Below are 42,849 nucleotides of genomic sequence, written 5' to 3'. Positions count from 1 at the left end.
CGTACGCCTTGAACTCGCCGAAGTACTTCGTGATCGCCGCCGTCAGCGACGTCTTGCCATGGTCAACGTGGCCGATCGTGCCAATGTTTACGTGAGGCTTGTTGCGCTCAAACTTACCTTTTGCCATGTTTATTCTTCCTGTGAACGAACTTTGGGCTTAACCGGCCCTTCCCGGTTTGGCTGCCGTTTAAGGCTTTCGCAAGGAATGCGCAAGCTCTAAATGCATGGGTGACTGGCAGGCCGACCACGGTCGCGCAACCGCTTCGACACCGCGCCGGATGAGCGCGACGGGAAAAATACGCGAATTCGATTCATGTTTTTATAATAAAGCATTAAGCTCGTTACTTAAATAAACTAATTAACTTGGAGTTCAAAAGTCCGGCGAATGCAGGCTTCTGCAGGTAATCGCGTCGGATTAGCCCAGGCAAAAAACCGGATTGCGCAGCCTGCCACTGCATGAAACAGTTGAGTTCCGTCAGGTCAGATCAAGCGTGAGACGAGATGATTCCGTCCGGGCAGGCCATATCCGACCGAACCGAACGCCCTTCCGGCAATTCGAGCCGAGGCGGCGGCCTGAGGTTGGACGTCAACGTCCCTCGTCGCTTGCGCCCCGGGCCGCTCTCCCACGCCGCCGGCTACCTTTCTCTCCATTCAATCGCGGCCTGGTTCGTCTTCCCGCAGAGGTTCGACCGCGCGACCGCGATCCTGGCGAAGGAAAGAAACGGTGGCGCCGTATCTCCGGGGCAGGCGAAGTCGCACTTCGGCCATCGGCTGTTCGTCGAGATCGACCCTGCGACGCTTACCCACCGGCTGGATGAAAAGCATGTCGACGAGGACGGTCACTGGCACTGGATCGGAGACCACTTTCTTGATGCGGACGACTGGAGCGGACGGCTTTCACCCCTTACCCGCTCGCCGGCTCACCGCGAGATCGTCGAGATCTGCCGCACGCGGCACGGTTTCCGGGAAGGGCGACACTACCGGGCCTATGTGCGCTCCCTGGAGCAGCGCCGTCCCGTCCGCCGCAACGGAAAACACCTCGACTCGATAGAAAAGATTGACGCATATTTCCGCTACTACGTGGACCTGATCGAGAACATCGAGCGCGCCGGAGTCGTGCCCCGCAACCGGTTCCAGCATTCGGCCGACACAGGCCGGCGACACCGCGGCATCCGTTCCCTCTGGCACGACCTTGTCGAACGAGACATCGGGATCGCCATCGGCGCGGATGGACGCCTCGTTCGTCATACCTCCGGCAAGCATCGCCTGGCAGCCGCAATCGGCCTCGGCCTGAAACGGATTCCCGTCGAGATCCGTCTCGTGCATCTCAACTGGCTGGAACAACAGATGGCAGTTTTCGAGCTTCCCCCGGCAAGTGCCCTGCAGAAAGCGCTCGAGGAGCACTGCTTCGGATAAGCGCGCTGGAGCCGCACGTATAGCAAGCGACACGAGTAAAAAGCGATAATGTCAAGCGATTGGAAAAGCTGGAGCGGGTAGCGGGAATCGAACCCGCGTATTCAGCTTGGAAGGCTGCTGCTCTACCATTGAGCTATACCCGCGGCGTGGTCCGATCCTCGTGACAGAATGGTGGAGGGAGTTGGATTTGAACCAACGTAGGCTGAGCCAACGGATTTACAGTCCGTCCCCTTTAACCACTCGGGCATCCCTCCATTATTCCGTCGGGATCAAGCGACCAAGTATGTTCAGATCGAAGTCTTGTTTCTGCCGGAGCAGTGCGCCCCCTCGATCTGCGCCGGGTATATGACCGCCCCGTTTCTTCCTGTCAACACAGTGCCTTGGAAAAAGTTGGGAAAAATGCATCGCCTTCCCCACCCCCGGCGCGATCAATGGATTTGCGCAATCCGCACCGGCGGCTATAAGGCGCTATGAGCAAAGATGACGCCGGCGGCAAGAGCGCCAAAGACACCCATTACGCAAAGCTTCGGCGCGCACACCGCGACCAGAAGCGCGAACGCGGCGAAATACCGACGCCGAAGAGCGACCGCCGCCACAAGCAGGCGGAAGGCTGGAAGGCGCCCGCGCTCGCGCCGGACCAAGTGTTTCTCTACGGCCTTCATACCGTGCGGGCCGCGCTCGACAATCCCGAACGGCAGATCATCCGGCTGTCGGTCACGCAGAATGCCGCCCAGCGCCTAGACCTGCCTGACCCTGCAACGCTCCCCTACCCTGTGGAAAACGTCCTGCCGTCCGATATCGACAAGATCCTCGGGCCGGAGGCGATCCATCAAGGCGTGATGCTCGAGACCCGGCCATTGCCGGTTCGCAGACTTGGCGCGCTCAAGGAGAGCCCGCTGATCCTCGTGCTCGACCAGGTGACAGATCCCCACAATGTCGGTGCGATCCTGCGCACCGCGGTCGCCTTCGGCGCCGGCGCCGTCATCACCACCATGCGCCACTCCCCCACCGAATCGGGCGTGCTCGCAAAATCGGCCTCCGGCGCGCTCGAACTGATCCCTTACATCCAGATCACCAACCTTGCGGACGCTCTGGAGGAGCTGCACGCTCTCGGCTTCACCTCGATCGGTCTCGATTCGGAAGGACCGGCGCCGCTCGAGACCACCCTTTCCGGCGACAAGATCGCGCTGGTGCTTGGATCGGAGGGCAAAGGGCTGCGACAGAAGACGAGAGCGACCTGCAAGGCGCTGGCCCGCCTCGACATGCCGGGCGCAATCAAGTCGCTGAACGTTTCGAACGCCGCGGCCATCGCGCTCTATGCGGCGCGACAGTATCTGACAAAATAGTTCTCTGCCCCCGGCCCCGTTCGCGTGGCCGGCCGGCGTCAGGCAATCGCGCTTACAAGGCAGCGGGCGTTGCTGGAGACTGCCCCGTCGCGGCAGCCGCAGGACATTCGTCTTGCACCTTCTTCCAGTTGGGGACATTCAGCGCCATCTCGCAACGGGCGAGATAGCGCCGGCCATCGACATTGAGGCACGCTACAGCCCCCAACTGATGGCGGCTGCCATCGCGGTTGCGGCAGGTGCAGCCGGTGTGCTGCGTCCTATCCGCCGCCCACGCGGCAGCGTCCACCAGAACAAACAGAAATACCACCAGGCAAAGCAAGAGCCGCATCGATCGCCTCCGCGCACCCTCTCCGCCCAGCAGTGTAGTCCCTTTCCAGCCGCTGTCGAGACAACGAGACGCAGCACGGCGCCGAACACGGCAACAGGCCCGCCGGACGAACTGTCCGACGGGCCTAAAAATTCCGCTCCAGGCGTTCAGCCCGCCTGTTCTCAGCCTGCCAGCTTCAGAGAGCCGAGGCCGGAGATCGTCGCCTCGGCCTCGGAAATGGCCGTCGCCTTCTGGTCGGCGCCGAGGTTCAGGCCCTCCGCACGAACGAACTCGACGTCGGTGATGCCGATAAAGCCGAAGACTGCCGTCAGGTAGCTTTCCTGATGGTCCATGACCGCAGCCGGGCCACTGCTGTAGTGGCCGCCGCGGGTGGACACGACGATCACCTTCTTGCCGGTGGCAAGTCCTTCCGGACCGTTCTCGGTGTAGCGGAACGTCTTGCCCGCCACGGCGATGCGATCGATCCATGCCTTCAACTGGCTCGGCAGCGAGAAATTATACATCGGCGCGCCGACGACGACGGTGTCGGCGGCGAGGAACTCGTCGAGGACGACGGCGCTGTTCTTGACGTCGGCTGCAACCTGCGCATCCAGTTCGCCGGGCTTGGCGTTGGCGGCCATCAGGTGGGCACCGGTCAGGTGCGGCAGCGCCTCGGCAACGAGGTCGCGATAGGTGACGGTTGCGGACGGATCATCAGCCTTGATCTGCGCCACTATGGCTGCCGTCAGGCGACGGGAAACGGAGTGGTCTCCGAGAATGCCGGAGTCGATGTGGAGGACGTTCATGATGTGGTGCCTCTGTTTTGAATCGGGTTGACACCTATATGCGGCGAAAACAATCAGCCGATTAGCCGGCCGAAATCCAATTGACTGTTTCTCTCGGGAAACAATAATGAGGCTCGCCCGAAAGGAATACGGATGCAGGACCTGAACGACCTCGCCCTTTTCGCCGCCGTCGTGAAGCACAAGGGTTTCACTGCCGCCGCCAATGCGCTCGACGTGCCGAAATCCAAGATCTCCAAGCGCGTTGCGCAACTGGAGGAGCGCCTCGGCGTGCGTCTGCTGGAGCGCTCGACCCGCAAGCTGCGCGTCACCGACATCGGCCAGACGTTCTACGAGCGCTGCGAGACGATACTTGCCGGAGTGGACGAGGCGGAAGCCGTGATCGCCGCAGCCAAGTCTGAGCCTGCCGGTCCGGTACGGCTGGCGATGCCACCCGGCTTTGCACCTATCCTTGCAAACATCCTGCCGACGTTTCTGAAGCGCTATCCCGATATTCGCCTGGCGATCCTGATGACCAATCGCCCCGTCGATCTGATCGAGGAGCGCGTCGACGTCGCGCTGCGGGTGCGGGCCAGCTATGATGGCGACCAGTCGATCGTGGTTCGCAAATTCGGCGACACGCGCCAGCTATTGGCGGCAAGCCCGGCATTCATCGCCCGCCATGGCCCGATCACCTTCGAAAACCTGGCGCAGATGCCGACGATCGCGATGCAGGAGAATCCGGGTCGCGCCGTCTGGACGCTGGTCGACGACGCCGGCGCCTTTCGCGACGTCGCCCACAATCCGGTTCTCTCCTGCATCGATTTCGGTATCCTCGAGCGCGCCGCGATCGAAGGGATCGGCGTCGGTCTGCTGCCAGACACGATCGCCGAAAGAGGGTTCCGCACCGGTGTACTGGCTCCCGTCCTTGCCGGCTGGGGCTCGCCGCAATCGAGCATGCATGCGGCCTTCACCTCCCGCCACGGAATGCTCCCGGCGGTCCGCGCCCTGATCGATTTCCTCGCGGAAACGCTGCCCCACACCGTCCAGCTCTGCAAGGAAGCCGTATCCCCGACGCCGGCAAGTCTCGACTGGACTATCTGAGGGGCATTTTTCGCTTTACAGCCGGAAGGAATATGCTACTCCCTCCCCGAGTGCCCTTATAGCTCAGTTGGTAGAGCACCTGATTTGTAATCAGGGGGTCCCGGGTTCGAGTCCTGGTGGGGGCACCAACATTTTCTTAACAATTTCATTATGTTAGAATTCGGAACGGGCAGAGCCGGCCTACATTTCACGTCGCGTCCTGTTGTGCGCTACTCGCCTTGCTTCACCGCGGCGCTCTGACGATTCGACCGATTGCGCGAAAGTCTGGCCAGTTGGTGCGTTCGGCCGCGGGCCGGTGATCAGCCGGCTGCATTTACGCCGGTCTCGTTGGGGACGCCTCCTGCGTGGCCGATCTCGTCCAGCGCAAGTTGCCTGCGCGAGCGTTCTGGGAAATAAACTTCGCCACAAAACCAAGATCTTACGAGCCTTTCGCGGCGAAGGTTCCCAATAAAACGCGATGGCGCCATTGTAATATTCCAAATTGAGTTTATATATTGGCCATCGACCATTGCTTGTGACGCCGGTCCAGAGCTTCGCTCCCGTCGGATTTCCTCTCAAAACATCGATCTAATCCCGCAAGGCATGTCGGGAACAACAGCGATTGCTTCGAAAGGAAATCGTTATGAATACTGGTACAGTCAAGTGGTTCAACGCCACCAAGGGCTTCGGCTTCATTGAACCGGACAACGGCAGCACCGACGTCTTTGTCCACATTTCCGCTGTCGAGCGCGCCGGTCTTGGTTCGCTCGTCGACGGACAGAAGGTTCGCTTCGATATCGTTCAAGACCGCAAGTCCGGAAAAAATTCCGCTGACAACCTGCAGGCTGCTTGAACTGTCACTCGGTCGCGCTGACCACGGATGTACTGGCAGCGTAGATGAGTGAAACTGAGAGGTCGGGTTAACGCCCGGCCTTTTATTTTTCGGCAATGGGAGTTCTCATGCCAAGACACCAATATCGTCCGGGCGACACTGTTGTATTGAAAGCCAGGGTGCTCGGAAGCACTCAGCCTGAAGGATCGGGACGGATCGTATCCCAACTGCCGGAAGCGAACGGCCTGCTCCGATACCGGGTACGGTTTTCCAGCGAGAATTTTGAGCGTAGCATTGAACAGGACGAGATCGATACGGTCGTGTCGGCATCCCCGGCGGCCAGGTCCCACCGCGTAGCGGACAACGGCGGAAGTGGAAGCTGGGTCAAGTCCAACACGATCAGAACCAGAAAATAGCAGCCAGACTGCATCAGGAGATATCTTGCAAGTTATCGTCAGAGACAACAACATCGAACAGGCATTGCGCGTCTTGAAGAAGCGGATGCAGCGCGAGGGCATCTTCCGCGAGATGAAGGCGCGCAGTTCCTATGAGAAGCCGTCTGAGAAGCGGGTCCGCGAAAAGGCTGAGGCTGTGCGGCGTGCCCGCAAGCTCGCTCGCAAGAAGGCCCAGCGTGAAGGTTTGCTGCCAGCTCCCAAGAAGAAAGTGCGCGTCTCGAGCCGCTGACGACAAGGAGGATTGAATGGCTGCCACCAAAGAGGAATTCTTCAAGCGAACAAAAACGTCGGCGGAAGAGAAAGCTGCGCAGACCAATGCCGTTGCTCGGGACATAATCGCTGCCGAGGCGGTGAAACGCGCGCTGAAAACAGAACGCCTTCGCCAGCTTCGGGAATCGCAAGCCGGCGACGCACCAGATGCGTCGGCCGCCCAGAAGCCGAAACCCCGAACGTCCAAAAAGAAATAACGCCGAATATTTACGCGCCTCAGGCTGGCAGCTCGATGAAAAACGAAGGGCTCGGCCTTGATTCTGATGGAACATATGTGGGGGAGCGCATGCCGCAATTCTCGTTTGCCACCACCAACGGTGATGGCGCCTCCGGTTCAGACGCACTTTGCGATCTGCAAGATTATGGATCTGCCATAAAGCGGGCAAGAAAAGCACTTGCGACGATGGCGCTGGATGGCCTTCCTGATGAGGCGCGTCCATTTTCGGTGCGAGTTTATGATGGAAGCGGCGAAATTCTGGCGGAGTTGAGCCTGGAATTTCGTGCCGAGTTCTTTTCGAGCCGTTATCCAGATCCGTTGCAATAGCCGACCTCCGTCGACACCTTTCTCTTTGGCGCAATGCAGGCTCCAGATCGCCGCATCCAGCCCATTTTTAGGGCTCGGCTCCCTCGCGCACATACCTCGGACGTTGAGACTGTCAGGAAGGAATTTCCCTTACCAGGAGGCGCCATTGGCCCACATTTCCTCTCCACGCCAAGACTTCACGTCCGACCGCCATCTCGAATGCGAGGATGCGCTCGAAGGCCCGTTCCAGCAGATCGTGTGGCAAGCGATGCAAGCGGGCTGGGACGAGGTGGAGGTGTGTACGGCAGTTGCCATGCTGGCGGATCATCATATCCTCGCCTCCTACGAGAGCCAGACGGCGGTCGATGCTGGAAAAATCGGCCGGAAACGGCGGTAGAGCGCTGCCGCGGATGCCGGTGGGCCGGAAGCGAGAAACGCGGTCAAACGGAGCCCTCCTCACTGGTCGCTGCTGCAGGTCTCTTGGCCTGCCGGTCATCGCCACCGTTCGTCTTCCAACAGCGTCTTCCTCACTGACATGTTGGACCGTTGCGCCCCGCCTACAGTTGCGGGGGCAACTCCGGCATAGGCGCACATGACGCCCTAGTCGTATTCCCTCTTAGCTCCAGATTGCGAAATCCGCACAACCACGCTGGCAGCACCATGGCTCCATCAGGCCCGGTCGATGACCGTTGTGCCCGCATCACCAGAATCGGCTCATCGCGCACCCTGGCCACGGCCACCGCCCTGCTGTCCGCCAGCTTCGCCTGTGCATACCGACGAGAAGGAAAGCTGGAGGCTGCTCGTTGCCGACCATACGCTGCCCGTCGCCCGCGCCGTTGACGCGGAGGCAGGCAAGGAGATCGCACGTGGCAAGCTGACGCGGTGATTGCGCTTCACGAAGAAGAACGGCAGTACGTTCATCTATGCCGACGTCGACGGCGACGCTCCGCCATCCACGTCGACGAGCTCTACACCTTCGTGAAGGGTGACCTCCTGCTTTGGCGACTTCGGCCTCTCTTCACCGAGCTTGGGAGCGACCGCCTTGCCGCTGTCGAACTCGACTGGTTCGACCCTGCCGCCAACAGCACCCAAACCGCCGGCGTACCGGCGGACACCATGACAGTCGAAGCCGCAACCGGGACGTTCCTCCTCGATCGCCCCGGCTCCGTCCTCGGCTCGGCAATGCTTCGGCTGTCTATGGCTTCCTGCCATCGGCGCGGCCGCGGATGAGACTGTTCAAATGGCGCGGCCCGCCTCCGCTCATTCCGGTTCAGACCTGTGGGGTGGGAAAGACGTTGCCAAAGCCCAACTCGTATAGCAAAAGTCGTTTGTCACGCAGGTTTGCAATGGGGGGTTATTCCGCCACACACGTTTCGTGTCCATAAACAGGCATTTTTCAGTTCTTTAAATACGTTCGACATATGGGAGTAGTGTAATGCGCATGCCCCTGAACTATCTGGGCGACCGGCTCTCCACCCGCCGCCTGAAGAACCTGAAACCACGAGCGCTCGCCCTTGCGGGAACAGTCCTCGCTTCTGCGTACCTCGCTACGCCGGCCAGCACATCGGCGCAGGATGCGGCGAAGCCCAACATCCTCGTCATCTTCGGCGACGACATCGGCCAGACCAATATCAGCGCCTATTCCTTCGGCCTCATGGGCTACAAGACCCCGAACATCGACCGGATCGCCAAGGAAGGTATGATGTTCACCGACTATTATGCGGAAAATAGTTGCACGGCCGGGCGCTCCACCTTCATCACCGGACAGACCTGCCTCAGGACCGGGCTTTGCAAGGTCGGCATACCCGGCGCCGCGGTCGGCCTCCAGGATCGTGACATCACCATCGCGCAGGCGCTGAAGCCGCTCGGATACGCGACGGGGCAATTCGGCAAGAACCATCTCGGCGATCAGGATCGCTTCCTGCCGACCGCTCACGGCTTCGACGAATTCTTCGGCAACCTCTACCACCTGAACGCCGAGGAAGAGCCGGAACGGCCCTACTACCCCAAGGACGACACCGCCTTCGTCAAGAGCAACTCACCGCGCGGGGTGCTGCATAGCTTTGCCGACGGCAAGGTCGAAGACACGGGAGCGCTCAACCGCAAGCGCATGGAGACGATAGACGACGAGACGACGGAGGCCGCAATCGCCTTCATGCAGAAGCAGGCGCAGGCCGGAAAGCCGTTCTTCACCTGGATGAACACCACCCGCATGCACGCCTTCACGCATGTGCGTCCGAGCATGCAGGGACAGAGCGGCATGCCGGGCAACGAATATGCGGACGGCATGATCGAACACGACGGCGACGTCGGCAAACTGTTGAAGGCGCTGGACGACCTGGAGATCGCCGACAACACCATCGTCGTCTATACCACCGACAACGGACCCAACCAGTGGTCTTGGCCAGACGCCGCCACGACCGCGTTCCGCAGCGAGAAGGACACGAACTGGGAGGGCGCCTTCCGCGTCCCGGCCATGGTCCGCTGGCCCGGCAAGATCAAGCCAGGCGAGATCTCAAACGAGATGATTTCGGGCCTCGACTGGTTCCCGACGCTTCTCGCCGCCGCCGGCGACCAGGACATCAAGGACCGGCTATTGAAGGGAACGGATATCGACGGCAAGCCTTTCAAGGTCCATCTCGACGGCTACAACCAGTTGCCCTACCTAACAGGTGAACAGCCGAAGTCGGCGCGCAATGAATTCTTCTACTTCAACGACGACGGCTTGCTGGTCTCCTATCGATTCGACAACTGGAAGCTCGTGTTCTCCGAACAGCGCGAACCCGGCGGCTTCGTGGTCTGGGCCAATCCGTTCACGAACCTGCGCGTACCGAAGGTATTCAACCTCCGTATGGATCCATACGAACGCGCAGACGTCGTCTCGGACCAGTACTACGACTGGATGACGAAAAACGCCTATCTGGCACAATACGGTGTCTGGAAGGTTGCGCCGTTCCTGCAGACCTTCAAGGACTATCCGCCAAGCCAGCGTTCTGCGAGCTTCAGCATCGACCAGATGATCGAAGCGCTGATGCGATCCGTCGAACAGGGCCAGAAGGCGAACTGACGCAATTGTGGCCACGGATGCGCCGGAACGACCCGGCGCATCTTCGTTTTCAGCAAGGCATGGCGCACCCTACACCAGACCACCTTCCACGGTGAGGAAATCGACGATACGCTCTACGCCCTCGCCGCGCTTCATGTCGGTGAAGACGAACGGCTTTTGTTCCCGCATGCGGTTCGCGTCCCGGGTCATGACGTCGAGATCGGCGCCGACATAGGGCGCGAGATCCTTCTTGTTGATCACGAGCAGGTCGGAGCGGGTGATGCCCGGGCCGCCCTTGCGCGGGATCTCCTCGCCCTGGCAGGTAGAGATCACATAGATGGTGATGTCGGCGAGATCGGGCGAAAACGTTGCCGCCAGGTTGTCGCCCCCCGATTCGATGAAGACGACGTCCAGGTCCGGAAAGCGGCGGTTGAGGTCGGCGATCGCCTGCAGGTTGATCGTCGCGTCCTCGCGGATCGCCGTATGCGGGCAACCGCCGGTCTCGACACCGACGATCCGGTCGGACGACAGCGCCTGCATGCGCACCAGCGCCTCGGCATCCTCGCGCGTGTAGATGTCGTTGGTGACGACGGCGACCGAGAAGCGCTCGCGCATGGCTTTGCACAGCTTCTCCGTCAGCGCGGTCTTGCCCGAGCCCACCGGGCCGCCGATGCCGACGCGCAAGGGGCCGTTTGCCGATTTCATGGGATGTCCTTTCGATATGCCTTGGTTCGAGAATAACGTGGTGGGGTGCCGGCGCAATGGGGCAAGTGGCGCAGGAAACGCGTCGTAAGGCGTCTGCCCCTCACCCTGGCCCTCTCGCAGCAAGCGGAGAGAGGGAACGCTCCACAGGCATTGCGCGCCACCGCAATGATGCCCCGCGACAAGATCGACGCTGTCGCCGGATCCGCCTTCTCCCCTGCGGGGAGAAGGTGCCGGCAGGCGGATGCGGGGCTGATACCGTATTGCAAGCCATCAGGACCTGAACAGCCGCGAATGCTGCGTCTCGTGCCGCAGAGAGGCGATGTCGGCGTGGACCGCGGCGGCGCCAAGATCATCGAGCGTGCCGGCGGCGGCGCGGGCGGAGACGACGGCGATCTCCTCCTCCAGCCCTGCCAGGATCATCACGCCCGCGGCCTGCCCGCAGACGCCAAGCCGGATGCCGGCGGAGACGGACTGCGACAGGGCGGCGTGCAGGTAGGCGGCCAGCGCCTGGACGGGCGGCACCCCGTGGGCGGCGGCCAGGGCGCCGGCGGCGACCGGATAGGGCACGTCCTGCGGCAGGCGCGCCAGTACGGGATCCGGCCAGGCGGAAGCAGCGGAGACGAAAGCGCGGCCGAGCGACAGCGTCTCGGCATGGCGTTCGGCCGTACCGGCCAGCGCCAGTCCCAGTTCCGCAAGTTCGGCCAGATCCGAGCTATCCTCGGAGCCGCGTCCTGCCTCACGCTCGACGCAACGCCCCGCCCCGTCTTCGACCCGAGGCGCCCTGCCGTCGCTTAATCGGCACCCGCTCTCGTCGTCAACCCGGCTACGGGCCTCGCGATCGCACTGGCGCCAGGCTTCGGCAAACAGCACCGCATCGTTCCAAAGCGCGCCATGCGCCAGCACGGTCTCCAGCCAGGCCGATAGGCCGGCCGCATCCGCCACCAGTCGATCGGCCACCGCACGCTCCAGTCCGCCCGACCAGGCGAAACCGCCGACAGGAAAGGCCGGCGACAGCCATGCCATCAGCCGCAGCAGCGCGCGGGTATCGATGCCCTCGCCCATTGCCGCTCAGTCGTGATGATGGTGGTCGTGGCCGTGATGATGGCCGTGATCGTCATGGCCATGCCCATGGCCGCCATGACCGTGATAGGCGCCGCGCACCGGCTGGAAGGCCGCCTCGACGTCGGTGACCGTCGCACCCAACCCCTCCAGCATGGCGCGGATGACGTGGTCGCGCGGCACGAGTATGCGTCCCTCCTCGATCTGCGCCGTCAGGTGGCGGTTACCGAGATGCCAGGCGAGCTCGATCAGGTGCAGCGTATCGCGCCCCCTTACCTCAAAGAGTTTCTCCGGGGCCGCCTGGATCTCGACGGTATCACCATTGTCGAGCACCAGCCGGTCGCCATGGTGAAACAGAACGGCCTCCTTGAGGTCGAGCATGACCATCTCGCCGTTCGACAGATGCAGCACCTTGCGGCGCAGGTGGCGCAGATGGGACGGCAGCGTGACGGTGTCGACCGGCGGATCGGAAACCTCGCCGGCCGGGCGGTAGGAATGCACGTGCTGCATGGGATACTCCAGTCATAGAACGATAGGTATCAAGGATAGCGGCCTGCCGAGACGGTTTCCACCGGCAGAAGCGCTTACCCGTTGGCCGCGCCAGGCCGCCTGCCCCACGTCCGCCTCCGGCGCGCGGGAGCCGGGAGAGGCGGGAACGCGGAGTGAAAGCAAAAACAGGGCCTGCGCTTGCCTCAGAACAGGAAATAGCGTTGTGCCATCGGCAGCACCGTCGCCGGTTCGCAGGTCAGGAGCTCGCCGTCGGCGCGGACCTCGTAGGTCTCTGGGTCGACCTCGATATGCGGCGTCAGGCTGTTGTGGATCATCGAGGCCTTGGAGATGCCGCCGCGGACGTTCCTGACCGCCACCAGCTTCTTGTCGACGCCGAGACGCTGCGCCAGCCCGCCGTCGAGCGAGGCCTGGGAAACGAAGGTGACAGACGAATTGGTGCGCAGCTTGCCATAGGCGGCGAACATCGGCCGGTAGTGCATCGGCTGCGGCGTCGGGATCGAGGCGTTCGGGTCGCCCATCGGGGCGGCGGCAATCGAGCCGCCGAGCAACACCATCTCCGGCTTCACGCCGAAGAAGGCGGGGCTCCAGAGCACCAGGTCGGCGCGCTTGCCGACCTCGACCGAACCGATCTCGTGGGAGACGCCGTGGGCGATCGCCGGATTGATCGTGTACTTGGCGATGTAGCGGCGGACGCGGAAATTGTCGTTGTCGCCGGTCTCTTCCTTCAGCTTGCCGCGCTGGCGCTTCATCTTGTCGGCGGTCTGCCAGGTGCGGATCGCCACTTCGCCGACACGGCCCATCGCCTGGCTGTCCGACGAGATGATCGAAAACGCGCCGATATCGTGCAGGATGTCTTCGGCCGCGATCGTTTCCTTGCGGATACGGCTTTCGGCAAAGGCGATGTCCTCGGGGATCGACGGCGACAGGTGGTGGCAGACCATCAGCATGTCGAGGTGCTCGGCGAGCGTGTTGACCGTATAGGGCCGCGTCGGGTTGGTAGACGACGGGATGACGTTCGGATTGCCGCAGACCTTGATGATGTCGGGCGCATGGCCGCCGCCCGCCCCTTCGGTGTGGAAGGCATGGATGGTGCGCCCCTTGATGGCGGCGACGGTATCCTCCACGAAACCGCTCTCGTTCAGCGTGTCGGTATGGATCATCACCTGGACGTCGAACGCATCTGCCACCGTCAGGCAGTTGTCGATCGCCGCCGGCGTCGTGCCCCAGTCCTCGTGCAGCTTCAGCGAGGAGGCGCCGGCCAGAATCATCTCCTCCAGCGGCGCCGGCAGCGAGGCGTTGCCCTTCCCCGCGAGCGCGAGGTTCATCGGGAAGGCGTCAAAACTCTCGATCATCCGCTCGATGTGCCAGGCGCCGGTGCAGGTTGTCGCAAGCGTCCCATGCGCGGGACCGGAGCCGCCGCCGAGCATGCAGGTGACGCCCGACATCAGCGCCTCCTCGATCTGCTGGGGGCAGATATAGTGGATATGCGCATCCATGCCGCCGGCTGTCAGGATCTTGCCCTCGCCGGCGATAGCTTCTGTCGACGGCCCGACGATGATGGTGACGCCCGGCTGCGTATCCGGGTTGCCCGCCTTGCCGATCGCATGGATCCGGCCGTCCTTCAGGCCGACGTCGGCCTTGTAGATGCCGGTATGGTCGACGATCAGCGCATTGGTAATGACGGTATCGACAGCACCTTCGCCGCGCGTCGCCTGGCTCTGGCCCATGCCGTCGCGGATGACCTTGCCGCCGCCGAACTTCACCTCGTCGCCGTAGGTCGTGAAATCCTTCTCCACCTCGATGAAGAGTTCGGTATCGGCGAGCCGCACCTTGTCGCCCGTGGTCGGGCCGAACATGGAGGCGTAAGCCGCGCGGGACATCTTGTAGGACATGGTCAGGCTCCTTGGGAGGGAGAAAGCGAGGGAGATGATGACGCGATGAGGTGCACGCGCCCGGCGTCGGCGAGGCCGGCGACGAGGCGGCGCTCGGCGACAAAGGGATGGCCGTCCCAGCCCTCATGGCTGAAACCGGCGAGCGTGATTTCGGACCCGGAAAATTCCGGCTCGGACAAAACATGGAAAAGCACGACAAGGCCGCTGCTCGGCACCACGTAAGAGCCGGGCGAATGCGCGACAAGCGCGGCGTCGGCCGCCTCGTGCACGGCGGCGGGGATGATCCGGTGCCGCTTGCCGTTCTCCGCGGCGAAGCGGGCGAAGTCTTCGGTGCGGTCGTCGCAGAAATCGTCGAGTTCGGGATGGCTGACGGCGAGTTGCGGGCGAAGGGACGCGAATTTTTGAGGATCCCGCACCGACCAGATCTCGCAGGCACCCCGCACCGGGGCGCTGTCGCGCCATTCCGGACCGTCGAGCATCTCGTTGGCCGGACGGCCGGTGTTGCAGACGGCAACGGCATCGGTGCGCCGGCCCGATTGGGCAGTGTTACGGCTGAGATTGAAACGGACGACGAAATCGGCGGCGTCGATGATCGCGCCCGCTCCCTCCGCCACCGCCCCGTTGCCAACGATCATGATCCGCCGTCCCATCTCGCCCCGCCCCTCAGTTCACGAAGCTGTCGGAGAGCTGCCCGAGTTCTTCGGTCCGCTTGCGGGTCAGGTCGGCAAGGCAGTTGGAAACGACCATCGGCTGGATCGTCCCGCCCTGCACGGTAAAGCCCAGCGCCTCGCACTGGCTGTCGCGATAGGCGAGCCAGGCACGCTGGGCCTTGAGCAGCCGATCCTCGGCGCCGCGCGGACCGCCGTCGGATTCGATCATGTCGTCCCAGACTTTCGCGGCCTTCTTCGTCGCCAGCCATTGCTCGTTCAGCGCCTTGTCGGCTGCCGCGTAGTCCTCGGCGGCGCAGGCGTTCATGTCGCTCTGCGTCTGCGCAAGCTTGCAATCGACGGGCAACCCCTCTTCGCTCGGGGCGTCCACCAGCAGGACGCAGCCGCACAGCATCGTCAGCAGCGCCGTCTTCACCATCTCCGTCTCCCCGCACCCCGGCCGGTCAAGCGGACGCGCCGTCGTAGGCGTGCGGCGAGAGGGCTCGCGGGTTCACGCCGTCAAGACAGTTGACGTTGACGGCGACCATCGATGAGCCGTCCGGCTTCTCTCCATAGGCGAAACTCTGGATGCCGCAGGTCTTGCAGAAGAGGTGATGCACCTTCCCGTTGTTGAAGAGATATTCGGACAGGTTGTCCTCGCCCGACTTCAAGTTGAACGCCTCGCGTGCGGTGAAGGTCAGCACCGAGCCGAGGCGCTGGCAGCGCGAGCAGTTGCAGATGATCGTCTGGTCGAGGTCGGCATCCGCCTCGAAGGACACGGCGCCGCACTGGCAGCCGCCGCTATAGTGCGCGACTGCCATCTCAGAGCCCTCCCATCACCATCTGGCGGAAGCCGTAGATCTCGCGCTTCCCGGCAAACGGGATCAGCCGTACCGTTCTCGTCTGGCCCGGCTCGAAGCGAACCGCCGTGCCGGCCGGAATGTCGAGCCGCAGGCCGCGGGTCTTGTCGCGGTCGAAGGACAGGCCGGCATTGGTCTCGTAGAAATGATAGTGGCTGCCGACCTGGATGGGGCGGTCGCCGGTGTTGGAGACGTCCAGTTCTATCACCGGCAGGCCGGCGTTCAGTTCGATGTCGCCGCTTGCGGCAATGACCTCACCGGGAATCATCAGCTTTCCTCCTAGGCTGCCTTCAGCGGGCCGCAGCCCTCGGCCTTCAGCACGCGTTTCGTCGAGGCGGGATACTTCGCCAGCATGGCCGGCGTGCGCACCGGCCGACGGACAAGTTCGCCGGCGCAGTTCGGGCAGGCGCCCCCCAGTACCCCGCCCGCGCAATCGGCGCAAAAGGTGCACTCGAACGTGCAGATCAGCGCTTCGTCGCTCTCCGGCGGCAGGTCGCGGTCGCAGCATTCGCAATTGGGGCGAAGTTCCAGCATGGCTTACCGGATCGGTTCGTGGACGGTCACAAGCTTGGTGCCATCCGGAAAGGTCGCCTCGACCTGGATATCGTGGATCATCTCGGCGATCCCGTCCATCACCTGGTCGCGCGTGACGACATGGGCGCCGGCCTCCATAAGGTCGGCGACGGAGCGGCCGTCGCGCGCGCCTTCGACCACGAAGTCAGTGATCAGCGCGATCGCCTCGGGATGGTTCAGCTTGACGCCGCGCTCCAGCCGCCGTCGGGCGACGATAGCCGCCATGGCGATCAGGAGCTTGTCTTTTTCGCGAGGTGTCAGGTTCATGGAAGGCTCTTCCGTTGCAACTGGAGCATGTTGCGCAAAAGCTTGTAGCGGTTCTGCGCCAAAGACATGCGTGAAATCATAGAACTAGAGCGAGAAAGCGAATCCGAAGCATCGCCACACGCTCTAGAGTGTCCAGACTTTCGGCAGGCTCGCGCCGTTGCGCAAGTGCGAAATGACAGGGATGAGAATTTTTCGCAAGGCGAAGCCATCGACGGCGCTGACGCGGGCGACCAGCTTGTCCTGCCAATGACTTGCGCCGGCCATCGCGTCGCCCAGCAACACACGCACCGGGGCAAGCAAGGCGTCGGCCTGAGGGCCGCAATAGACAATCGTGGCAAAGGCGCTGCAGCCGGAAAGCACCGCCGGCTGCGCCGCAAGATCGGCGACGCTACGGCCGAAATGCGCTTCCTCGGCGTGAACGAGCCGTCCCTCACGGCGAATGCGCCAGCGATCCCGAAAGAGGCCTGCCATCATCGTCTCGCCCATCGCCTTGCGGCCGAACAGCACCGCCTCCACCGCGAGAAATTCCGCATCCCTGTGCAGATCGACGTCCAGGCTGCGCGTCAACGAGGCGTTGTCGAACAGAATGGTCTCCTGCGGCAGCCAGTCCGCCCGTGCGCCGGCACCAACGGTGATCCCGGTCGAGACCGTGGCCGTGCCGTTGCTAGCCTTGTAGATCTTCTCGCAGGCCTGGGTGGTGAGCGTCAGGCGCGTGCCTTCGCCGGCCTCGAAGGACCAGTCGACGACGTCGCCGCCGGTGAGCCCGCCCGATGTGTTGATCAGCACGGCCTCCATGCCGGCGTCGAAGGTCTCGGGCAGCCGGATCTTGGCGCAGCCTTCCTGATAGAAGGTATCGAGGCGCGTCCGTCCGTCCCGGGCCTTGGCCTTCAGCCGGCCCACGCCACGGGCGCGCTGCGGTCGACCGATGGCTTCAGCGGCGGTGATTGCTTGCGTGTTCACGTCTGCCTTTCGCTTGGCATTCTGAATTCGGCCCGATCCACGGCATCCTCAGCGGCAAAGCAATCGGCTTGGCGCGCCGGACGTCGCCGCCGCTTCAATCACACCGTCAGATGCCGCCGCGCCTCGGGCGTATCCAGCGTTTCGGCCGGGCCCTCGTGCACGATCTCGCCACGATCCATGATGTAGACGTGATCGGCAAGCTCCCGGCAGAAGTCAAGATACTGTTCCACAAGCAGGATCGCCATGCCGGTGGAATCACGCAGGTATTTGATCGCCCGGCCGATATCCTTGATGATCGAAGGCTGGATGCCTTCGGTCGGCTCGTCCAGCACCAGGATCTTCGGCCGCGTCACCAGTGCCCGGCCGATTGCCAGTTGCTGCTGCTGGCCGCCAGAAAGGTCGCCGCCGCGGCGGCCGAGCATGGTCTGCAGCACCGGAAACAGGCTGAAGATGTCGTCGGGAATGGAGCGCTCCGCCCGTTTCAGCGGCGCATAGCCGCTCTCGAGATTTTCCTTCACCGTCAAAAGCGGGAAGATCTCGCGCCCCTGCGGCACGTAGCCGATCCCCTGCTTGGCGCGGCTGTAGGGCGCCAAGCCGTTCAGCGCGACGCCGTTGAAGCTGACGCTGCCTGACGACAACGGATGCTGGCCGGTCACTGCCCGCAACAGGCTCGACTTGCCGACGCCGTTGCGGCCAAGCACGCAGGTGATCTTCCCCATCTCGGCCGAAAGCGAGATGCCGCGCAGCGCCTGCGCGGCGCCGTAGTGGAGATTGGCTTTTTCGACTGTCAGCATGGCAATTCTCTTCTCATCGTTCCTTTGCCCCTCATCCGGCTGCCGCCACCTTCTCCCCGCAAGCGGGGAGAAGGAACATGCCGCTCCGCCCCACCTGGGATCGCGTCCCCTCTCCCCGCTTGCGGGGAGAGGGTTAGGGTGAGGGGCACATTGCACCCGTCGGAACCCTCACCGCCCCAGATAGTTCTCGATCACCTTCTGATCGGCGCTGACGAAGTCGATCGAGCCTTCCGCCAGAACCGAGCCCTCCGCCAGGCACGTCACCTTGACGCCAAGATCGCGGATGAAGCCCATGTCGTGCTCGACGACGACGACCGAACGCGTCTTGGCGATCTCCTTCAAAAGGATCGCGGTCTCGGCCGTCTCGGCATCGGTCATGCCGGCGACAGGCTCGTCGACGAGAAGCAACTCCGGCTCCTGCGCCAGCAGCATCCCGATCTCCAACCACTGCTTCTGGCCGTGGCTAAGGCTGGCGGCGAAGTCGTTGCGGCGGTTCGAAAGCCGCACCGTCGAAAGGATCTCCTCGATGCGGGCGTTGTCCTCCAGCGTCATGCGGTAGAACAGGGTGGCGAAGACGCCGCGCTTGCGGTTCAGGGCCAGTTCGAGATTGTCCCAGACGGTGTGGCTCTCGAACACCGTCGGCTTCTGGAACTTCCGGCCGATGCCGAGCTGGGCGATCTCCGCCTCGTCGCGCCTGGTCAGGTCGATGTCGCCCTTGAAGAAGACTTCGCCCGAGTCGGGCCGGGTCTTGCCGGTGATGATGTCCATCATCGTCGTCTTGCCGGCGCCGTTCGGGCCGATGATGGCGCGCAGTTCTCCGGGCTCGATGACGAAGGACAGCGAATTCAGCGCCTTGAAGCCGTCGAAGGAGACGGAGACGCCGTCGAGATAAAGCAGGCTGGTCGGTTTCTTCTCGTTCATCATCCTCACTCCGCCGCTACCGGCTCGGCCACGGCCTGGCCCCTCGCCGCCTCGTCTTCGGCGGCCTTGCGATATTCCTTCCGCTTCGCCCGCCATGCCTGCACCGTGCCGACGATGCCCTTCGGCAGGAACAGGGTGACGAGGACGAATAGCCCGCCGAGCGCGAACAGCCAGAATTCCGGGAAGGCGGCGGTGAAGATGCTTTTGCCGCCATTGACGAGGATGGCGCCGATGATCGGGCCGATCAGCGTGCCGCGGCCGCCGACCGCCGTCCAGATCACGACTTCGATCGAGTTGCCGGGCTCGAACTCGCCGGGATTGATGATGCCGACCTGCGGCACGTAAAGCGCGCCGGCCACGCCCGCCATCATCGCAGACACAGTGAAGGCGAACAGCTTGAAGTGCTCGACGCGGTAGCCGAGGAAGCGGGTGCGGCTTTCGGCGTCGCGCACGCCGACGAGGATCTTGCCGTATTTGGAGCGGACCATCCCTGACGTCAGGATCAGCGAGAGTGCCAGCGCCACGGCGGACGCCGCAAACAGGGCCGCGCGGGTGCCTTGGGCCTGGATGTTGAAGCCGAGGATGTCCTTGAAGTCGGTCAGGCCGTTGTTGCCGCCGAAGCCCATGTCGTTGCGGAAGAAGGCGAGCAGCAGCGCGAACGTCATCGCCTGGGTGATGATCGACAGGTAGACGCCGTTGACGCGGGAGCGGAAGGCGAACCAGCCGAAGACGAAGGCGAGCAGGCCCGGCACCAGCACAACCATCAGGGCCGCAAACCAGAACATGTCGAAGCCGTACCAGAACCAGGGCAGTTCCTTCCAGTTGAGGAAGACCATGAAGTCCGGCAGCAGCGGATTGCCGTAGGAGCCGCGCGCGCCGATCTGGCGCATCAGGTACATGCCCATGGCATAGCCGCCGAGCGCGAAGAAGGCGGCGTGCCCCAGCGAAAGGATGCCGCAGAAGCCCCAGACGAGGTCGAGCGCCAGCGCCAGCAGCGCGTAGGTCAGGTACTTTCCGAACAGCGAGACCAGGTAGGTCGGCACGTGCAACGGATGATCGGGCGCGGTCAGCAGGTTCAGCGCCGGCACAATCAGCGCGAGCCCGAGAATGATGGCGACGGCTATGACGATCGTGCGGTCGAAGGATTTGAGGAGAAACGAGGTGATCATGCTTCCACCGCCCTGCCCTTGAGTGCGAACAGCCCGCGCGGCCGCTTCTGGATGAAGAGGATGATCAGCACGAGAACGAGGATCTTGCCGAGGACGGCGCCCGCATAGGGTTCGAGGAACTTGTTGAGGATGCCAAGCGTGAAGGCGCCGACGAGCGTGCCCCACAGATTGCCGACGCCACCGAAGACCACGACCATGAAGCTGTCGATGATGTAGCCCTGGCCGAGGTTCGGCGAGACGTTGTCGATCTGCGAGAGCGCGACGCCGGCGATGCCGGCGATGCCGGAGCCGAGCGCGAAGGTCAGCGCGTCGACCCAGGGTGTCCTAATGCCCATGGAGGAGGCCATGCGGCGGTTCTGCGTTACCGCCCGCATCTGCAGGCCCATCGGCGTCTTCTTCAGGAGGAACAGCAGGGCCGCGAAGACAGCGAGCGAAAAGACGATGATCCAGAGCCGGTTCCAGGTAATCGTCAGGCCGCCGAGCTCGAAGGCGCCGGACATCCACGACGGATTGCCGACCTCGCGGTTGGTCGGGCCGAAGATGGTGCGGACAGCCTGCTGGAGGATAAGCGAGATGCCCCAGGTGGCCAGCAGCGTCTCGAGCGGACGGCCGTAGAGGAAGCGGATGACGCCGCGCTCGATCGCAAGGCCGACCGCGCCGGTGACGAGGAAGGCGAGCGGCAGGGCGATCGCCAGCGACCAGTCAAACAGCCACGGATAGGAGTTGCGGATGATCTCCTGGACCACGAAGGTGGTGTAGGCGCCGAGCATCACCATCTCGCCGTGGGCCATGTTGATGATGCCCATGACGCCGAATGTGATGGCAAGCCCGATCGCGGCGAGCAGCAGGACGGAGCCAAGCGACAGGCCGTACCAGACGTTCTGGCCGGCGGCCCACAAGGCCTGGCGGTCCTGGATGTCCGAGATGGCGGCCTCGATATCGGGTTTCAGCGTGTCGTCGGCAGAGGCAAGGGCCGCACTCAGCAGCGACAGCGAATCCTGGCCGCCGGCATTGCCAATGATTTCGATTGCGGCCTTCTTCTCGTCGTCCGGCCGGTCCAAAACCAAGAGGGCTGCAGCGCGCGCGCGCTCCAGTACCAACTTCACGCGGGCGTCGGTCTCGGCCGCTAGCGCCGTCTCGACCGGTTCGAGCGCGTCCGCCGAAGGGGTGCGCAGCAAGGTTTGCGCGGCCTGAAGGCGGGTGCCCGCATCCGGGCTCATCAGCGTCAGGCCGCCGAGGGCGGAGCGAACGACGCGGCGCAGGCTGTTGTTGACCTTGATCTTTGCAAGCGCGCCGGACGCCTCCGTGCCGGCCTCCTCGCCGCTTAGGGGATCGATGAGAATGAGAGTGCCGCCGGACGATTTCGTCAGGAAGACCTGCTTGTCGGACTTGCGCTGATAGAGGTCGCCCGCGGCAAGCGCCTCGAGCGCGGGAACGATCTTCGGGTCGCCGGTCTTTGCCAGCGCCTCGACCTGTTTCGCGGTCTGCGAGAAATTCCCCTCGCCCAGCGCATTGATCATCGCCCGCAAGTCGTCCTCGGCGCGGAGGTCGGTCGCAAATACGGTAATGAGGAGGCAAAACGTCACCAGCAGGGACTGGAGCGATCGATAGGCTAGCCGCGTCAACATGGGTTTATCCTCGCCGGGCCGGTTCAGGCCGTGTTGGCCCTCGGCATGCGCATCCAGATTTCGGAAGCATCCCGCCACCGGAGATGGCGGGATGCTTCCGGCCGGCCACGAAGGCGAACCTTCATGGCCGTCCGATCGAACCTTGCGTGTCAGGAACCCTTGCCGCCGCACTTGCCGGTGGCGACGTTGAAGTTGCCGCACGACATCGGGGCGCGCCAGTCGGAGATCAGGTCCTTCGAATCCGGCAGGTAGTCGGACCATTCGTCGCCGACCACGAGGCCGGGGGTCTCCCAGACGGTCTCGAACTGGCCGTCGGCCTGGATCTCGCCGATCAGCACCGGCTTGGTGATGTGGTGGTTCGGCATCATGGTCGAGTAGCCGCCCGACAGGTTCGGCACCGAGACGCCGATCATCGCGTCGAGCACGGCGTCGGTGTCGGTGGTGCCGGCCTTCTCGACCGCCTTCAGCCACATGTTGAAGCCGATATAATGCGCTTCCATCGGGTCGTTGGTCACGCGCTTGTCGTTCTTCGTGTAGGCCTTCCAGGTCTTGATGAATTCGGCGTTGGCCGGGTTGTCGACGGACTGGAAGTAGTTCCAGGCGGCGAGATGGCCGACGAGCGGTGCAGTATCCAGACCGGCGAGTTCCTCTTCACCGACCGAGAAGGCGACGACCGGGATGTCCTCGGCCTTGACGCCCTGGTTGCCGAGCTCCTTGTAGAAGGGCACGTTGGCATCGCCGTTGATGGTGGAGACGACGGCGGTCTTCTTGCCGGCCGCGCCGAACTTCTTGATGTCGGAGACGATCGTCTGCCAGTCGGAATGGCCGAACGGCGTGTAGTTGATCATGATGTCCTCGGGCGCAACACCCTTGGAAATCAGATAGGCCTCGAGAATCTTGTTGGTGGTACGCGGATAGACGTAGTCAGTGCCGGCGAGAACCCAGCGCTCGACTTCCTCGTTCTCCATCAGATAGTCGACGGCCGGGATCGCCTGCTGGTTCGGGGCAGCGCCCGTGTAGAAGACGTTGCGCTGGCTTTCCTCGCCTTCGTACTGGACGGGATAGAACAGGATCGAGTTGAGTTCTTCGAAGACCGGAAGCACGGACTTGCGCGAAACGGACGTCCAGCAGCCGAACACGGCCGAGACGTCGTTGACGGAGATCAGCTCTCGCGCCTTCTCGGCGAAGAGCGGCCAGTCGGAGGCCGGATCGACGACGACGGCCTCCAGCTTCTTGCCGAGCAGGCCGCCCTTCTTGTTCTGCTCGTCGATGAGCATCAGCATGGCGTCCTTCAGCGTCGTTTCCGAGATCGCCATGGTGCCGGACAGCGAGTGCAGAATGCCGACCTTGATCGTGTCATCGGCCGCGAATGCGCCATTGAGCGCCGTGGTCGAGAGAACGGCAGCAAGAAATGCGCCGGTCAGGCGTGCCTTGATATTCATGTCGGTGAACCCCTCTAGTTCGTAAGGGCAACGGGACGGTTTTGTCTCTTAACCGTTGCTTAAACGATCATCGGGTGTTCGCGCTGCAGTGCACATACGTCATTTGTCGTAGATGGAGGGGAAGAGTGCGCAACGGGGCCGCAAAAACCTCGAATACCGCAAACGGAAAGGCCGGCGTCAGTGACGCCGGCCTCGAAATTCAGAAAGACCTGGACTGCCTCAGTGCGTGCGCAGCTGCGGCGTCGACGCCCGGTCCTTCCAGTCCACGGAAAAGGCAAGGACGCCAGCCAGCAGCATGAAGGCGCCGACCACGAACATCGGCAGCTGGTACAGCCCCGTCGTGTCCTTGAGCACGCCGGTGATGTAGGGAGCAGCGAAGCCCGCCACGTTGCCGATGGTGTTGATCAGCGCGATGCCGGCGGCCGCGGCCGGGCCGGTGAGGAAGCGCGAGGGAATGGTCCAGAAATTCGGCAGCGCCGAGAAGATCGCGCAGGCGGTGATCGTGATCATGAGGATCGTCGTTTCGGGCGACCCCATGAACAGCGCAAGCGGAATGCTGATCGCGCCGATGATGGCGGGCAACCCGACGTGCCAGCCCTTCACGCCCTTCCTGGCGGCAAACTTGCTCCAGAGGTAGATCGATACGGCTGCGGGCAGATACGGGATGGCGGTGATCAGGCCCTTGTCGAAGACGTCGAACTTGGTGCCGAACTTCTCCTCGAAACCCGAGATGATGGTGGGAAGGAAGAAGGCGATCGCATAGAGGCCGTAGATCAGGCCGAAATACAGCGCCGACAACAGCCAGACGCGACGATCGGTCAACGCCAGGCCGGTCATCTTGCCATGCGCGGTTGCCTTGGCCGTGTCTTCACGGGCCAGTTCGCCGGTCAGCCATGCCTTTTCTTCAGCGGTCAGCCACTTCGCGTCTGCCGGCTTGTCGGTCAGGTAGAACCAACTGACGATGCCGACGATGATCGCGGGAAGAGCGACGCCGAAGAACATGATGCGCCAACCTTCGAGGCCGAACATGCCGTGCGCCTGGATCAGCGAGGCGGCCAGCGGCGCGCCGACGACGATGGTGAGCGGCTGCGCCAGGTAGAAGAACGCGAGCACCGTGCTGCGGTGGCGCTGCGGAACCCATGAGCTGAGGAACAGGATCGCCCCCGGGAAGAAGCCCGCTTCGGCGACGCCGAGCAGGAAGCGCAGGACGTAGAGCTGCGGGATCGTGCTGACCCAGGTGAAGAGGATCGCGACGATACCCCAGGTCACCATGATGCGGGCCAGCCAGCGGCGCGCGCCGTATTTGTGAAGCGCCAGATTGCTCGGTACTTCGAGAATGATATAGCCGAAGAAGAAGATACCGGCAGCGAAGCCGAACTGGGCTGCGGTCATGCCCAGATCTTCGGTCATCCCGTTCGGGCCGGCAAACGAGATCGCCGTCCGGTCGAGGAAGTTGATGAAGAACATCAGGGCGATGAAAGGCACCAGCCTTACGGTCACCTTGCGAATGGCCGAACGTTCGACCTCGGTAGTCTGCGTATCAGGCGTCATGAAACCTCCTCCTCACGCATCGATGAAACATGACGGCTCGCGACGCCAGGCGAGCTTCTTGCTCCTCCGAATTGTCTTGCGACGCGTGCCTCCACGGTCGGCTTATGTAAATTTCCAAGGTTTCGGCAATCGATTAAATCTGCTAGTCGCGTGAGAAAAACTCACACGAAAGAACCGAGCATGGCAGCCCTCCCCTCACTGAACGCCCTGCGTGCCTTCGAAGCGGCCGTCCGCCACAGGTCGATGACGCTCGCGGCCAATGAACTTTTCGTCACGCATGGAGCGGTGAGCCGGCAGGTCAAATCGCTGGAGGAAACGCTCGGCGTCAAGCTTCTCGTCAAGAACGCACGGGCGACGGAACCCACACCGGAAGGCGCGCGGCTGGCCGAGGGGCTGGCAAGCGCATTCAAGCTGATCCAGGAAAGCGTGGAGCGCGTTCGCCCCGAGCCGCTGACGCTGTCATGTTCGTCGTCGATCATGATGGGCTGGATTATCCCCAGGATCAGCAATTTCCACGACAAGCACCCCCAGATCGAACTGCAGTTCAACATGAACTACAACCGTGTCGACTTCGCGCGCGACAAGATCGGCATGGCGATCCGCTCGAGCATCATCGATCCGCCACAAGACGCCGTCATCCGACAACTCGGGGTGGAGAACATCGGCCCGGTCTGCGCGCCGGAGTATCTGGAGCAGTTGCGGGACGTCTCCCCCCAAAAACTGGAGGGGGCTTCTCTCCTGGCGACGCGCACGAGGCCTGAAGCCTGGGCGGACTGGCAGACCGTTTGCGGGCTGGATCATCTGTCGCTGCAGCCACGCACGAGCTTCGACCATTTCTATCTTCTCATCCAGGCGGCGGCCTGCGGCCTCGGCATGGCGGTCGTGCCGAAAATGCTGGTGATGGAGCAGCTTTCATCGGGCCGTCTCGTGGCACCGTTCGGCTTCACGCCCGGACCGCGCCGGATCGTGCTGTGGGTGGCGAAGCATCTTGCCAGCCGCGCGGATGCCGTCGCGCTGGAACGCTGGCTTACTGACGAAATGTATGCAAGTTCGATCTGACACGCATTGCCCCTTGCCAAGCGGCGCATTCTGGCAAAGATGCCTGCGGATTGTTCAATTGATCAGGGGCGCCATTTTTTAGGCATGACAGCACGCCAGCGCATCATTCCGGTTCGCCGACAGTACAATCGATGGGTCGCCGACCAGACCCTCGAAGACTATGCGCTGCGCTTCACTGCCAAGAGTGCCCGCCGATTTTCGTCAGAGCGCATATCGCAGACGGCGATCGGCGCCATCTCCTTCCTGGCGCTGGAGGCGATCGGCGGGGCGATCACCATGTCCTACGGGACGACCAACGCCATTGCCGCGATCCTTGTCGCCAGCCTCCTGATCCTGGTGGTGGGCCTGCCGATCAGCCGCTATGCCATTCGCCATGGTGTAGACATCGATCTTCTGACCCGCGGCGCCAGCTTCGGCTACATAGGCTCCACGATCACGTCGCTAATCTATGCGAGCTTCACCTTCATCCTCTTTGCGATCGAGGCGTCGATCATGTCAGGGGCGCTCGAACTGGCGCTCGGCATTCCCCTGTGGATCGGCTACATCATCAGCGCGGTGGCCGTCATCCCGCTCGTCACCTACGGCGTGCGGCTGATTTCGAAGTTTCAGCTCGTGACCCAGCCCTTCTGGATCGTGCTGAACATCCTGCCGTTCGTCTTCATTGCCTTCGCCGACTGGGACAGCTTCGGCGAGTGGCTCGCCTATGCGGGCATCCATCACGCCTCCGGGCCGCCCGGAACGATCGCGCCCTTTCATCTCGTCGAGTTCGGAGCGGCCTCGGCCGTCATCTTCGCGCTGATGGCGCAGATCGGCGAACAGGTCGACTTCCTGCGCTTCCTGCCGCCGGACGGCCAGCGCAAGCTCCGTCACCGCATCGCCGTCTTTCTTGCGGGCTCCGGCTGGGTCGTCGTCGGCGCGCCGAAGCTGATTGCGGGATCGTTCCTGGTCGTGCTGGCCCTCAATGCCGGTGTGCCCTCCACGCAGGCAGCCGATCCGGCGCAGATGTACTACACCGCCTTCGGCTACATGATCCCGTCGGAGACCGCGGCGATGCTGCTGATGGTCGCCTTCGTGGTCGTGTCGCAGTTGAAGATCAACGTGATGAACGCCTATGCCGGCTCGCTGGCGTGGTCGAACTTCTTCTCGCGGCTGACGCACAGCCACCCCGGCCGCGTCATCTGGCTCGTCTTCAACGTGGCGATCGCGTTGCTTTTGATGGAACTCGGCATCTACCGGCTGCTGGAGGAAACACTCGGCATCTTCTCCATCGTCGCCATGGCGTGGCTGTGCACGATCTCGGCCGATCTTTTCGTCAACAAGCCGCTTGGCCTGTCGCCGCCCGGCATCGAGTTCAAGCGCGCCCACCTCTATGACATCAATCCCGTGGGGCTCGGCGCGATGGTGTTCTCCGCGACCATCGCGCTTGTCGCCCATTTCGGCGCGTTTGGCGATATCGCTGCCTCCCTCGCCCCCTATATCGCCGCCTTGGCAGCCTTCGTCGCCTCGCCGCTGATCGCTTGGTGGACGGACGGCAAATACTACCTCGCCCGCAAGCCGCGGCGGAACTGGCACCTCGAAAGCACAATCACCTGCGAGATCTGCGAACATCCGTTCGAGCCGGAGGACATGGCCTGGTGTCCCGCCTATGCCGCACCGATCTGCTCGCTCTGCTGCTCGCTGGACAGCCGCTGCCACGACATGTGCAAGCCGAAGGCACGCTTCCACGCGCAGGCCGCCTTCGTGGCGCGCTCCGTCCTGCCCGAACCCGTCATCGCCAAGCTGACGACGCGGCTCGGCCGCTACGCGATGTCGGCGGTCCTCTCGATTGCCTGCATCGGCGTCATTCTTGCCATGATCGCGCACCAGGCCGGCAGCGCTTCGCCGGAGACGGCGACGGTGGTGGAGCAGACCGTCGCGATCGTCTTCTTCGTTTTTGCCGTGGTCGCCGGCGTCGCCTGTTGGTTCTACGTGCTCGCCCACGACAGCAGGGTGGTCGCGGAGGAGGAATCCTCGCGCCAGAACACGCTACTGCTGAAGGAGATCGCGGCCCACAAGAAGACCGACGCAGCGCTTCAGGACGCCAAGGAGGCCGCCGAGGCCGCAAACCGCGCCAAGAGCCGCTACGTCGTGGGCCTCAGCCACGAATTGCGCACGCCGCTGAATGCCGTTCTCGGCTATGCGCAGGTGCTGGAACGCGACGACAGCATCCCCGCACCGCGCCAGTCGGCGATCAAGGTGATCCGGCGCAGCGCCGAGCACCTCTCCGGGCTGATCGACGGCCTGCTCGACATTTCGAAGATCGAGGCCGGCAAGCTGCAGGTCTATTCGAACGAGATCAACATCCACGATTTCCTCGACCAGATCGTCGACATGTTCCGGCCACAGGCGCAGGCGAAGGGCGTCGCCTTCGAGCATGTCCGCAGCCCCTCCCTGCCAAAGTTCGTGCGCACCGACGAAAAGCGGCTGCGGCAGATCCTCGTCAACCTCGTCTCGAACGCGCTGAAATTTACCGACAGCGGCCACATCCGTCTCGACGTCGCCTATCGCAGCCAGGTCGCGACCTTCACCATCGAGGACACCGGACGTGGCATCGCGGAGAAAGACCTGCCGCGCATCTTCGACCCGTTCCAGCGGGGCGAAGCAGAGCATCTGGGCCGCATGCCCGGCCTCGGGCTGGGCCTGACGATCACCCGCCTCCTGACCCAGACGCTGGGCGGCGAAATCTCGGTCACGAGCGCCAGAGACCGGGGAACGACGTTCCGGGTGCGCCTGATGCTCTCCGCAGTCTCCCGCCCGCAGCCGCTGGTCGAGCCGGCACGCAAGATCCTGGGCTATGGCGGACCGCGCCGCAGCGTGCTTGTCGTTGATGACAACGAGGATCACCGCCAGCTGATGCGCGAGGCGCTGGAGCCCATCGGCTTCAACCTGCTTTCCGCCCGCGATGGCGGCGAGTGCCTGTCGCTCGTGGAAGCGATCAGGCCGGATCTCTTCCTGATCGACATCTCTATGCCCGGCATGAGTGGCTGGGAACTGGTCGTCCGACTGCGGGAAGCCGGGCAAGCGGCACCGATCGTCATGCTTTCCGCCAATATCGGCGACGGCTCCACCCAGGGGCCGGCGGGCGGTCATGACGACACCCTCGCCAAGCCCTTCGCCCTCGGGCAGCTCTATGACAAGCTGGCGCTGCACCTGAAGCTGGACTGGACCTATTCCGTCGAAAGCACAAAGACGCCCGCGCCCAGTTCGCTTCAACGGATCATCCGTCCAGCCCCGTCCCATGTTGCCGAACTGATCAGGCTCGGAGAGATCGGCTATGTCAGGGGTATTGAGGCCAAGCTCGCGGAGATTGCGAGCGAGCCGGAGCACAGGCCCTTTGCCGACGCCTTGCGTGATTATGTTCGCGCCTTCGATCTTTCGGGGTATGACGCCTTCCTGAAGAATACCGGCGAAGAGAGGATCGGCCCGCGTGACTGAGACACCCGCACCGCGCGACATCGTGCTGCTCGTGGACGATTCCCCCGAGGCGCTCGGCTTTCTGACCGAAGCGCTGGAGCAGTCCGGCTTTTCCGTGCTGATCGCAACCTCCGGCGCCTTCGCCCTCGGGATCGTCGACCGCATCACGCCCGATATCATTCTTCTCGATGCCGTCATGCCGGGCATGGACGGTTTCGAGACCTGCCAGCGCCTCAAGGCCAACCCCGCCGTCAGCCAGACGCCGGTCGTCTTCATGACCGGGCTGACGGAGACGGAGCACGTCGTCCGCGCGCTCGAGGCCGGCGGCGTCGACTACCTGACCAAACCGATCAATATCGACGAGCTGCGCGCACGCATTCGCGTCCACCTCACCAACGCACGATCCGCGCAGAGTGCCCGCGTCGCGCTGGATGCGGCCGGCCGCCATCTGCTGGCGGTGCGCGCCGACGGCAAGGTTCGCTGGTCGACCCCGCAGGCCACCCGCCTCGTGAATGCCGCGACGGGCACGGACGACGGGCTGGAGGCCGTCAGCGCAGATATTGGCCGATGGATGAAGGAACGCGATGCGATTGCAGGCGACGGCAGCTTCACCATCCACCAGACCGGCCAGTCGAACCTGCAGCTCGCCTATCTCGGCTCGATCGGCCCCGACGAATACCTGTTCCGGCTCAGCACCGAGAGCAGGCTCCGCGACGACGAGATTCTCCGCCAGCATTTTTCACTCACGCAGCGCGAATCCGAAGTGCTCCTGTGGATCGCCAAGGGCAAGGCAAACCGGGACATCGGGGAAATTCTGGGCCTGAGCGCACGCACCGTGACCAAACATCTCGAGCAGATCTATGTGAAGCTCGGCGTCGAGAACCGCGCTTCCGCCGCGGTCAAGGCGACGCACGTCCTGCACGCGGTGTAGAAGGCGGCATCCTCGCCCGAAGAGCGGAACCTGCATCCGCTTTCCGTCGTTCCCCGAGACATGCTATTGTCCGTCGGGGAGGAATACGGGATGGAAAACTTTCTTGCATTGTTTGCCGTCGTTGTGGGATCGGCCGCTCTCGGCCTGATCCTTGCCTATCTCATGCGGCGGCAGCGCGACCACCATCGGCCTCAACATCACGACGAGGTGACGCCGCCTTTCTAGGCCGCCTGCCCGACCTGCAGCGATCCGTCGCGACCAAATCCTCCAGGCTGGCGCTGGCGCGTACGACAGGCCTTGACGATTTAATCGCGCAAAGGAAACATGCGGGTTCGGAGCGCTGGCAATTACGTGCCTGCCACATTCGATACGCCTGGCAAAACCGATCCTACGACAACGATCTGGGATGCGTATGGACAAAAGCGAGCATCCTGACGACGAGACGAGCGTCGATGTACTGTTCCGGAACGGCAACCTGACCGTATTCGGCATCGTGCTCGCCTTCTCTCTCGGCTTCCTCAACACCTGGACGAACAATCCGAACGACTGGCAGGTCACCGATCTGCCGACGCTTGCCCTCATCGCCGGTGGCATCGTCTTTCCGGCGTCCGCGCTTTGGCGACTCCTGCAGCGGGATTCCCTGAAGGCGAGCGTCTTTGCGAGCGGCAACCGGCGCTTTGCGATCGGACTTGCCCTGACGAGTATCGGCATGATGCTGGCGATCTGCGTCGATATCGGTCACATGCTGCTTTGAGCGCTGCCCGCACTCGACAGGGTAACGGCGCTATGCAAGACTGCGGTCATGATCGAGAGCAGCGATATCGAAGTCGAAGACGAGCGCCTGAAACTGCTGGCGGAACTGGCGCAGTCCAGGCGAACCACCCCCGGTGAGCTGATCGCGCGTAACGCCTCCGGCACCAGGGCCTTTCACGAGGCGACGCATACCGCCTCGATCGTTCTCGACCTCGTCGACCAGCATCTCCTGCATCATCCCGCCATCGCCGCAAATCCGGAATGGTTCCGTTTTGCCTCGCGCGCCAGCGAAGCGCTGTTCAATCTCTACCAGTCGCTGGGAGAAGCCCAGTTGGACACGCATCACGACGACGGCATGCGGCCCGAGGACCTGAACGCCAGCAACGACGATTGAGCGATCAGCGATCGCGCCCGGATGTGCTTGAAGCGTCGGAGTCCGTCTCTACAATCTGCGCCAAAAACGGGCTCAGTTCTCTCATCTCGACTATAAAGTGGCTGCGCGCTGTTCGCACGCTTCACCTCTTTGATTGTACGTATCTGGATACGCAAAACCGAGCCACGTTCTTGCGCGATCTGCTTTAAGCGCGCCGGTTTTCGCCGAGCGCATCCACAACACGCTCGCGGCCGACGCGGATGACGTTCTCCATCGCGCGACGCGCGCCCTCCTCGTCGCGCCGGCGGATTTCCTCGACGATGCGGATATGGGACGCGGCAACGTCGTCGATCTTGCTTCGGTCGCGCGCGGGCGAGCTCAGCCGGAACACGCCGACCAGGGCGGCCTCGATCAGACTGCCGATCGTGCGGAAGAACGGATTGCGCGAGGCGTCGAGCACGCTGAGATGGAATTTCAGATCGGCCATCGCCAGCGTTTCGGCCGTATGCTCCGGGTCGCCCATGGCGACAGCGAGGCGCATCATGTGGCTGATGTCGGCATCGGTCGCATAGCGCGCGGCAAGAATGGCCGCATGCGGCTCGAACGCCAGGCGCACCTCACTGAGGTCGAGCAGGAACGCCTCGTCCACCCCCTTCACGAGCTGCCAGGTGAGGATGTCGGTATCAAACAGGTTCCACTGCGCCCGCGGCGTCACGCGCGTCCCGATGCGGGCCCGGGGCACGACCAGCCCCTTGGCCGCAAGCGTCTTCATCGCTTCACGCAGTACCGTCCGCGACACCTTGAAGCGGACCGCCAGTTCGGCGTCGCCCGGCAGCGTCGTGCCCACGGGAAACTCGCCCGCGACAATGGCGCGGCCAAGTTCGTTGACCACCTGTGCGTGGCTGGTGCGCGTGTTGGCGCCGGTGATGACGGTTTCAAGCAGACCCTTGCGCAATCGAAGCTGTCCTATCCTTACCGGGCCCTGGCTGCATCGCATGCCGCCATGGCCTATGATCGGCTCGCGCCGGAAACGTCAACTCGTCAGGCGAAACGCCTCTTGTTCTTCGACAGATAAAGAAAGCCCTTCTGCAACAGGATGAACCCGAACAGCAGCAGGCCGATCAGTATCTTCGTCCACCAACTGGAAAGCGAGCCGTCGAACGTGATGTAGGTCTGGATCAGGCCCATGATGAGGATGCCGATCAGGGTCCCCCCCACGAAGCCGGAACCGCCCGTCAGAAGGGTCCCCCCAATGACCACCGCTGCAATCGCATCGAGTTCGACCCCGACCGCAGACAGCGAGTAGCCGGCTGACGTATAGAGCGAGAAGACGATTCCCGAAAGCCCGGCAAGGAAGCCGGAAAGGGCATAGATCTCGATGGTCGTCCGCGCGACCGGCACCCCCATCAGGCGGGCTGTCTGCACGCCGCCGCCGAGCGCATAGACATTGGCGCCAAAGCGCGTGCGGTGCGCGATCAGGATGCCGAGCACGAAGACGAGCAGCATCAGCCCGCCGATGAGCGTGATCCGCCCCCCGCCCGGCAGACGATAGTAGAACCCCTTCATGACGGCATAGAACGGGTGCTTGATCGGCACGGAATCGATCGACAGCACGAAGGCCATCCCGCGCGCCAGGAACATTCCCGCCAGCGTCACGATGAAGGGCGGCATCTCGAGATGGTGGATGATCGCCCCCATCACGCCGCCGAACAGGGTCGCAATCCCGAGCGCAAGCATGAAGACGACGAGCGGATGCAGGCCGGTGTTCTCCAGCACGACGGCAATGAAGACACCGGTGAAGGCAATGACGGAACCGATCGAAAGGTCGATCCCGCCGGACAGGATGACGAACGTCATGCCGACGGCGGCAATGCCGAGAAAGGCATTGTCAGTGAGCAGGTTGCCTATGACGCGCGTCGACAGCATGTTCGGGTACTGCAGGAAGCAGAGCGCGTAGGCGGCAAGGAAGATGGCGACCGTCGCGGCCAGCGGAACATAGCGCGGGTTCATTTCGCCTCCTGCTTGACTGCCGCCTCGCGGGAACCGGAACGACCAAACCATGCGGACAGGTCGCGAACGCGCGGGGACTGGACGACGAGGATCAGAACGATGATCGCCGCCTTGATGATCAGGTTGAACTCAGGCGGGAAGCCGGAGAGAAGGATGCCGGTGTTGATCGCCTGGATGATCATGGCGCCGAGCAGCGAGGCGGCGATGCTGAAGCGACCGCCGAGCAACGAGTTGCCGCCGACCACGACCGCCAGAATCGCGTCCAGCTCCAGCCAGAGGCCGGCATTGTTGGCGTCGGCCCCCTTGATGTCGGCTGCGGCGATGACGCCGGCGATCGCGGCGCACAGCCCGCTCAGGATATAGGCGGCAATCAGCAGCACCCCGGTGGAAACGCCGGAAAGCGTGCTGGCGCGGCGATTGATGCCGAGCGCCTCGACCAGCATGCCGAGCGCCGTCCGCCGTACGAGCAGCGTGATGGCGACGCCGAAGGCAAGCCAGATCACCACCGGCATCGGCAGGCCGAGGAACGAACCACTGCCGATGAAGATCAGGCCGGGGTGATTGAATGTGAGGATGGCGCCTTCGGTGATCAATTGGGCGATGCCTCGGCCCGCCACCATCAGCACCAGCGTGGCGATGATCGGCTGGATATCCAGCACGGCGACGAGAATGCCGTTCCACAGGCCGCAGAGCATCCCGACGGCGAGCGCAAGCGCCAATGTGTAGACCAGTGAATGGCCGGACGTGATGGAGGCGGCGGCAACTGCGCCGCAGATCGCCATCACCGCGCCGACCGACAGATCGATACCCCGCGTGGCGATCACGATCGTCATGCCGATCGCAAGCAGCGCCACGGGTGCACCGCGGTTGAGAACGTCGATGAGACTGCCGTAGATACGGCCGTTCTGCATCTGCAGCGTGAGAAAATCGGGAAACGCCAGCGAAATCAGCAGGACGACCGCGATCAGAACGACGATCTGCGGAGCCAACCGCAGGAGGTGCGACTTCAGCGCGTTCATTGCCCGGCCTCGTGCTTGTCGGCGACCGCAATCGCCTCGACGATATGCGACGTGGTGACTTCCTCGCCGACGAGTTCGGACACATGCGCGCGATCGCGCAACACGATGACGCGCCGGCTATAGGCGACCAGTTCGTCCAGTTCGGATGAAATGACGATCAGCGACATGCCCTGTTCACAAAGACTTTCGATGAGGCGGATGATCTCGGCGTGCGCGCCGACATCGATGCCGCGCGTCGGTTCGTCGAGGATGAGAAATTCCGGATTGGTGGCCAGCCAGCGCGCAAGGATTGCCTTCTGCTGGTTGCCGCCGGAAAGCAGCCGGATGGGCTTTTCGCGATCGGAGGTGCGGATGTCGAGGGCGGTAATGTAGCGGTCGGCAAGCCGATCCTGCTCGGCCCTCGGTATCGGCCGCGCCCAGCCGCGACGGGCCTGAAGGGCCAGCACGATGTTCTCGCGCACCGAGAGATCGCCGATGATGCCGTCGGTCTTGCGGTCCTCCGGGCAGAAGCCGAACCGGTGGCGGATGGCGGTGCGGGGAGACGATATCTCGACGGACTTTCCATCCACCTCGGCCGTGCCGCTGTCGGCCTTCTGGGCGCCGAAGAGGATCTCAGCGGTCTCGGTGCGTCCCGACCCGAGCAGGCCGGCGATGCCGACCACCTCGCCCTTGCGCACCTCCAGATCGAACGGCTCGATGTGTCCCTTGCGGCCGTAGCCACGGAAACGATAACGCACCGCCCCTTCGGCGGCCTGTGCGTTCCCCGCCTGCTTGATCTCTTCGCCGAGTTCGCGTCCGAGCATCATGGCGATCAGTTCGCGTCGCGGCAATGCTGCCGCATCGCGCGTGCCGACCAGTTGCCCGTTGCGCAACACCGTTATGCGGTCGCAGATCGCATAGACCTGCTCAAGGAAATGGGTGATGAAGATGACGCCAAGCCCCTGGCTTTTCAGCCTGCGGACGATCGCAAACAGCATCTCGACCTCATGGGCGTCGAGGCTGGCGGTCGGCTCGTCCAGGATCAGCACCTTGCCGGACAGATCGACGGCGCGGGCAATCGCAACGACCTGCTGCACGGCGACCGAGCAACTGGAGAGTTCCGCCCTGACATCGATATCGAGCGCGTAGCCGGAAAGAAGCGCCTTCGCCCGCCGGTTCATCTCGGCCGCATCGACAAGACCGAAGCGTCTGGGCTGGCGCCCGAGGAACAGGTTCTCGGCGACCGTGAGGTTCGGCAGGAGATTGACCTCCTGATAGACCGTGCCGATGCCGAGCCGCTGTGCCTCGAAGGTGTCGCGCGGATCAATATCGGCACCGTCGAGGACGAGCTTGCCGCCATCGCGCCTGTATGCGCCGGTGATGCACTTGACCAGTGTGGATTTGCCCGCGCCATTCTCTCCGAGCAGCGCATGAACCTCGCCGCGTCGTAGCTGGAAATTGACGTTGTTGAGGGCCTTCGCGCCGGGAAAGACCTTTTCGATCCCCGTTGCTGACAGAATGATGTCGTCGTTGCCTTGCATTGTCCCTGCCCGAACCGATCGTTGCCCGACACGCGGCAAATGCCGACGCGCCAGCCATCAACGAGAATGTCCTGCCGCCGCATTCGCGCGGCGGCGAGAGCTGGGAGAGATCAGTAACCGAGGCCCTTCTTCTCCTCGTAGACCTTCATCGGATCGTCCTTCTGGGTATAGAGCTTCGATTCCGTCTGGATCCACTTGGGCGGCACGGTGCCGTCCTTCTTGTAGGCGGCGAGCGCGTCGAAGGCGGGACCTGCCATGTTCGGCGTCAGTTCTACCGTGGCATTGGCCTCGCCAGCTGCCATGGCCTGGAAGATATCCGGAACGGCGTCGATGGAAACGACGAGGATATCGGTGCCAGGCTTGAGGCCGGCTTCCTTGATCGCCTGGATGGCGCCCACGGCCATGTCGTCATTATGGGCGTAAAGCGCGCAGATGTCCTTGCCGCCGTTTTCGGCCTTCAGGAAGCTCTCCATCACTTCCTTGCCCTTGGTACGGGTGAAGTCGCCGGTCTGGCTTCGGACGATCTTCAGGTTATCATTGCCGCTGAGCGCCTGTTCGAAGCCCTTCTTGCGGTCGATCGCCGGCGAGGAGCCGGTCGTTCCCTGAAGCTCGACGACGTTGCAGGGCTTGCCGGCAACGGTATCGACCAGCCACTTGCCGGCCACATTGCCCTCATGGACGAGATCCGACGTCACGGCGGTCAGATAGAGGTCTTCCGACGCATCGACGGTGCGGTCAAGCAGGACGACGGGGATTTCCGCATCCTTGGCCTCAGTCAGCACGTCGTCCCACCCGGTCGCCACGACGGGAGCGACGAGAATGGCGTCGACGCCCTGCGCGATGAAGGAGCGGATCGCCTTGATCTGGTTTTCCTGCTTCTGCTGTGCGTCGGCGAATTTCAGGTCGATGCCACGGCTTTCCGCCTGCTGTTTCGTCAGCGTGGTCTCCGCCGCGCGCCAGCCGGATTCCGAGCCGATCTGTGAAAATCCGACGGTCATATCGGCGGCGGATGCCGAACCGAACATGCAGGCAGCCAAAATCGTGGCACTCGCGAGTGCGGTCTTCAATGTCATGATGTCCTCCCAAACAAGGCTGCTCCTCAGCAGCTGAAGCAAGTAAAAATCATATTGTAATACTATTGTAAACTCAATTTTCCGCCCCGGAGCAAAATTCGCACGGCACAATTCCAGCGCGATTATTTTGCAATGCAGCAACCCCATGCGTACATACGAAAAGACCCCGGACGCCAATGGCCTACGGGGTCTTTTTCTCAACTATTCCAGGGCGTTGCAGTGCACAGGCACCGCATGGGCCAGTTACTGCGGCAGCTTGTCGTCAACGCCGGCGATGTAGAAGTTCATGCCGAGCAGAACGCCGTCTTCCGGCTTCTCGCCGTCCTTCAGCCATTCGGACCCGTCCTGCTTCTTGATCGGGCCGGTGAAGGGATGCAGTTCGCCGGAGCGAATCTTCGCCTCGGTGTCTTCAGCCATCTTCTTCACGTCGTCGGGCATGTTGGTGTACGGCGCCATGGTCAGGATGCCGTCCTTCAGGCCGTCCCAGACCTGCTCGGACTTCCAGGTGCCGTCGAGCAGTTCCTTGGTGCGCTTGATGTAGTAGGCGCCCCAGGTATCGACGATCGCCGTCAGCTGCGTTTCCGGACCGGCCTTGATCATGTCGGAGGCCTGGCCGAAGGCCTTGATGCCGCGTTCGGCGGCGACCTGCATCGGCGCGGTCGTGTCGGTGTGCTGCGTCAGGATGTCGACGCCCTGGTCGATCAGCGCCTTGGCGGCATCGGCTTCCTTGCCGGGGTCGAACCAGGTGTTGGCCCAGATCACCTTGACCTTGAAGTCAGGGTTCACCGACTGCGCGCCGTGGACGAAGGCGTTGATGCCCATCACCACTTCCGGAATCGGGAAGGACGCGATGTAGCCGGCAACGCCCTTCTGCGACATCTTCGCGGCGATCTGGCCCTGGATGTAACGGCCTTCATAGAAGCGCGAGTTGTAGGTGGCGACGTTCGGAGCGGACTTGAAGCCGGTGGCATGCTCGAACTTCACGTCGGGGAACTTTTCGGCGACCTTGATGGTGGCGTCCATGAATCCGAACGAGGTGGTGAAGACCAGCGCGCAGCCGGAACGGGCCATGCGCTCGATGGCGCGTTCGGCATCCGGGCCTTCCGGTACGCTTTCGAGGAACGGCGTCTCGATCTTGTCGCCGAACTCGGCCTGCAGCGCCTGGCGGCCGATGTCATGGGCCTGCGTCCAGCCGCCGTCGGTCTTGGAGCCGACATAGATGAAGCAGATCTTGGTCTTGTCCTGGGCGCTTGCGGAAGCGGCAAAGCCGAGAACCGCGGCCGAGGTGGCGAGTGCGAGTAGCAGTTTTTTCATTTTGACCCCTGTAGGTTGAGACTTGTTTTTCCCATCGCTTCTTCTTCACCGGTCCGGCACGAAAGGCTTGCCGAGCGATGCTGGCGTGTTGATCAACGTCATTCGCCGATTGTGCGATATCAGAACGAGGACGACAACAGTCGCGATGTAAGGAAGCGCGGACAGGAACTGGGAGGGAATGCCGAGGCCGAGCGCCTGGGCATGCAACTGGCTGATGGAGACGGCGCCGAACAGGTAGCCGCCGGCCAGCACCCGCCACGGCCGCCAGGAGGCGAAGACGACGAGCGCGAGCGCGATCCAGCCGCGACCGGCCGACATGTTCTCCACCCATTGCGGCGTGTAGACGAGCGAGAGCTGCGCACCGGCGAGCCCCGCGCAGGCGCCCCCGAACAGCACGGCCAGATAGCGCGTCCGGATAACCCCGATGCCGAGCGCGTGGGCCGAGGCGTGGTTGTCGCCGATCGCGCGGATCTTGAGGCCGGCGCGGCTCCTGAACAGGAACCAGTTGACCCCGATCACCAGCGCGATCGAGATATAGAAGATCAGGTCCTGCTTGAAAAGCAGCGGCCCGAGATAAGGGATTTCCGACAGTCCGGGAATGGCGATCGGCGGCAGCTTGGTGCCGGACATGCCGACATAGGCCTCGCCGATCTGGCCGGAAATGCCGAGGCCGAGGATGGTGAGCGCAAGCCCCGTCGCCACCTGGTTTGCCACCAGCGTCAGCGTGAGGAAGCCGAACAGGAGCGAGAAGAGCGCGCCGCCGCCGATGCCGGCAAGAATGCCGACATAGGGCGAGCCGGTCGCCTGCGTCGCCGCGAAGGCCAGCACCGCGCCCATGATCATCATGCCCTCGACGCCGAGATTGAGCACGCCGGCGCGCTCGGTGACGAGTTCCCCGATTGCGGCGAGCACCAGCGGCGTGGCGGCGGTGACGACGGTCAGAAGGATCGCTTCGATGATACCCATTTACTCAGCCCCGCCCTGTACGGCGCCCTGTACAGCCCCCTGTCCGACCGCCGCGGTCCGCCCGGGAAAGACGAGCCGGATCTTGTAGAGGATCAGCGTATCGCAGGAGAGCACGAAGAACAGCAGCAGCCCCTGGAACACGCGGGTCACCTTGTCGGACACCGTCAGCGTCAGTTGCACGGCCTCGCCGCCAACATAGGTCAGCGCCAGAAACAGGCCCGCGGCGATGATCCCCAGAGGATTCAGCCGCCCGAGGAAGGCGACGATGATGGCGGTGAAGCCGTAGCCCGGCGAGATGATCGGCTGCAACTTGTTGATGTTGCCGCTGACTTCGGAAATGCCGGCAAGGCCCGCGAGCGCGCCCGACAGGAGCATCGAAAACCAGATCATCCGGCGAGAGGAGAAGCCGGCGAAACGCCCCGCCCGCTCCGACTGGCCAAGCACGGTGATCTCGAAGCCCTTCAGCGTGTAGCGCATCATGAACCAGATCAGCAGTGCGGCGACGATCGCAAAGACGAAGCCGAGATTGGTCCGGCCGGAATCGAGGATTTCCGGGAGAATGGCTTCAGGCGTAAAATTGCGCGTCACCGGGAAATTGTAGCCCTCGGGGCTGCGCCAGGGGCCACGCACGATCCAGTCGAGGAAGAACTGGGCGACATAGACCAGCATCAAACTGGACAGGATTTCGTTGGTGTTCAGGTTCGCCTTCAGAAAGGCCGGAATGGCCGCATAGAGCGCGCCGCCGACCATCCCGAAAATCAGCATCAACGGCAGCACAAGCGGCGAATGCCATTCATGGAACACGACCGGGACGATGGAGCCGGCGATGGCACCCATGATGAACTGGCCCTCGGCGCCGATGTTCCAGTTGTTGGAACGATAGCAGATCGACAGCCCGACGCCGATCAGGATCAGCGGCGCCGCCTTGATGGCAATCTCGTGCAGCGACCAGACGTCCAGCAGCGGCTCGACGAAGAAGCTGTAGAGCGCACTGACGGGATCCTTGCCGAGCAGCCAGAACATGATGCCGCCGGCGATCACGGTCAGAACGAGCGCGATGAAGGGCGAAAGCACGGCATAGAGCACCGATGCCTGGGGCCGCTTTTCAAGTTCAATGCGCATGCGCGGCCTCCGTCAAAGCTTCCGGCTGCCCTTGCAGGCCGCCCATCAGCAGGCCGATCTTCTCGCGCGACAGCGCAATTGCCGGGTAAATGTCGGACAGCCGTCCCTCGCTGATGACGGCGACCTCGGTCGCGACCTCGAAGATCTCGTCGAGATCCTGGCTGATGACGAGCACGGCCGAACCGCTTTTCGCGAGATCCACCAACGCCTGGCGGATGCGGCTTGCGGCACCGGCATCGACACCCCAGGTCGGCTGGTTGACGATGAGGACGGCAGGCTGGCGGTCCAGTTCGCGGCCGACGATATATTTCTGCAGGTTGCCACCGGAGAGCGACCCCGCCGTCGGATCGTCGCCGCTCTTGCGCACGTCCATCGCCTCGGAGATGCGGCGGGAGGCGAGCCGCACGGCAACGTATTTGATAACGCCGAGCACGCCGCCGCCGAGAAAGGCCTTGCGGTCCGACTGGTTGCGCGCGAGCACGAGATTGTCGGAGAGCGACATGCCGGTGACGGCGGCATGTCCGTGGCGCTCTTCGGGAACGAAGCCGGCGCCGAGAAGGCGACGCGCGGTGATGCCCTGCTGGCCGACCGGACGCTGTCGTATCAGCACCGCGTTCGGGTCGGCGACGGCATATTCCCCGGAAAGCGCGTCGAACAGTTCGCCCTGCCCGTTGCCGGCCACGCCGGCGATCGCCAGCACCTCGCCGGCATGCACCTTGAGCGAGACGTCCTTCAGTGACACGGCGAACGGGGTGCGCGCCGGCACGTCGAGATGGCGCGCCTCGAGCAGTACGTCGCCCTTGGTGTTCGTTCCGGCGGCGCTGACATGCGGCACGTCGGCGCCGACCATCATGCGGGCAAGCGAAGCGGCGGTCTCTTTCTTCGGATCGCAGGCACCGGTGACCTTGCCGTGACGCAGTACGGTGGCGCGGTCGCAGATACGCTGGACCTCCTCCAGCCGGTGGCTGATGTAGAGGACCGATCGTCCCTCCGCGCGCAGCTTGAACAGCGTCTCGAACAGACGATCCGCTTCCTGCGGCGTCAGCACGGAGGTGGGCTCGTCGAGGATGATGAGCTGCGGGTTCTGCAGGAGCGCGCGGACGATTTCGATGCGCTGGCGCTCGCCGACGGAGAGATCGGCGACATGCGCCTTCGGATCGAGCGGCAGACCATAGGCACGCGACAATTCCGCCGCCCGCTCGGCCACGCGCGCCAGCGGTATCGTCCCGTCCAGCGAAAGCGCTATGTTTTCGGCGACCGTCAACGCCTCGAACAGCGAGAAGTGCTGAAAGACCATGCCGATGCCGAGCTTTCGGGCCGCACTCGGACTTGCAATGGACACCGCCTCGCCGCGCCAGGAGATCTGGCCGCTGGTGGGCGCAAGCACGCCGAACAGCATCTTGACAAGCGTCGATTTACCGGCGCCGTTCTCGCCAAGCAGAGCATGAATCTCGCCAGGCTGGATATCCAGGTCGATGCCGTTGCATGCAGCGAACGTGCCGAACAGCTTCGTGAGGTTGCGGACAGCCAGCAACGGCCTCTCCGCGGACGCTCCAGCGACTGACACTATGCCCCTCTCTTCTCGCCGCCTCCCCGTTATGCTCAGGGAATGAGCAGCGTCGCTCCGCTTGTTTTTCTTGCTTCCAGATCCGAGTGGGCGCGCCCCGCCTCCGCCAACGGATAAGTCTGATTTATATTGATACGCACTTTGTTGCTGCGCACAACATCAAAGAGCGAGTTTGCACACGCATCGAGTTCGGCGCGGGTGGCAACGTACTGGAACAGCGTCGGGCGCGTCGCATACAGCGAACCCTTCTGCGCGAGAAGGCCCAGGTTGAACGCCTCGACCGGGCCGGACGCGTTGCCGAAACTGACGAACATCCCGCGGCGCTTCAGGCAGTCCAGCGATTTCTGGAACGTGTCCTTGCCGACAGAATCATAGACGACGTCGCATTTCTTACCATCGGTCAGTTCCAGCACGCGGGCGGCGAAGTCTTCCTTCGTGTAATCGATCACGTGGTCGTAGCCGTGCGCCAGCGCCAGCTCGATCTTCTCCTTCGAGCCCGCGGTGCCGATCACGGTGGCACCCAGTGCCTTGGCCCACTGGCCGGCGATGAGGCCGACGCCGCCGGCGGCGGCGTGAAACAGGATCGTCATGCCCGGCTTGACGGGGAACGTCTGCAGCAGCAGGTACTGCGCCGTCATGCCCTTCAGCATC

At 63.2% G+C, this 42,849-nt stretch carries 46 protein-coding genes, 3 tRNA genes and 1 riboswitch (1 of these 50 running past the window's edge); of the genes, 16 read left to right on the top strand and 33 right to left on the bottom strand.

The genetic code is table 11. The annotated features are described in order from the left end of the window. On the bottom strand, nt 1-127 hold a 127-nt coding region (locus HV823_RS05220), incomplete at its 3' end, for a GTP-binding protein (protein ID WP_246300942.1). A 452-nt stretch (nt 128-579) separates the two neighbouring features. Here HV823_RS05220 and HV823_RS05215 point away from each other — a divergent pair. Next, complete coding sequence (locus HV823_RS05215) at nt 580-1,416, top strand: ParB N-terminal domain-containing protein (protein WP_176948647.1); 837 nt, start codon at nt 580-582, stop codon at nt 1,414-1,416. Nucleotides 1,417-1,485: 69 nt separating this feature from the next. Here HV823_RS05215 and HV823_RS05210 read toward each other — a convergent pair. Next, nucleotides 1,486-1,559 (bottom strand) — tRNA-Gly (locus tag HV823_RS05210). A gap of 26 nt (nt 1,560-1,585) precedes the next feature. Continuing rightward, nucleotides 1,586-1,670, bottom strand: a tRNA-Tyr gene (locus HV823_RS05205). Between the two features lie 216 nt (nt 1,671-1,886). On the opposite strand from HV823_RS05205, the gene HV823_RS05200 reads away from it, so the two are divergent. Beyond that, a complete protein-coding gene (locus tag HV823_RS05200; protein ID WP_176948646.1) occupies nt 1,887-2,762 on the top strand; it encodes a TrmH family RNA methyltransferase in 876 nt (291 codons plus the stop codon). Between the two features lie 52 nt (nt 2,763-2,814). Here HV823_RS05200 and HV823_RS05195 read toward each other — a convergent pair whose 3' ends face one another. Both HV823_RS05195 and HV823_RS05190 read right to left on the bottom strand, forming a co-directional pair. After that, entirely contained in the window at nt 2,815-3,090 is a 276-nt protein-coding gene (locus tag HV823_RS05195) for a hypothetical protein (protein WP_176948645.1), read from the bottom strand. Nucleotides 3,091-3,251: 161 nt separating this feature from the next. Continuing rightward, the gene (locus tag HV823_RS05190) at nt 3,252-3,875 is read right to left on the bottom strand and encodes an FMN-dependent NADH-azoreductase (protein ID WP_176948644.1); all 624 of its coding nucleotides are present in this window, start codon (nt 3,873-3,875) and stop codon (nt 3,252-3,254) included. A 132-nt stretch (nt 3,876-4,007) separates the two neighbouring features. Here HV823_RS05190 and HV823_RS05185 point away from each other — a divergent pair, with 132 nt between their 5' ends. The 7 genes from HV823_RS05185 to HV823_RS05155 all read left to right on the top strand — a co-directional run bounded on the left by HV823_RS05185 (nt 4,008) and on the right by HV823_RS05155 (nt 7,411). Then, nucleotides 4,008-4,955: a LysR substrate-binding domain-containing protein gene (locus tag HV823_RS05185; RefSeq protein WP_176948643.1), complete on the top strand. Its 948-nt coding sequence runs from the start codon at nt 4,008-4,010 to the stop codon at nt 4,953-4,955. A gap of 52 nt (nt 4,956-5,007) precedes the next feature. Further along, nucleotides 5,008-5,083, top strand: a tRNA-Thr gene (locus HV823_RS05180). 494 nt (nt 5,084-5,577) lie between these two features. Beyond that, nucleotides 5,578-5,787, top strand: a complete 210-nt coding sequence (locus HV823_RS05175; RefSeq protein WP_097141674.1) for a cold-shock protein — start codon at nt 5,578-5,580, stop codon at nt 5,785-5,787. Nucleotides 5,788-6,207: 420 nt separating this feature from the next. Next, complete coding sequence (rpsU, locus tag HV823_RS05170; RefSeq protein ID WP_176948642.1) at nt 6,208-6,450, top strand: 30S ribosomal protein S21; 243 nt, start codon at nt 6,208-6,210, stop codon at nt 6,448-6,450. A 16-nt stretch (nt 6,451-6,466) separates the two neighbouring features. Next, the gene (locus HV823_RS05165; protein ID WP_176948641.1) at nt 6,467-6,688 is read left to right on the top strand and encodes a hypothetical protein; all 222 of its coding nucleotides are present in this window, start codon (nt 6,467-6,469) and stop codon (nt 6,686-6,688) included. 35 nt (nt 6,689-6,723) lie between these two features. Then, on the top strand, nt 6,724-7,035 hold the full coding sequence (locus HV823_RS05160) for a DUF6894 family protein (RefSeq protein ID WP_176948640.1): 312 nt from the start codon (nt 6,724-6,726) through the stop codon (nt 7,033-7,035). Nucleotides 7,036-7,180: 145 nt separating this feature from the next. Next, entirely contained in the window at nt 7,181-7,411 is a 231-nt protein-coding gene (locus tag HV823_RS05155) for a hypothetical protein (RefSeq protein ID WP_176948639.1), read from the top strand. 56 nt (nt 7,412-7,467) lie between these two features. Continuing rightward, nucleotides 7,468-7,669: riboswitch (cobalamin riboswitch) on the bottom strand. Nucleotides 7,670-7,935: 266 nt separating this feature from the next. Here HV823_RS05155 and HV823_RS05150 read toward each other — a convergent pair. Next, a complete protein-coding gene (locus tag HV823_RS05150) occupies nt 7,936-8,226 on the bottom strand; it encodes a hypothetical protein (protein WP_176948638.1) in 291 nt (96 codons plus the stop codon). Between the two features lie 229 nt (nt 8,227-8,455). Here HV823_RS05150 and HV823_RS05145 point away from each other — a divergent pair, with 229 nt between their 5' ends. Further along, nucleotides 8,456-10,081, top strand: coding sequence for an arylsulfatase (locus HV823_RS05145; protein WP_176948699.1), 1,626 nt, complete (start codon nt 8,456-8,458; stop codon nt 10,079-10,081). Nucleotides 10,082-10,150: 69 nt separating this feature from the next. On the opposite strand, the gene ureG is transcribed toward HV823_RS05145, so the two are convergent. The 17 genes from ureG to HV823_RS05060 form a co-directional block, all read right to left on the bottom strand. Beyond that, nucleotides 10,151-10,765, bottom strand: coding sequence for an urease accessory protein UreG (gene ureG, locus HV823_RS05140; RefSeq protein ID WP_176948637.1), 615 nt, complete (start codon nt 10,763-10,765; stop codon nt 10,151-10,153). Nucleotides 10,766-11,035: 270 nt separating this feature from the next. After that, nucleotides 11,036-11,827 (bottom strand): urease accessory protein UreF, encoded by a 792-nt coding sequence (locus HV823_RS05135; protein WP_246300904.1) that lies wholly within the window; start codon nt 11,825-11,827, stop codon nt 11,036-11,038. A 6-nt stretch (nt 11,828-11,833) separates the two neighbouring features. Beyond that, nucleotides 11,834-12,334: an urease accessory protein UreE gene (gene ureE / locus HV823_RS05130; protein ID WP_176948636.1), complete on the bottom strand. Its 501-nt coding sequence runs from the start codon at nt 12,332-12,334 to the stop codon at nt 11,834-11,836. Nucleotides 12,335-12,516: 182 nt separating this feature from the next. Beyond that, the gene (gene ureC / locus HV823_RS05125; RefSeq protein WP_176948635.1) at nt 12,517-14,226 is read right to left on the bottom strand and encodes an urease subunit alpha; all 1,710 of its coding nucleotides are present in this window, start codon (nt 14,224-14,226) and stop codon (nt 12,517-12,519) included. A gap of 2 nt (nt 14,227-14,228) precedes the next feature. Beyond that, nucleotides 14,229-14,861: a Urease operon accessory protein gene (locus tag HV823_RS05120; RefSeq protein ID WP_425487635.1), complete on the bottom strand. Its 633-nt coding sequence runs from the start codon at nt 14,859-14,861 to the stop codon at nt 14,229-14,231. A gap of 28 nt (nt 14,862-14,889) precedes the next feature. Continuing rightward, nucleotides 14,890-15,312: a lysozyme inhibitor LprI family protein gene (locus HV823_RS05115; protein WP_176948633.1), complete on the bottom strand. Its 423-nt coding sequence runs from the start codon at nt 15,310-15,312 to the stop codon at nt 14,890-14,892. A gap of 25 nt (nt 15,313-15,337) precedes the next feature. After that, nucleotides 15,338-15,694, bottom strand: coding sequence for a GFA family protein (locus HV823_RS05110; RefSeq protein WP_176948632.1), 357 nt, complete (start codon nt 15,692-15,694; stop codon nt 15,338-15,340). A 1-nt stretch (nt 15,695) separates the two neighbouring features. Continuing rightward, nucleotides 15,696-16,001, bottom strand: coding sequence for an urease subunit beta (locus HV823_RS05105; protein WP_176948631.1), 306 nt, complete (start codon nt 15,999-16,001; stop codon nt 15,696-15,698). An 11-nt stretch (nt 16,002-16,012) separates the two neighbouring features. Beyond that, nucleotides 16,013-16,267: a DUF1272 domain-containing protein gene (locus tag HV823_RS05100; protein ID WP_176948630.1), complete on the bottom strand. Its 255-nt coding sequence runs from the start codon at nt 16,265-16,267 to the stop codon at nt 16,013-16,015. Nucleotides 16,268-16,270: 3 nt separating this feature from the next. Beyond that, nucleotides 16,271-16,573, bottom strand: a complete 303-nt coding sequence (locus tag HV823_RS05095; RefSeq protein WP_176948629.1) for an urease subunit gamma — start codon at nt 16,571-16,573, stop codon at nt 16,271-16,273. A 123-nt stretch (nt 16,574-16,696) separates the two neighbouring features. After that, complete coding sequence (locus tag HV823_RS05090) at nt 16,697-17,518, bottom strand: urease accessory protein UreD (protein ID WP_176948697.1); 822 nt, start codon at nt 17,516-17,518, stop codon at nt 16,697-16,699. A 113-nt stretch (nt 17,519-17,631) separates the two neighbouring features. Further along, nucleotides 17,632-18,327, bottom strand: coding sequence for an urea ABC transporter ATP-binding subunit UrtE (urtE, locus tag HV823_RS05085; protein WP_176948628.1), 696 nt, complete (start codon nt 18,325-18,327; stop codon nt 17,632-17,634). 168 nt (nt 18,328-18,495) lie between these two features. Then, entirely contained in the window at nt 18,496-19,251 is a 756-nt protein-coding gene (gene urtD / locus HV823_RS05080) for an urea ABC transporter ATP-binding protein UrtD (protein WP_176948627.1), read from the bottom strand. Between the two features lie 2 nt (nt 19,252-19,253). Further along, nucleotides 19,254-20,417 carry an urea ABC transporter permease subunit UrtC gene (gene urtC, locus HV823_RS05075; RefSeq protein ID WP_176948626.1) on the bottom strand — a complete coding sequence of 388 codons (1,164 nt, stop codon included), beginning with the start codon at nt 20,415-20,417 and terminating at the stop codon, nt 19,254-19,256. Further along, nucleotides 20,414-22,045: an urea ABC transporter permease subunit UrtB gene (urtB, locus tag HV823_RS05070; protein WP_176948625.1), complete on the bottom strand. Its 1,632-nt coding sequence runs from the start codon at nt 22,043-22,045 to the stop codon at nt 20,414-20,416. The genes urtC and urtB overlap by 4 nt, the downstream gene beginning before the upstream one ends. A 149-nt stretch (nt 22,046-22,194) precedes the next feature. Continuing rightward, nucleotides 22,195-23,487, bottom strand: a complete 1,293-nt coding sequence (gene urtA, locus HV823_RS05065; protein ID WP_176948624.1) for an urea ABC transporter substrate-binding protein — start codon at nt 23,485-23,487, stop codon at nt 22,195-22,197. 219 nt (nt 23,488-23,706) lie between these two features. After that, nucleotides 23,707-25,038: an MFS transporter gene (locus tag HV823_RS05060; protein WP_097141698.1), complete on the bottom strand. Its 1,332-nt coding sequence runs from the start codon at nt 25,036-25,038 to the stop codon at nt 23,707-23,709. A gap of 180 nt (nt 25,039-25,218) precedes the next feature. Between HV823_RS05060 and HV823_RS05055 the strand changes: the two genes are divergently transcribed. The 6 genes from HV823_RS05055 to HV823_RS05035 all read left to right on the top strand — a co-directional run bounded on the left by HV823_RS05055 (nt 25,219) and on the right by HV823_RS05035 (nt 31,628). Continuing rightward, nucleotides 25,219-26,097, top strand: a complete 879-nt coding sequence (locus HV823_RS05055) for a LysR substrate-binding domain-containing protein (RefSeq protein WP_176948623.1) — start codon at nt 25,219-25,221, stop codon at nt 26,095-26,097. An 84-nt stretch (nt 26,098-26,181) separates the two neighbouring features. Continuing rightward, nucleotides 26,182-29,571, top strand: a complete 3,390-nt coding sequence (locus HV823_RS05050) for a hybrid sensor histidine kinase/response regulator (protein ID WP_176948622.1) — start codon at nt 26,182-26,184, stop codon at nt 29,569-29,571. Further along, nucleotides 29,564-30,481, top strand: coding sequence for a response regulator (locus HV823_RS05045; RefSeq protein ID WP_176948621.1), 918 nt, complete (start codon nt 29,564-29,566; stop codon nt 30,479-30,481). The genes HV823_RS05050 and HV823_RS05045 overlap by 8 nt, the downstream gene beginning before the upstream one ends. A gap of 90 nt (nt 30,482-30,571) precedes the next feature. Then, nucleotides 30,572-30,706, top strand: coding sequence for a hypothetical protein (locus HV823_RS27020; protein ID WP_281373996.1), 135 nt, complete (start codon nt 30,572-30,574; stop codon nt 30,704-30,706). A gap of 181 nt (nt 30,707-30,887) precedes the next feature. After that, a complete protein-coding gene (locus HV823_RS05040; protein WP_246300902.1) occupies nt 30,888-31,235 on the top strand; it encodes a hypothetical protein in 348 nt (115 codons plus the stop codon). 48 nt (nt 31,236-31,283) lie between these two features. Beyond that, nucleotides 31,284-31,628, top strand: a complete 345-nt coding sequence (locus HV823_RS05035; RefSeq protein WP_176948620.1) for a hypothetical protein — start codon at nt 31,284-31,286, stop codon at nt 31,626-31,628. A gap of 184 nt (nt 31,629-31,812) precedes the next feature. On the opposite strand, the gene HV823_RS05030 is transcribed toward HV823_RS05035, so the two are convergent. The 10 genes from HV823_RS05030 to HV823_RS04985 all read right to left on the bottom strand — a co-directional run. After that, nucleotides 31,813-32,562, bottom strand: a complete 750-nt coding sequence (locus HV823_RS05030) for a FadR/GntR family transcriptional regulator (RefSeq protein ID WP_246300900.1) — start codon at nt 32,560-32,562, stop codon at nt 31,813-31,815. 86 nt (nt 32,563-32,648) lie between these two features. Then, nucleotides 32,649-33,617 carry a galactofuranose ABC transporter, permease protein YjfF gene (gene yjfF / locus HV823_RS05025; protein ID WP_176948618.1) on the bottom strand — a complete coding sequence of 323 codons (969 nt, stop codon included), beginning with the start codon at nt 33,615-33,617 and terminating at the stop codon, nt 32,649-32,651. Then, nucleotides 33,614-34,636 carry an ABC transporter permease gene (locus tag HV823_RS05020; protein WP_176948617.1) on the bottom strand — a complete coding sequence of 341 codons (1,023 nt, stop codon included), beginning with the start codon at nt 34,634-34,636 and terminating at the stop codon, nt 33,614-33,616. The genes yjfF and HV823_RS05020 overlap by 4 nt, the downstream gene beginning before the upstream one ends. Further along, entirely contained in the window at nt 34,633-36,156 is a 1,524-nt protein-coding gene (ytfR, locus tag HV823_RS05015; protein ID WP_176948616.1) for a galactofuranose ABC transporter, ATP-binding protein YtfR, read from the bottom strand. The genes HV823_RS05020 and ytfR overlap by 4 nt, the downstream gene beginning before the upstream one ends. Nucleotides 36,157-36,266: 110 nt before the next feature. Next, nucleotides 36,267-37,229 (bottom strand): galactofuranose ABC transporter, galactofuranose-binding protein YtfQ, encoded by a 963-nt coding sequence (gene ytfQ, locus HV823_RS05010; protein WP_176948615.1) that lies wholly within the window; start codon nt 37,227-37,229, stop codon nt 36,267-36,269. Between the two features lie 243 nt (nt 37,230-37,472). Further along, nucleotides 37,473-38,543 (bottom strand): BMP family ABC transporter substrate-binding protein, encoded by a 1,071-nt coding sequence (locus HV823_RS05005; RefSeq protein ID WP_097141708.1) that lies wholly within the window; start codon nt 38,541-38,543, stop codon nt 37,473-37,475. Between the two features lie 45 nt (nt 38,544-38,588). Further along, the gene (locus tag HV823_RS05000) at nt 38,589-39,509 is read right to left on the bottom strand and encodes an ABC transporter permease (RefSeq protein ID WP_176948614.1); all 921 of its coding nucleotides are present in this window, start codon (nt 39,507-39,509) and stop codon (nt 38,589-38,591) included. After that, nucleotides 39,510-40,631 (bottom strand): ABC transporter permease, encoded by a 1,122-nt coding sequence (locus HV823_RS04995; RefSeq protein WP_176948613.1) that lies wholly within the window; start codon nt 40,629-40,631, stop codon nt 39,510-39,512. Continuing rightward, the gene (locus HV823_RS04990; RefSeq protein WP_176948612.1) at nt 40,621-42,198 is read right to left on the bottom strand and encodes an ATP-binding cassette domain-containing protein; all 1,578 of its coding nucleotides are present in this window, start codon (nt 42,196-42,198) and stop codon (nt 40,621-40,623) included. Before HV823_RS04990 ends, HV823_RS04995 begins: the two co-directional genes overlap by 11 nt. A 35-nt stretch (nt 42,199-42,233) precedes the next feature. Beyond that, nucleotides 42,234-42,849 carry the 3' portion of a quinone oxidoreductase family protein gene (locus HV823_RS04985; protein ID WP_176948611.1) on the bottom strand. Its footprint extends 356 nt past the window's final position, so the window shows 616 of its 972 coding nt (coding positions 357-972); the start codon falls outside the window, past its right edge — the gene reads right to left on this strand; its stop codon occupies nt 42,234-42,236.

The organism is Mycoplana rhizolycopersici (assembly GCF_013378445.1).
Lineage (GTDB): Bacteria > Pseudomonadota > Alphaproteobacteria > Rhizobiales > Rhizobiaceae > Mycoplana > Mycoplana rhizolycopersici.
The sequence above is the reverse complement of the archived record's forward strand: the minus strand, read 5'-3'. Positions and strand labels throughout refer to the sequence as shown.

What these genes read in the sequence shown, in the direction of transcription:
- HV823_RS05200 (WP_176948646.1), top strand. Translation starts at nt 1,887, where the DNA reads ATGAGCAAAGATGACGCCGGCGGCAAGAGCGCCAAAGACACCCATTAC.
- HV823_RS05195 (WP_176948645.1), bottom strand. Translation starts at nt 3,090, where the DNA reads ATGCGGCTCTTGCTTTGCCTGGTGGTATTTCTGTTTGTTCTGGTGGAC.
- HV823_RS05190 (WP_176948644.1), bottom strand. Translation starts at nt 3,875, where the DNA reads ATGAACGTCCTCCACATCGACTCCGGCATTCTCGGAGACCACTCCGTT.
- HV823_RS05185 (WP_176948643.1), top strand. Translation starts at nt 4,008, where the DNA reads ATGCAGGACCTGAACGACCTCGCCCTTTTCGCCGCCGTCGTGAAGCAC.
- HV823_RS05175 (WP_097141674.1), top strand. Translation starts at nt 5,578, where the DNA reads ATGAATACTGGTACAGTCAAGTGGTTCAACGCCACCAAGGGCTTCGGC.
- HV823_RS05165 (WP_176948641.1), top strand. Translation starts at nt 6,467, where the DNA reads ATGGCTGCCACCAAAGAGGAATTCTTCAAGCGAACAAAAACGTCGGCG.
- HV823_RS05160 (WP_176948640.1), top strand. Translation starts at nt 6,724, where the DNA reads ATGAAAAACGAAGGGCTCGGCCTTGATTCTGATGGAACATATGTGGGG.
- HV823_RS05150 (WP_176948638.1), bottom strand. Translation starts at nt 8,226, where the DNA reads ATGGCAGGAAGCCATAGACAGCCGAAGCATTGCCGAGCCGAGGACGGA.
- HV823_RS05145 (WP_176948699.1), top strand. Translation starts at nt 8,456, where the DNA reads ATGCCCCTGAACTATCTGGGCGACCGGCTCTCCACCCGCCGCCTGAAG.
- ureG (WP_176948637.1), bottom strand. Translation starts at nt 10,765, where the DNA reads ATGAAATCGGCAAACGGCCCCTTGCGCGTCGGCATCGGCGGCCCGGTG.
- HV823_RS05135 (WP_246300904.1), bottom strand. Translation starts at nt 11,827, where the DNA reads ATGGGCGAGGGCATCGATACCCGCGCGCTGCTGCGGCTGATGGCATGG.
- ureE (WP_176948636.1), bottom strand. Translation starts at nt 12,334, where the DNA reads ATGCAGCACGTGCATTCCTACCGCCCGGCCGGCGAGGTTTCCGATCCG.
- ureC (WP_176948635.1), bottom strand. Translation starts at nt 14,226, where the DNA reads ATGTCCTACAAGATGTCCCGCGCGGCTTACGCCTCCATGTTCGGCCCG.
- HV823_RS05120 (WP_425487635.1), bottom strand. Translation starts at nt 14,861, where the DNA reads ATGATCGTTGGCAACGGGGCGGTGGCGGAGGGAGCGGGCGCGATCATC.
- HV823_RS05115 (WP_176948633.1), bottom strand. Translation starts at nt 15,312, where the DNA reads ATGGTGAAGACGGCGCTGCTGACGATGCTGTGCGGCTGCGTCCTGCTG.
- HV823_RS05110 (WP_176948632.1), bottom strand. Translation starts at nt 15,694, where the DNA reads ATGGCAGTCGCGCACTATAGCGGCGGCTGCCAGTGCGGCGCCGTGTCC.
- HV823_RS05105 (WP_176948631.1), bottom strand. Translation starts at nt 16,001, where the DNA reads ATGATTCCCGGTGAGGTCATTGCCGCAAGCGGCGACATCGAACTGAAC.
- HV823_RS05100 (WP_176948630.1), bottom strand. Translation starts at nt 16,267, where the DNA reads ATGCTGGAACTTCGCCCCAATTGCGAATGCTGCGACCGCGACCTGCCG.
- HV823_RS05095 (WP_176948629.1), bottom strand. Translation starts at nt 16,573, where the DNA reads ATGAACCTGACACCTCGCGAAAAAGACAAGCTCCTGATCGCCATGGCG.
- urtE (WP_176948628.1), bottom strand. Translation starts at nt 18,327, where the DNA reads ATGCTGACAGTCGAAAAAGCCAATCTCCACTACGGCGCCGCGCAGGCG.
- urtD (WP_176948627.1), bottom strand. Translation starts at nt 19,251, where the DNA reads ATGATGAACGAGAAGAAACCGACCAGCCTGCTTTATCTCGACGGCGTC.
- urtC (WP_176948626.1), bottom strand. Translation starts at nt 20,417, where the DNA reads ATGATCACCTCGTTTCTCCTCAAATCCTTCGACCGCACGATCGTCATA.
- urtB (WP_176948625.1), bottom strand. Translation starts at nt 22,045, where the DNA reads ATGTTGACGCGGCTAGCCTATCGATCGCTCCAGTCCCTGCTGGTGACG.
- urtA (WP_176948624.1), bottom strand. Translation starts at nt 23,487, where the DNA reads ATGAATATCAAGGCACGCCTGACCGGCGCATTTCTTGCTGCCGTTCTC.
- HV823_RS05060 (WP_097141698.1), bottom strand. Translation starts at nt 25,038, where the DNA reads ATGACGCCTGATACGCAGACTACCGAGGTCGAACGTTCGGCCATTCGC.
- HV823_RS05055 (WP_176948623.1), top strand. Translation starts at nt 25,219, where the DNA reads ATGGCAGCCCTCCCCTCACTGAACGCCCTGCGTGCCTTCGAAGCGGCC.
- HV823_RS05050 (WP_176948622.1), top strand. Translation starts at nt 26,182, where the DNA reads ATGACAGCACGCCAGCGCATCATTCCGGTTCGCCGACAGTACAATCGA.
- HV823_RS27020 (WP_281373996.1), top strand. Translation starts at nt 30,572, where the DNA reads ATGGAAAACTTTCTTGCATTGTTTGCCGTCGTTGTGGGATCGGCCGCT.
- HV823_RS05040 (WP_246300902.1), top strand. Translation starts at nt 30,888, where the DNA reads ATGCGTATGGACAAAAGCGAGCATCCTGACGACGAGACGAGCGTCGAT.
- HV823_RS05035 (WP_176948620.1), top strand. Translation starts at nt 31,284, where the DNA reads ATGATCGAGAGCAGCGATATCGAAGTCGAAGACGAGCGCCTGAAACTG.
- yjfF (WP_176948618.1), bottom strand. Translation starts at nt 33,617, where the DNA reads ATGAACCCGCGCTATGTTCCGCTGGCCGCGACGGTCGCCATCTTCCTT.
- HV823_RS05020 (WP_176948617.1), bottom strand. Translation starts at nt 34,636, where the DNA reads ATGAACGCGCTGAAGTCGCACCTCCTGCGGTTGGCTCCGCAGATCGTC.
- ytfR (WP_176948616.1), bottom strand. Translation starts at nt 36,156, where the DNA reads ATGCAAGGCAACGACGACATCATTCTGTCAGCAACGGGGATCGAAAAG.
- ytfQ (WP_176948615.1), bottom strand. Translation starts at nt 37,229, where the DNA reads ATGACATTGAAGACCGCACTCGCGAGTGCCACGATTTTGGCTGCCTGC.
- HV823_RS05005 (WP_097141708.1), bottom strand. Translation starts at nt 38,543, where the DNA reads ATGAAAAAACTGCTACTCGCACTCGCCACCTCGGCCGCGGTTCTCGGC.
- HV823_RS05000 (WP_176948614.1), bottom strand. Translation starts at nt 39,509, where the DNA reads ATGGGTATCATCGAAGCGATCCTTCTGACCGTCGTCACCGCCGCCACG.
- HV823_RS04995 (WP_176948613.1), bottom strand. Translation starts at nt 40,631, where the DNA reads ATGCGCATTGAACTTGAAAAGCGGCCCCAGGCATCGGTGCTCTATGCC.